This window comes from Butyrivibrio sp. INlla16, assembly GCF_900104155.1.
GTDB lineage: Bacteria > Bacillota > Clostridia > Lachnospirales > Lachnospiraceae > Butyrivibrio.
On record NZ_FMYB01000030.1, the window covers coordinates 1 to 51,821 of the forward strand.

Genomic DNA, 51,821 nt, shown 5'->3' on the forward strand with positions numbered 1-51,821 from the left:
ATCAAGAGTAACCCTCTTACCAAGTATTGGTAAGTCTTGAGCCTTCCTATGATGCGAGCCGTGATGTTTTATTAAAGGCGCCCCACACTTATGGCAGGTGCAGTTGTTACTTACAGAATGCATTCTGATAATGATTTCATCATCAGTTTCCTCAACATCAAGTATCTTTAAATCAGCAGGGTAAAAACTCTGTAAGTCCAGAGAAGAAGTAGTAGACATATCCCTCTATCCTTTCGGAATCAATATATGTCTATTATACACCGCCTTGGAATGCTATACTATAGCCAAGTACTAATCGATGAGGAAGAACCAATTTACTCTTACAAAGTGGAATTAACTATTACAAGTCACCAGATTATTTTTATGTTTTTTTAACCGTTTATAGATGCCCCAAAACTTGTTAATTTTATGAAATTTTGATAAAATAGTTATCGGAAAAATGTGGTTCTGTATTATATGTGAGGCAGCTATGCAAAAGACATATATAGTGGAGAGAGACGGGTATCACATTTCTGGGGAACTATATTTGCCTGATGATGCTAAGGGAAGATATCCCATAGTGATCATGGCGCACGGCTTCGGGGGAAGCCGGGAAGGAACAAGGCCTTATGCGGAACTTCTTGTAAGGGAAGGGATAGGGTGTTATATCTTTGACTTCTGCGGCGGAGGTCTATCGTCCAGGAGCGACGGTAAAATGACTGATATGTCTGTGCTCACAGAAAGCAAAGACATAGAAGCTGTGGTTGAAAATATTAGAAAAGCACCTTTTGCAGACAGGAAGAATATATTTCTTATGGGAGAAAGCCAGGGAGGTGTAGCTTCAACTATTGCAGCTTCAAAAACACCTAAAGAAATCAGAGCTATGGTGCTTCTATATCCTGCATATATTCTTTTTGACGATGCTAAAAACAGATATCCAAAGAAAGAGATGATTGAGGAAACAACAACTGTTTTCGGTCTTCCGGTAGGGCGCAGATACTACGAGGACGCATTTTCTCTTGATATTCATGACTGTATGGGCAAATATGACAGGAATGTACTTATTTTGCATGGCAATATCGATCAGGTTGTTCCGATTTCATACAGCCTTGATGCAAGAAAGAATTTTCCTGCGGCCAAAATCATACAGATAACCGATGCCGGTCATGGATTTTATGGAAAAGAGGTTGTGAAAGCCGGCAAAGAAATGATATCATTTATTCAGGAGAACATGGATGAGCCATGTAAAGGGGGATTATTATGAGTTGCTTGTTTGATAAAAAAATACAGGATATCGATATTGATGAACTTAAAAAGAGCGCAGAGAAGGTTCTTTCTTTTACAGGAACCAAGGCTAAGAGTGCTTGCGCATATGCGCAGGACCGTTTCGATGATCTTGATGATGATAAGAAAAACCTGCTTATAATCGGACTTTCCATATTCGTGGGAGTACTTGTTATAGCAGGCATATTCTACGCCCTTGGGAAGAAGGCTGGAAGAAAAGAAACCGCTTTCGAGTATGAAGAATGGGATAGTTGACGGCTCTTTTGATAATATGTCCATTTGGTGCTTGAATATCCATTTTTGATATGTTAACATAGGTGAGTCGCAGATTTTTGCACATAGGCCGGCGTGTCGGAATGGCAGACGATGCAGACTCAAAATCTGTTGTCCTCACGGGCGTGTGGGTTCAAGTCCCACCGCCGGCACTATTATTATGACATTCAGGCAGTATATGTTTGGATGTCTTTTTCTTTTGTCAATTCAGATTATTATTCCCCTTACATATATTTTTGGAATATAGTATTATTGCACAAAACGCGGAAACGAAATTTGCACATTTCGTTTCTTGTTTCTCCGTGCGCGGAGTGTTACTATAAACACATGGAAACGTAATTGAATCAAAAACGTTTCCGGACACAATTGAGGATAAGCCTAATGAGAAAAGTAATCTATTTAAACAATGACTGGAAATTTAAGAGCGAATTTGATGAGAGCATGATCAGCTCCGATTTCAGGGATACCGGATTTCAAAATATAAGAATCCCACATACAGTTGCAGAGACATCATTCAATTATTTTGATGATGCTGTTTATCAGATGGTGAGCTGTTACCGAAAGACATTCAGGGCAGACCATAATTGGAAGGATAAGAGAGTTGCAATTCATTTTGAAGGTGCTGCGCATGAAGCTACGGTATATTTTAACGGTGTGCTTCTTGGGACACATTCCTGCGGCTATACTGCCTTCGAGTTTGATATATCCGAGCATATTCGTTATGACGAACCAAACACAATTGTTGTGAAGCTTGACAGTAGAGAATCTCTGAATGTTCCGCCCTTCGGGTTTGTGGTGGATTATATGACTTATGGAGGTATTTATAGAGATGTATTTATCGAAATAACCGATAAGACCTATATTTCCAGAGCGTTTGTATATACAGAAGTTCCTGAGGTTATGAACGTTTCGCTTAAGGAGAAGGATGTTACACCAAGATCTGTCGGAGCTTTCCTACGTGCGAGATTCAGAATCAAGGGATCACTTACCGGTTGTGTTGTAACCGAGTCACTAAAAAGAATTTCAGGTGAACTTCCCAAGGACGCAAATGATGAATATGCAGAGGAAACTGAGCTAAACAGGATAGCTGCAAAAAATAAAATGACCTTTGATTATCATACACTTCCTGTTGTCTTGTGGGATGTGAAAAATCCCGCACTTTATAAATTTATCATTAGAATATACAGAGATGAGCAGCTCGTTGATGAGAAAAATATAACGTTTGGATTCAGGAACGCTTCTTTTAAGGCAGACGGCTTTTATCTAAACGGAAGAAAATTCAAACTGCGCGGCTTGAACAGACATCAGTCCTATCCGTATGTTGGATATGCAATGCCTGCATCGATGCAGATAGAGGATGCGAGAATAATAAAAGAAGACTTATGTCTTAACTGCGTAAGAACTTCCCACTATCCGCAATCTCAGGATTTTATGGAAGCCTGTGACAGAATGGGAATACTTGTATTTACCGAGATACCCGGATGGCAGCATATAGGTGATGAGGATTGGAAAAAACAGGCTCTTGAGAATGAAAGAGAAATGATTTTCCAGTACAGGAATCATCCTTCGATCTTTATTTGGGGTGTCCGAATTAATGAATCTGCAGATGATGATGATTTTTACTTAAAAACAAATCATATCGCTCATGAGCTTGATTCTTCGAGAGCCACCGGAGGAGTAAGAGCGGATACAAAAATGCATCTTCTTGAGGATGTATATACATTAAATGACTTTTCACATAACGGGAAAAAGCCCGGTTGCATTAAAAAGAGACAGGCAACACCGGATATGTCTTCGGCGTACATGGTAACAGAGTATAACGGACATATGTATCCGACAAAAGCTTTCGATCCTGAAGATACAAGAGTCGAGCATGCGATGAGACATATAAGAGTCATGGATGCTATCGCAGGTGAGAGGGACATAGCCGGAGGCATTGGCTGGTGCATGTTTGACTACAACACCCACAAGGATTTCGGTTCGGGCGACAGAATCTGTTATCACGGCGTGATGGACATGTTCAGGAATCCCAAGCTTGCTGCTTACGGATATGCAATGCAGGGGGATGACAAGACAGTATTGGAACTGTCATCTGCTATGGATATTGGAGAGCATCCCGAGTGTATTCGAGGTGATATCTGGCTCTTTACGAATGCGGATTCCGTAAAAATGTATAAGAACGATGTTTTTATAAAAGAGTATTATCCAGGTGCGTCACCTTATAGAAATATTGAACATGGTCCAATACTTGTGGACGACTTTATTGGTGATGAGCTTGCGGAAAATGAAAAGTTCTCAAAATACTTTGCAGGAAAGGTTAAGCATGCACTAAACCAGGCTGCACGTCACGGCATGGGGAGTCTGTCTCTTGGCGATAAGATTACCGGTCTTGAGATGATGCTTTTCCATAGGATGTCTGTTAAGAACATAGTTGATATGTACCAGAAGTACATCGGTGATTGGGGCGGCGAGGCAACATCGTTTAAATTTGAGGCTATTAAGAATGGTGAGGTTGCTGCAACAATCGTAAAAGAGACGGTAAAGGGGATAAGCATTGAAACTGTGGTTAGTAACACTGAGCTTATGGAGGGTAGATCTTACGATGTGGCATCGGTGAGGATAAGAGTTGTTGACCAGAATGGAAATGTTTTACCGTTTTTTGCCGAACCCTGCAAGCTTAAGACAGAAGGTGCAATTGAGATTATCGGACCCAGAACGGTGCCGCTCAGAGGCGGAATGGCCGGGACCTATATTAAATCCAAGAGGTGCCAGGGATCTAAAGGTAAGCTGATAATAAGTCTTCGTGCGAGCGGAGAGAAAATAAAGAAAGAAATAAGTTTTACAATAAGTGAAAGGATAAATGGTAATGTCTGAGAAATCCAAGATAATTTTCGGAAACGAGATGCCTGAGAAAGTATATAGAAAGGCAATGAAAACAAAGGAAAAGAACAAGAAGAAATTCGGAGATGACTCCAAAGCAAATTACCCTGTCAAAATAACAGAGAATAAATACATAGGAGAGAGTCTCGGAGTAAAAAATATCGAGGTGCTGCCTGAAAATGCTGATGTTTCCGGGACACTGCCTTTCGACGAGGAAAAAGGACTTATAGTTGGAAATATCAGAATGGGCTTTGGGCATTACAGAATCAGTATGGCAATGGCTTCTTGTGCTAAGTATATGGGATATACACCGTATTGGATGGACCTTAATTCCTATCCGCATACAACCTGCACGAAGCTGATAAGTGCACAGAATGACTTGTATTCTCTTGGATCAAGACTTTCAAAAAATCCTATTTTCAACAAACTCGTGTGGGAGCCTGTAAACTATGAAGGCTTCAGAGCTCTTTCATATAATGCGGCTGATCAGGCAAATGCTGAGCTGATGGCACCTGTTTATAAAAATGTGCCAAAGGATATTCCTGTTATTGCAACACATGTATGGCCTGCTCAGGCTGCGATCCATGCCGGTATGAAGTATGTAGTCAATGCGGTTCCCGATAACTGGCCGATGGCACTTCATTTTTCTGAAGGATCTATTCATACAATACAGTGCAGAAATGCATATATGGGTTACAGAATACTTAACGGTATGAACAAGAAAAAGGTCTGCAAGGCAATGCCCGGAAAGGAACTTGTCTATACCGGACATTATATCGACCATGAACTTGTTTCAAATATTGAGAATGACTGCAAGGCAAGATGTGACAGAAGGAAAAACAAAAAGCCCATGAGATTCCTTCTTACAATTGGCGGAGCCGGAGCACAAAAGGAGATATTTGCTGCAATAATAAAGTATCTGCTTCCGAAGATAAAGAAGAATGAGGCGGCTTTATATGTAAATGTGGGTGATTACAGACAGGTCTGGGAGGATCTGAAAAAAGAGATTCCGGGAATGAGTTCCTTCATCCACGAGCACCTCGGAGATTTTGCGGATACAGAAAAATTCGCGGCTGATGCACTTGATCCTTCCAATGAAGTGACCGGTATTCACGGCTTCTGGCATGAGAATATTTTCGAAGCTGTTTACTGTACCAATCTCCTTATGAGAAGCTGCGATGTGCTGGTTACAAAGCCCAGTGAACTTGCATTTTATCCTGTTCCCAAGCTGTTTATAAAGAGAGTGGGAAAGCATGAGATGTGGGGCGCTATACATTCTGCCGAGGTGGGAGACGGTACTCTTGAGTGCAGAGATATTCCGCATACAGTACAGATGCTGAGCCAGTTCCTGCATACATCGCTGCTCGATGATATGTGTGACAATATTATTGAAAATAAAAAGACAGGTCTCTATGACGGAGCTTACAAGGTTGTGGAGCTTGCCATGGGGATGAAAAATAACAACAAGTAATTTGATTTAAGAGGTTAAAAAGTAATGAGCGAACATAACAAATTGTCCGGAGCCGCAAAGGCGTCTTATGGTCTTGGAGCAGTCGGAAAAGACATGGTTTACATGCTTTCCGCTTCATACGTTTTGTATTACTTCCAGGACATTCTTGGGGTTAGTGCCGCCGCTATGGGTGTAATTCTTATGGTGGCACGAGTTTTTGATGCATTTAACGATCCTATAATGGGAGCTATAGTTGCTAAGACAAAGACCAGATTCGGAAAATTCAGACCCTGGCTCCTTATCGGTACTATAACAAATGCTATAGTGCTTTATCTGATGTTCTCGGCACCGCCGACTTTGTCGGGAAGCGGGCTTGTAGCCTATGCGGCTGTAACCTATATACTTTGGGGTGTTACCTATACGATGATGGATATCCCCTATTGGTCAATGATACCTGCTTTTACTGAGGGCGGAAAAGAAAGAGAGGGTCTTACAACACTCGCTCGTTCATGCGCAGGTGTTGGTTCTGCGATAATTACAATCATAACAGTAATGTCTGTTTCTGCTCTTGGTCATATCTTTGGAGGAGCAGACATCACCGATAGAGATGTCGAACGAATCGGTTTTTCATATTTTACAATTGTGATCGCTGCTTTGTTTGTGCTCTTTACCGTAATATGTTGTATCAATGTTAAGGAAAAATCCACAGTTGACATGAAAACAGCATCTATAGGAGAGATGTTCAGAGCACTTATTCAGAATGATCAGGCAATGACAGTAGTTGTAGCTATCGTAATCGTTAATTGCTCAATCTACATTACATCAAACCTTGTAATCTATTTCTTTAAATACGATTTCGGAACAGTAGGCTGGAGAGGTGCATACACACTGTTTTCAACCTTTGGCGGCGGAATTCAGATTCTGGCAATGATGCTTTTATATCCATTCCTAAGAAGATTCTTTACATCTATAAAGATTTACTTCATAAGCATGGGAATGGCTATTGCAGGATATATATCGCTTCTTGTACTTGCATCAACAAAAATGGATAACGTATATATCCTCTTTATTCCGGCGTTTTTCATCTTCTCTGCAAACGGAATGCTTGCGGTTATTACAACCGTATTCCTTGCAAACACTGTTGATTATGGTGAACTTAAGAACGGCCGCCGCGATGAATCTGTTATATTTTCCATGCAGACCTTTGTTGTAAAGCTTGCATCCGGAGTATCTGCATTTATCGCTGCTCTTGCGCTCCAGATATTGCAGCTCAGCAATGATACAGCGGAAACCGCAACAGACATAGACTATTCACAGGGAGTGGATATCATGCAGAAGATGGGGCTTCGCATGACAATGACAATCATTCCTGTTATCGGAATCCTTTTCGCAATCTTCTGGTTTAAGAAAAAGTACATCTTAAACGATGAGAAAATCGAAGAAATCTCCGCCGAAATCGCGCGGAGAAAGTGATCCTCTCACCTTGATTTATGAGATATGACAAATCAATTCTTACGCCCTGAATAGCCAGGAAACGGAAATATAAAGAATATATGGAAAGAAAAGTGTATGGCACCAAAATCGATTATGCGTAAGCAACGAGATTTTGGCGCCATATATTTTTCTGCACCATATGTGATTTATAGTTCCGCTTCCGTCATATAGGGAGTTTAACCGATTGTAATATTGGCTGTTTTGGTGTATGCTAGATATTGTTTAGTAGTATGCTTTGCGATATTATGTTCATACAAGATATTGGGGTTGGCGATACTATGGATTGCAAAGAATTTCAGAGAATGATACCCGGCTTTTTAGCTGATGAATTAGATAATTATTCTCTTGAGTCATTTTTGAATCATATGGAATCCTGCAGAAGTTGTAAGGAAGAGCTTACTATACAGTTTTTGATAGAAACAGGTATTCAGAGACTTGAGGATGGTAGTACTTTTAACCTTACGAAAGAGCTGAAGTCCACTACGAATGATGCCTGGGTCAGACTTCGTATGCGTAAGAGATTATTAAAGACCGCATACTTTCTGCAGATTATGGTCGTTGCGGAGATTATAGCAGCTATAGCGCTTTCAATCGCGCTTCGCTGAGAATAAGGACAACGGATAGAGTTTATCTGCTTAATATTATTTAGTTGGGGATATTTTTAAAATGGGGAAGAAATTATTACTGATAGACGGACACAGTATACTTAACAGAGCCTTCTACGGTCTTCCTGATCTTACTAATTCAGAAGGCCTGCATACAGGTGCAGTCTATGGATTTCTGAATATTCTTTTCAGACTGATTGATGAGGAACAGCCGGATTATCTGACTGTTGCTTTTGATGTCCACGAACCCACATTCAGACACAAAATATATGCCGAGTACAAAGGAACCAGAAAGCCAATGCCGGAAGAACTCAGACAGCAGGTGCCGCTGATGAAGGAAGTTCTTGACAGCATGAACATCTGCCGTATGGAGAAGGCAGGACTTGAGGCTGATGACATTCTCGGAACTATCGCAAAGAGAGGCGAGAGGGAAGGCATGGAAGTCAGACTTGTATCCGGTGACAGGGATCTTCTGCAGGTTGCAACGGATCATATTTGTGTTCGCATTCCCAAGACAAAACAGGGTAAAACGGAAATTGAGAATTATTTTGCAGCGGATGTCGAGACGCTGTATAAAGTGAACCCGGTTCAGTTTATTGAACTTAAAGCCCTTATGGGAGATTCATCGGATAATATTCCCGGGGTCCCAAAGGTCGGTGAGAAGACTGCAATTGAGCTTATGACCACTTACGGATCTATTGAGAATATATATGCCAATCTTGACAATATATCCAAGAAGGCAATAAGAGAATCGCTTGCGGCTAACAGAGAGCTATGCGATCTGAGTAAGACTCTGGCAACAATAGATGTGAATGCCGAGTTTGATTATTCTTTCGAAAATGCAACAATCGACAACATTTTTAATCGCGAAGCCTATGAGCTTTTTAAAAGACTGAATTTCCGTAATCTACTCTCGAAGTTTGAGGGAGATGTTACAAAAACAGAGATTAAGATTGATTTTAAGGACATTAATACGAAGTCTGAAGCAGATGCAGTATTTAAAGGTGCGTTGTCTTATGCCGGATCAAGGAACGACCGATTTATCGGAATAGGAATTTTATCCGATGATAGCCCATCAATTAAAAAGAGGGAGAAAATCGGACAGCTTTCACTTTTTGATGACGCATCAGAGTCTACTGATCTTATTGGAATCAGTGTTTGCTTTGAAGATGAAAAGGCTTCGTATTTTGAGCTTGAAAACGATATTACAGCCGCTTATGTTGGGGAGAAGCTCGAGGAACTTTCGGAGAAATGCAGACTTTCTTTCTTTGACATAAAGCATACATATAAATATTTTAAACCCTACGAAGTTGACAACTACGAAAAGAAAAAAGAGGGCTCATTTGATATTCTTATCGGGGCTTATCTGAACAATCCCTTAAAGAACGACTACCTTCCGGAAGATATTGCTTCGGAATATCTGCAGATGACCATAAGATCCAAGACACAGATTTTCGGAAAAGAATCTCCGCTTGCGGCAGACAGGAATCTCAGAAAAGAGTACACAGGATATCTTGCGTATGTTTCTTATAAAGCGGCTCCTCTTATTCAGAAGAAGCTGGAAGACTCTGACATGCAGGATCTGATGAATAATGTTGAAATGCCGCTAAGCTATATTCTCTATGACATGGAGAAAGAAGGTATCCTTGTTAAACGAGAAGAGCTTAAGGTTTACGGTGAGCGCCTTACAGGCAGAATCGAGGAACTGGAAAAGGCTATACATAAGGAGGCAGGTCAGGAGTTTAATATCAATTCACCCAAGCAGCTTGGGGAGATACTCTTTGAGAAGCTGGGATTGAAGGGTGGAAAGAAGACAAAAACAGGCTATTCCACTGCTGCTGACGTTCTGGAAAAGCTTGCTCCCGAGAATCCTATCATCAGAAATGTTCTTGAATACAGAGGTCTTACGAAGTTAAAGAGCACTTATGCGGATGGTCTTGCGACATATATTGATACAGACAATAGAATTCATACCAGTTTTAACCAGACAATAACTGCTACGGGAAGAATCAGTTCGACAGAACCGAATCTTCAGAATATCCCCATGAGGACCGAGCTCGGCAGAGCTATCAGAAAGGTTTTTGTTCCGAAGGAAGGATATGTTTTTGCCGATGCCGATTATTCACAGATAGAGCTTAGAATTCTGGCTCATATGTCCGGGGATCAGGGCCTTATAGATGCATATCACGAGGGTAGAGATATTCACAGGATTACGGCATCAAAGGTATTTGGAATTCCTTTCGATGAGGTTACTGATATCCAGAGAAGAAACGCAAAGGCTGTTAATTTTGGAATAGTATACGGAATAAGTGCTTTCGGACTTAGCGAAGATCTTAATATTTCCAGATCCGATGCAAAGAAGTACATGGAGGACTATCTTGCTACTTATCCGGGGGTTAAGAATTATCAGGACAGCGCGGTAGAGAGTGCCAAGGAGAAGGGCTATGCGGTGACTCTTTATAAAAGACGACGCCCTATGCCGGAGCTTAAGTCAGGTAATTTCATGCAGAGACAGTTCGGAGAGAGAGTTGCGATGAATGCTCCTATTCAGGGAACTGCCGCTGACATAATTAAGATAGCTATGATTCGTGTATGGAGAAGAATTCGAAAAGAAAAGCTTGCTTCAAGAATGATTCTTCAGATACATGATGAACTTTTGATAGAAACCAAGAAGGATGAAGAGGCTAAAATAAAGCTTATTCTGGAAGAGGAGATGACAAAAGCGGCTGATCTTCTTGTTCCGCTCGAGGCAGAGTGTCACACGGGGTCAGACTGGTTTGAGGCGAAGTAGAGTGAAAGTAATCGGAGTAACCGGAGGAGTAGGTGCCGGAAAAAGTACAGTACTTAACTACATAGAGAAGAGCTGTAATTGCCGTATAATTTTTTCCGATAAAGTGGCAAATGATATTAAGCTTAAGGGACAGAGCTGCTATGAACCTATAGTTGAGCTTCTTTCCGAGGACATACTCGGAGAGGATGGAGAGATAGACAAGCAGAAGATGGCAGCGAAGATATTTGCCGACGATAGTCTCCTGAATCAGGTTAATGATATTCTTCATCCTGCAGTAAATAATTATATTTACGGTGAAATAGAAAAAGAAAAAGCGGAAGGAAAGCTCGACTATCTTTTCATAGAAGCTGCACTTCTTATTGAAAACGGCTATCACAAGATCGTGGATGAATTGTGGTACATTTACGCAGATGAGAGTGTCAGGAGAAAGCGTCTTAAAGAATCGCGCGGATATAGTGATGAGAAGATAGATGACATTATAAAAGGACAGCTTTCCGATGAAGAATTCCGAAAGTATGCAAGCTTTGTAATAGATAACAGCAATGATGAGAACGACACTAGAAGACAAATAGATTTAAAGCTGGGGGAAAACTGATGGCTGAAATGGTTGAACAATCTGAGAAAAACGTAGTATTCGGTCTTGATATCGGTACCAGAAGCGTTGTCGGTACAGTTGGGTACATGGAGGATGAAATCTTCAATGTAATGGCGCAGTGTGTTGAGAAACATGAGACCAGAGCCATGCTCGACGGACAGATACATGATATAGGTAAGGTCGGCGCTACGATCAGGCACGTCAAGGAGAATCTTGAGCAGCAGACGCAGATACATCTGACGGATGTATGTATTGCTGCTGCAGGTCGTGTGCTTCGTACCATTAAAACGAATTTTGAAGAAGAATTCACTGACAACAGAGAGCTTACTCAGGAGGAAATCTATAATCTTGAGTCCAAAGCTGTTGAGAAAGCCTATCAGGAATTCCTTGCTCAGAATCAGTCGGATATGAAATTTTATCTGGTTGGTTATTCTGTAATGCATTATTATCTTGATGATTATCAGATTGCCAATTTAGAAGGACATAATGCTGGAAGAGTAGCAATTGACCTTATTGCAACCTTCCTTCCGGATGACTGCGTTGACGGTCTTTATAAGGCTTGCGAGAGAGCGGATCTTAAGGTTGCGAATATGACTCTCGAGCCTATTGCCGCTATGATGGTAGCAATTCCGCCTCAGTTCAGAATGCTTAATCTTGCGCTTGTTGATGTTGGTGCAGGAACCTCTGATATCTGTATAACGGATGACGGAACTATTACATCCTATGGAATGCTTCCAATTGCAGGTGATTCCATCACAGAGATTATCGCGCAGCACTGCCTTGTTGATTTTAATACCGCTGACCAGATAAAAATTGATGCAAGTCACATGGATCAGGTTAAATATGTTGATATCATGGGACTTGAGAAGACAATCTCGGCAAAGGAAATTTCAAAAATGATTAAGCCTCTTGTTGAGAAGATGTCCAAGATGGTGACACAGCAGATCAAGCAGCTAAACGGTAACAAATCAGTAAGTGCTGTATTTGTTGTCGGTGGTGGCGGCTGTGTACCGGGATATACCAAGGCTTTGGCAAAAGAGATGAAGATTCCGGAGGAGCGTGTTGCGCTTCGTGGCGAAGAAGTCATGAAGAGCATTCGATTCCTTAATGAAGACAGCACCATTGAGAGAGATTCACTTATGGTTACACCTCTCGGTATCTGTATAAGCTTCTATGAGCAGTCCAACAACTTTGTGTTTGTATCCTTTAACGGACAGCAGACTAAAATTTACGATAACGGTAAGCTTGCAATTGTTGATGCTGCGATGCAGGCAGATTTTCCTAACGAGGATCTGTTCCCTAAGCGCGGCGAAGAATTGAGATTTACCGTTAACGGGCAGGAGAGAATGGTGAGAGGTGAGCCCGGAGAGGCAGCTGTTATCACGCTTAACGGATCTCCTGCAGATATTCATACCAAGATTCATGCAAATGATATTATCGAAGTTACAAGTTCGACAGTCGGTAAGGCAGGAAGCAGTGAAATCAATGATATTCCTGAGTTCAAGGGAACTTTCAATATTACTGTAGACGGAAAGAGTATTGACGTACCGAGAACCGCTGAGGTTAACGGAGAAGTTCAGACCGGCCTTTATGATATTAAGTCCGGAGACGAGATAAAGATTCTTGATTATGAGACTGCAGCTCAGATAGCGGAGCTTCTGGATATTGACCTCACAGAGGATATGGTTATCACTGTCAACAATGAGGTTGCAAAAGGAGATACTCCTGTTTACGAGAACTTTAAGGTTGAGTTTAAGAGCGGCGCTGATGCTATCATGGAATACTATGCTAATTTCCCCGATGCCGATGAAGTTGCCATCGAACAGGAAAATGAGGAGTCATCCTACGAAGCCGATGCGGATCTTGACCTGGAGGAGAATGAAGATGGCAGCGTAAGTATCTCCGGCGGAAGTACAACTACTTCTTCTGTAAGGAGTGCAGCACCCACCAGACGCGTGGTTACACATGATCTTCATGTAATAGTTAACAATGAGCCTATTGTGCTTCACGGAAAATCGGATTATATTTTTGTAGATATATTTGATGTTATTGATTTTGACCTAAGTAAACCTAACGGCAGATCGATAGTAACCACACTAAATGGCGGTACTCCCGATTATATGCAGGCGATACATGAAGGCGACAGAATTGAAGTCTATTGGAAATAGATAACACAATCTTAATATGATAGACACATTTTCGTCACAGTTTATACTTAATATGGAAACGGAGATTGCATTAGATGAGACTTGCAAGCCTCTCAAGCGGTAGTAGCGGTAACAGTATTTATATAGGTTCCGATACTACAAACATCCTGATAGATACAGGATGCAGTAAGAAAAGAATAGAAGAAGGATTGGCCGGAATGGATTTATCCCTGGCCGATATAGATGCGATCTTTGTCACACATGAGCATTCAGATCATATTGCAGGACTTCATACTATTTTAAAAAAATATGATATTCCGGTATATGCAACCAGAGGAACCTTACTGGGAATCAGGACAAGTGATAAGAAGGGAGAAATGCTCTCTGCTGAGTTTCATGAAATCCGAGCAGATGAAAAGGTTCCGGTAAAGGATATTGTTGTAAATCCGATCACGATAATGCATGATGCGCTTGAACCTGTGGCGTACAGGATTTCCTGCGGCAAAAAGAAAATCGGAGTCGCGACGGATCTTGGATGTTACAATGATTATACGGTTGATAACCTGAGAGGCATGGATGCAATACTGATAGAAGCCAATCATGATGTGAGGATGCTTCAGACGGGGCCGTATCCATATCAGTTAAAAAGGAGAATCCTTGGGGAAAAAGGACATTTGTCCAATGAAAAGAGCGGTGAACTTCTGTGCAGGATTTTGCACGACGGTCTTAAAGGAATTCTTCTCGGACATCTGAGTAAAGAGAACAATCTGCCCGAGCTTGCTTACGAGACGGTGAGGGTTGAGATAGAAATGGGTGAGAATCCATATCACGGAAATGATTTTCCAATAATGGTAGCAGCGAGAAATGAGCTTTCTCCTGTTATTGAAGTGTGAGAAAAGATAAGGGAGTAAAATATTATGAACAAAATCATTATTACTGTGGTCGGTAAGGATACTGTAGGTATTATTGCTAGGGTATGTACTTTTCTGGCTGAAAACAGTATCAACATTCTTGATATTTCACAGACAATAGTTTCCGGATATTTTAATATGATGATGATCGTTGATGTTAGTAAGAGTGAAGCAAGCTTCCAGGAAGTAAGCGACACTCTGGATAAGATCGGTGAGGATATCGGCGTTGTAATTAAATGCCAGAGAGAAGAAATTTTCGATTCAATGCACAGAATTTAAAAAGGAGCTTAAATGATTAACATTAATGAAGTCTCTGAGACTAACGAGATGATCGAAAAGGAAAATCTTGATGTCCGCACTATCACAATGGGTATCAGCCTTTTGGATTGCATTAGCTCAGACCTTGATACATTAAACAGAAATATATATGAGAAAATATATGGATCCGCCAAGGATCTTGTTCAGACAGGTGAGGATATTGCCAAGGAATTCGGTATTCCGATCGTAAATAAGAGAATATCCGTTACTCCGATTGCACTTATCGGTGCTGCTGCATGTAAGAGCACAGAGGATTTTGTATCTATTGCAAAGACGCTGGATAAGGTTGCAAAGGATGTTGGAATAAACTTCCTCGGAGGTTACAGCGCGCTTGTAAGTAAGGGGATGACAGATGCTGACAGGCTTCTTATAGAGTCAATACCACAGGCGCTTTCCCAAACCGATGTTGTATGCTCATCTGTAAATGTCGGTTCAACCAAAACAGGAATAAACATGGATGCCGTGAGACTTCTTGGCGACGTAATCGTTAGGACAGCCGAGGCTACTAAGGATAATGACAGTGCAGGGTGCACGAAGCTTGTTGTATTCTGCAATGCTCCTGATGACAATCCTTTCATGGCAGGTGCTTTTCACGGAGTTACCGAAGCAGACAGAATTATAAATGTCGGTGTAAGCGGTCCCGGAGTTGTTAAGACGGCACTTGAAAAGGTGCGCGGAGAGAATTTCGAAATTCTCTGTGAAACAATTAAAAAGACAGCATTTAAGGTTACGAGAGTAGGTCAGCTTGTAGCAAAGGAAGCTTCCGAGAGACTGGGAGTTCCCTTTGGAATTGTTGACCTTTCACTTGCGCCCACACCTGCTATCGGGGACAGTGTTGCTGATATTCTTCACGAGATTGGTGTTGAACATGCGGGCGCGCCCGGAACTACGGCAGCACTTGCGCTGTTAAACGACCAGGTTAAGAAGGGCGGAGCAATGGCATCCTCTTATGTAGGAGGTTTGTCAGGTGCGTTTATTCCGGTTAGTGAAGACCAGGGTATGATAAATGCAGTTAATGCAGGAGCTTTATCACTTGAAAAGCTTGAGGCTATGACTTGTGTATGCTCTGTAGGTCTTGATATGATAGCAATTCCCGGAGATACAAAAAGTACAACCATTTCCGGAATTATTGCCGATGAGATGGCTATCGGCATGATAAACCAGAAGACTACAGCCGTAAGACTCATACCGGTTATCGGTAAGAAAGCAGGAGATACTGTGGACTTTGGCGGACTATTGGGATTTGGTCCTATCATGAGCGTCAACACATTTTCTTGTGATGAATTTGTTAACAGAGGAGGAAGGATTCCGGCTCCGATACATAGCTTTAAAAACTGATTTATGGATAAAATGAAAAAGATTCCCGAAAAGATATCGGGATCAGCTGAAAAATTTAATAGATTTCTCAGAAGAAATGCTGCAGGCCAGACTGATGAGCAAAATCGCGGATTAAAGAATAATATTGTGAACCGCGCTAAGAGAATAAAGCATCTTGCTAATAAAAAGAGCACTAGAAAGACTATTCGTGAGACTGCTGTTTCATGGGCATTTCTTTTACCGAGTCTCATGGGAGTTTTGACATTCTTTGTTATTCCTTTCTGTGTGGTTGTTTTTTATTCGGTTGTAAACAATCCTATTCAGAAAGAGTTTGTCGGCTTTTTCAATTTTGAAAGAGTGTTTGTTAATAATGCTTTCAGGCAGGCTGCATATAATACTTTTATGTTTTCGATAATAGCTGTGCCTCTTGCGGTGGCGCTTTCTCTATTCCTGGCTGTCGTTATGGAATCGGGTATACCGTTTAAGAGCCAGTTCAGGAGCTTTTTCCTTAGCCCCATGATGGTTCCAATTGCTTCAATAGTACTTATTTGGCAGGTGTTGTTCCATTTTAACGGAATTATAAATGTCATAAGTATGAATTTTGGCGGACCAAAGATTGACTGGCTTAAATCAGACAAGGCGCAGATAGTTATTGTTGCACTGTTTTTATGGAAAAACCTCGGCTATAACATGATTCTGTTCATGGCAGCTCTTTCGAGTGTGCCCAAGGATCTGATTGAGGTGGCAAAGCTTGAGAGCGCAACTGACAGACAGATTTTCTGGACAATAAAGATGAGATATCTCTCATCCACTATACTGTTTGTTACCATTATGTCTCTTATTAATTCCTTTAAGGTATTCAGAGAGATATATCTAATGACCGGAGATTATCCTTATAAGACGCTGTATATGATGCAGCATTTTATGAATAATACATTTGCCTCAGTCGATTACCAGAAGCTTTCGGCTTCGGCCATTATCATGGCATTGGTAATTGTTGTTCTGATGCTTATCATGTTTAACACTGAAAACCGGTATGGAAAGGATATAGAAGGCTAGTATGGCAGGACTTAAATTGCCTACCGGTGAAGCGGCGTTTTACGAAAGAGCCATTCGGAAGGCAAGAAGAAAGAAAAAAATATATAAATACGGTACTATAGCAGGAACCATTATATGTGCGATTTTTGCGGCATTGTTCCTGTTGCCGACAATACTTACAATTACAAATTCCTTCATGAGTTCTTCTGAAATCAGTGCCAATTACGGTGCGGTTTTTCAGACGACGGATACCGGAGGAAAGGTATTTATATCAAAAACGGTTAACCTCAAGTTTATTCCGGATATTGTTACATTCAGTCAGTATTTCACTGTGCTGTTCAAATCACCGGAATATCTTGTTAAGTTTTGGAACAGTATGATCTATGTTGTTCCGATCCTTGTGATTCAGCTTCTAGTGGCGATGCTTGCATCCTACGGGTTTGCGAGATACAAGGGAAGGGTAAGGGAGATAATATTTTTCCTTTACATCATTATGATGCTTATGCCATATCAGGTTACACTGGTACCTAATTATCTGGTATCATCGGCTCTCGGAATACTTGATACGAGATGGGCCATATGGCTGCCCGGATTCTTTTCACCGTTTGCGGTTTATCTTCTTACGAAATTTATCAGGAGAATTCCGGCAGAGGTAATGGAGGCAGCATCCATTGACGGAGCCAGTGAGTGGCAGATATTTACCCAGATATGCGCACCGCTTTGTAAGAGCGGACTTATATCTATCGCAATTCTGGTTTTTATAGATTATTGGAACATGGTTGAGCAGCCGCTTATTCTGCTCAGCAACGACGAGCTTCATCCGCTTTCGGTATTTCTGTCGAAAATCAATTCAGGCGAAATAAGCCTGGCATTTGCGGTAGCGGTTATTTATCTTGTGCCGCCGCTATTGATTTTCCTGTACGGCGAAGAGTACCTAATCGAAGGTATTTCGTACCAGGGCGGTTTAAAAGGATAGATTTTACAGCCAGTAACGGCGTTGCCTGCATAACTAGAGGAGGAGAGCAGGCGTGATTTAGTTTTAAGGGAAGAGGAATTAAAGGTATGTCTGAAGTTAGAAATGAGAGACCAAAGAAAAGCAGAAAGGATATTATCAAGGATATAACAATAGCCTTTCTGGCAATACTGTTATTGCTTACTTTTTTCTCAAACACAATTATGAATTTTTCACTTCCGGAGGTTGCTATTCAGCAGATTCAGGAAGGAACAATTTCACCGGTTATCAGAGGAACCGGTACTGTAGAAGCCAAGGATCCATATTCGGTAAAGGTTTCACAGGAGCGCGTAATCAAGAGCGTTGCTGTTGAGGTTGGAGCCCAGGTAAAAAAGGGTGATGTAATTTATAACCTTGAAGATAAGGAATCCACAGAGCTTCAGGAAGCAAAAACAAAGCTGGAGGAGCTCTTACAGACTTATGAGACCTCACTTTTCTCAGGTGATCTCTCAGATGAGGCCATAAATCGTATCAGAGGCGGTCAGACTCTCACAATGGATCAGTTCCAGGCCAAGCTTAAGGCTGCAACTGACAGATACGATGCTGCTAAGCTTGCTGATGAGGAAGCCCAGGCAACAATTGATGCGCAGTCTCAGGCACAGTCATATACTGCGGCTCAGTATAATTATGATGAGGCAACGCCTCAGTACAGAGAAGCTGAGATTACAGCAAGAATCACTGAAATAGATACACAGCTTGCTGAAGAAGAAGCTGAAAAAGCCAGACTTGAGGCGTATCTTGATAAAACTGAACCACAAATTAAAAAGGCTAAATTAGGAACTCAGATTAAAGATTTAGAATCATTAAAGAAAATGTACTGGTATCATGACTCAGTTATTGATGCACTTAATCAAGAGAAGGATCAGCTCAATATTGAGCAGGCACATAGTACAAAAGATGTTTCGCAGATGACAACCCAGGCAGGGCAGGTTGACAGTGACTACCAGAGAAAGGCAGCTTCACTTCAGGATACAAAAAATAAGACAGCTCAGGAGCTCGAGAGAGCAACAACAGACAGAACAGAGCTTCTTACTGAGATTGCAAAGGAAATTGAGCTTGATGCTCAGAGAGATACAATTGCAGAGCAGAGAGAAACAGTTGAGAAGCTTGAGAAGGAATCAACCGGTGCTACCGTAACTGCGCCTGTAGACGGAACAATAACAGAGCTTGCCCTCAAAGCAGGTGAGACAACCAATGCTGAGAATCCCGTTGCAACAATTCAGGTTGACGGCAAGGGTATGGTTACAAGCTTCTCTGTTACCATGGATCAGGCAAAGCGCCTTAAGGTTGGCGATATTGCTGAGCCTCAGAATGCATGGTACTACACAGACTTTAAGGCAACCCTTAAGTCTATTACTGCGGATCAGCAGAATCCTAATACAAAGAAACTTCTTACTTTCAATATTGAAAGTCCGGAAGTACAAAACGGCCAGTCAGTAAGTCTTCAGATTGGACAGAAGTCTGATAACTATGACCTTACAATTCCTGCAGGAGCTGTAAGAGAAGACTCAAACGGTAAATTTATCCTTATAGTAAAGTCGAAGTCCAGTCCTCTCGGAAACAGATATATTGCTGCAAGAGTTGATGTAGAGGTGCTTGGATCTGATGATACTACTGCAGCTATAAGCGGCAGCCTTGAGGGTGATGAGTATGTGATCACTACAGCGACAGCTCCTATTAAATCCGGTGATCAGGTAAGACTGGCTAATAATTCATGAACAAATTAAAAGAAAGTATTATAGGATTTTTCAAAAATCTGAAATTAAAACAGATCATATATTTTGTTGTTATGGTCCTGCTTGCGCTTATCATCTTTGCTTTAGGAGTCCAAAAAGATTTCATGGCAAGACATCAGTATGATCAGATGATGGGTAACAGATGGTCAGGGGATACCAGATGCGGTCAGGTCAGCATGTTCTTTTCCGAGAATCAGGGTGTAAGTATCGATACGGTTAACGAATATGCTTATAAGATCAATAAAGGTCTTATTGCTGACGGACTTCAGGAAGCAGATGCCAGTACAGAGGGTGGCGGTGCAGTATGGAATTACTGCTACAGCGCTGTGGGAAGCATAGAGATCACGAGAGACCTTAAATCTGTAACAGCAGTTGGTATCGGCGTTGGAGGAGACTTTTTTCAGTTCCATCCGATGAGAGTTATGAGTGGTAACTATTTTACCGGTGACATAGTCATGAAGGATTATGTAATTCTCGATGAGGAACTTGCATGGCAGCTGTTTGGCTCCAATGATATTGTGGGTGAGACCATTTTACTTGGAGGAGTACCTCACTATATCGCGGGTGTTGTCAAAAGAGACAGTGGAAAATATGTAAAAGCTGCCGGTATGGTATATCCTACTATCTTCATGTCATTTGAATCTCTTGCGACCTATGGCAGAATCGATGCTTCCGTTCTCTCGACAGATGGCTCTCTTGGTAAGGTCAACGTGGCATCCAAGAATGATGATGAGGAAGGAGGCGGCACTTCTGATGTTGAGACACAGGCCAAGGGTATTGTCTGTATGGAAGTTGTTATGCCCAATACCGTAGACAACTATGCCGCTAATTTTGTTATAGAGAAGCTCTCGCTTAATACAACCCAGGTTGAGGTTGTTGATAACAGCGCGAGATTTGAAGATCCTAATCTGTTTAAGCTTATTGGACAGTTTAATATGAGAGGAATGCAGACGAAGCCGGTTATTTATCCCTATTGGGAGAATAATGCAAGGGCTTATGAAAACATATTGGCCGTGCTTCTTCTTATTCAGATAGTTTGCGCAGTAATTTTGTTTTTGATGGCAGCTATAGTTGTTGTACAGGCTTACAGACACAGGAAATGGACTGTAGGTCAGCTTGTAGAAAAAGCTGCCGACTGGAAGTACAATCTTGAATCAAACATGAAATATCATAACGAAAAGTGGAAATATTTTTGACGGTTTTTCAGTTTGTTTTATGGATAAACAAGGAGGATATTTAATGAGAAGAATTTATCTAAAAAGGATACTCAGCGCTTCAATGGCTGTAGTTATGGCTGTAACTATGGCAGGATGCGGCTGTGGTAAGAAAAAGACAGGATCGACCGACGAGCAGGCAAGTCATGATGCTTCTGCCTATGTGTTTAAGGATAATCCGATTGACCTTGGAGAGAGCATTGATACATCATCAATTTCGTCTCTCGGCAAATTCGGAGATAAGATTTATGCAGTAGGAACTGCTGTTTCCGATGAGGGAAACAATAAAACTACTGTTTTCACTTTTGATAAAGACGGAAGTAACTTAAATACTATTGATCTCGCAAATTCAGGAAATTTACTGCTGTATAACGCAGCACTTACCGATGATGGTTCAATTTATACCCTTGAAGTCCAATATGCAGGCTATATGGGTGGCGGTGATTTTGAATTTGATCAGGGGTTGGATGGTTCTTCTCCGATTATTCTTGAGGATGGTAACTCAATAGAGATTGAAGATTCCGAATCGGTTGAAGACGATGTTACACAATATTCCGGTGAGGATGAGGAAGAAGCTCTTTCCGATGATTCCGAAGCAGATGAAGAGGGTACATCCGATGACGCAGCTTCTACAAGCCAGGATGCTACAGAAGATACTAATACTACTTCATCTGAAGGCGGTGAGGGTGATGTAATTATGCCCTCCGATACAGATACCGGAGTTGACATGTCATCTTCAAGTAATGTTGATTCAGATACTTATTACATGGTCAAGTATGACAACAACGGTACAGAAGTATGGAGACAGGAGATTGATTCTACAACCGATTCATATTATTATGTGAATTCTTTTATTGCTGCTGATAATGATACTCTACTTGTATCCGATACAAACGGAGTTCATAAATACAGTACTGCAGATGGAAGCAAGACCGCTGATATCGCTTTTGATAATGCTGACACAGAGTATGGTTTTTCAGCATATGTGTATAAACTGGGTGACGGAAGCTTCGGTGCGCTTGTAAATGGTTCCGAACAGACTTTTTATAAAGTTGATTTAAAGGGCGAGAAGGCCACTGAGGTTGGAACTGTAGATTCAACTTTCTATGACTACTCATTTTATTCAGGTGCAGGAAGCCATGATCTTTTTGCATCAGGTTCCGAGGGTATTTATACCTATAAGCTCGGTGATGAAAAGGTTTCAATGATCCTCAATTTCGTTGATTCGGATATTGATACTTACGGTGTATCTCAGATGGTAGCAATTTCCGATACCGAGATAATTGCACTTATTCCTACAGAAGATATGAAGTATAACCTTACATATCTTACAAAGGTTGATCCCAAGACTGTAAGCGATAGACAGCAGATTGTTCTTGGCTGTAACTATATCGATTATGATGTAAGAGCGCAGATAATTAAGTTCAATAAGACAAATGATAAATATCGTATTGTTATCAGTGATTACTCAAAATATGACTCTGACAGTGAGATGTCAGGTGGTGCAAACAAGTTGAATACAGACATTGTTTCCGGTAATGCACCTGATATCCTTGTTCTTGATTCCGATATGCCTGTAGACAGTTATATCTCAAAGGGACTTTTTGAAGATATGACAGATTACTTCAAGAATGATGAAGAATTAAGCAAGGTCAAGTATATGGATCATGTAATGGAAGCATTCAAGAATGACGGTAAGATGTATAAGCTCATTCCCAGCTTCTATGTTGAAACAGTTGTTGCAGCTACAGACGACGTAGGAAATGATGATTATACATGGACTATCGATGAACTTGAAAAGCTTGTAAAGGCAAAGAATATCGAGCACAAGAATATTTTCGGACCTCTTACAAGAGATGAAGTGCTTGAGATGGCGCTCAGTCTTTCCGGTTCTCAGTACATCGACTGGTCGACTCTTACCTGCAGCTATGATTCAGAGGCATTTACACATCTTCTTGAGTTTGTAAATGAGTTCCCTGAGGAGCTTTCGGAAGATGATTACAACTATGAGACAGCATCTCTTTATAGAACGGATAAGGCACTTGCAGAGAGATTATATTTGTACGCTTTCTCTGATTATAACTATGAAGCAAAGGGTACTTTCGGTAAGCCAATTAAGACAGTAGGCTTCCCTTCAGATAACGGAAGTGGCTCCGCGCTTTATCCTAACCTTCAGCTCACCATGAGCTCAAGTTCCAAGGTTAAGGACGGATGTTGGGAATTCATGAGATACTTCCTATCAGACGAGTATCAGAAAACTATTGACGGTGCTTGGCCTGTAAGTATGACAAAGATGGATGAGCTTTCAGAGAAAGCTAAGAAGAAGCCTACATATATCGATGAGAATGGCAAGGAAGTTGAATATGATGATACCTGGTATGTTGGAGATACAGAGGTAATTGTTGATCCTATGACTGATGATGAGGTAAATGAGGTGCTGAACTTCCTTAACAGCATCGATCAGGTAGGAAATGCAAATGAAGCTGTAACAAGCATTATCTTTGAAGAGGCAGCGGCATACTTCAGCGGACAGAAGACTGCTGCGGAGGTTGCTGATATCATTCAGAGCCGTGTACAGATTTATGTAAACGAGATAAGCTGATAATAAGCTTCTTTGTATGATAAAGTGGGGTGACTGACATGTACAATACGTTATTTGGAGTGTCGCCTATGATATTTTGGCTGATACTTACCGTAATATTAGCTGTTTTTGAAATTTTGACACAGGGGCTTTCCACCATATGGTTTGCAATCGGAGCTTTGGCAGCATTTATTATGGCTGTGCTCGGTCTTTCGGTTCCGCTGCAGATAGTGGTTTTTATTCTGGTTTCAATTGTCATGTTGCTTTTGGTAAGACCGGTATCGGTAAGACTGCTTGGCGGAAGAATTGTTAAGACCAACATCGATGCGGTTCCCGGAAGAAAGGTTACTGTCTCCAAGGATATAGACAATATCAAGGAGACCGGCGCTGTGATTCTTGATGGGACTACCTGGAACGCAAGAAGTATGGATGATGAGGTTAATATTTCATCAGGGGAAACAGTTATTATTGAAAAAGTTGAGGGCAATAAGCTTATCGTAAAGAAAGCTTAAAGGTATGAAGAAGGAGGAGAAGTTATGCCAATATTTATTATCATCGTTTTAATTCTTGTTCTGATTGCACTAAATATCAAGATTGTACCGCAGGCTCACTCATTTATTGTTGAGCGTCTCGGTGCATACAAGGAGACTTGGGATGTCGGTCTTCACTTTATGGTTCCTTTTATTGACAGAATTGCAAGAAAGGTTGATCTTAAGGAACAGTACTGTGATTTCCCGCCTCAGCCTGTTATCACTCAGGATAATGTAACAATGCAGATAGACTCAATCGTGTTCTTTAGAATTTCTGATCCCAAGGCTTATGCATACGGAGTAAGAAATCCGATAGGAGCTATTGAAAATCTTACAGCAACAACTCTTCGTAATGTAATCGGATCACTTACACTTGATGAAACACTTACCAGCCGTGACCAGATTAATGCTCAGATGCAGGATGCTCTTGATATAGCAACAGATCCATGGGGTATTAAGATTACACGAGTAGAGCTTAAGAACATCAATCCTCCGGAGCAGATTCGTGATGCCATGGAGAAGCAGATGAAGGCTGAGCGTGAAAAGAGAGAAAAGATCCTCTTCGCAGAAGGTGAGAAGCAGTCAGCTATCACAGTTGCAGAGGGTGAAAAACAGAGTAAGATTCTTCAGGCAGAGGCTGATAAGCAGGCAACAATCCTCAAGGCTGAGGCTGAGAAGGAAAAGCAGATCAGAGAAGCTGAAGGTAAAGCAGAGGCTATTAGAAGCGTCCAGAAGGCTAATGCTGATGGTATTCAGATGCTTAAGGATGCCGGTGCTGACGAGTCTGTTCTTACAATTAAGAGTCTCGAAGCTTTCGAGAAGGCTGCAAACGGACAGGCTACAAAGATTATTGTACCCAGCAGTATCGCAGGCGTAGCAGGTCTTGCTCAATCTATCAAGGAAGTTGTAACAAAGTAATCTGATATTTTGTGAGAATAACTATTTTATTATCATAGCCTTCCCCTTGTAGGGGAAGGCGTCAGCGCAGCTGACGGATGAGGGGATTACTATGGCAGATAATAAGGGAAGAGAAGCACTTATTCACTCGCTCGCACAATCCATGGGAATGGGCGACGCACAAAAATTTAAAACAACAACAGGAAGATATAATTCCGAGACCGGTACAATTATGAGTAACGGCAGAGTTATATCAAGTGCGACAGTCATTCAGGCAAAAAACTATTTTACTTCACAGTACAACAAGCTTGCTGAAATGGATGATGAAGGCGCAAAGCAGATGGCTACTCTGTATGAGGTTGCGAAAGAAGCTATCGGTATTATGATAGACAGTGGTAAGGGGAATGAATAAATCCCCTTATTTAATAAAATCTTAAAAAAATTTCTATTGATATTTCTTATTTTATGATGTATTGTGATGTTTAGTCGAAGGTAGTTTTATCTTGAAGCATTAGCTTATCGACAATCAGACTTAATTTATAAGTTTTCGATTACTTTTTCCAATTGTTTTTTATAATATGAATTTATAAGAAAGGAATTAAATTTGAGAGAAAAATTAGAGACACTAACACTTGCTTCCCTTCGCGATCTTGCAAAGCAGAATGGAATTAAGAGTGTTACAACAATGAAGAAATCTGAACTCATTGATGCTCTTTTGAAGCTCTATGAGAAACAGCAGGCTGAGGAAGCTAAGGCAAAAGAAGCTGAGGCAAAAGAAGCTGAGACAAAGGAAGCAGAAAAGAAGCCTGCAAAAAGTGCAAATGAATCAAACGATAAACCTGCACAAAAAAAGCCCGGCAAGAAGAAGGTTATTATTGCCGATAACAGCAGAAATGACGGAGCAGATAAGAAGCCTGCAGAGAAAAAGGCTCCAGATAAGAATTCTAACGAGGCAAAGTCCTCTGAGAATAAGGAACAAAAGTCTTCTGCAGAATCCCAGGAATCCTACGCAAAAAAGGAAACTCCTGCCGATGAGGCTGAAATTGCCAATGGAATAGAAGCAGACGGTATTCTTGAAGTAATGCAGGATGGTTTTGGATTTATCAGATGCGAGAATTATCTTCCCGGTGAGAACGATGTTTATGTTGCTCCGGGTATGATAAGAAAGTATAATCTCAAAACCGGTGATATTCTTAAAGGTATTGCCAGACAGAAAAAGGAAAACGATAAGTTCGGAGCATTGCTCCAGCTTAATTCAATAAACGGCTATAAGCCAGAAGTTGCTATGGGCAGATGGGATTTTGAGAAGATGACACCCATTTTCCCGAATCAGCAGATTGTTCTTGAACATCCCGGCTGCACGATAGCAATGAGAATCATGGATATGATCTCACCTATCGGTAAGGGACAGCGTGGAATGATCGTTTCACCGCCTAAGGCAGGAAAGACAACACTTCTTAAGGATGTTGCTCTTTCAGTAAAGAGAAGTAATCCCGATATTCACCTTATAGTTCTTCTTATAGACGAGCGTCCTGAGGAAGTTACAGATATCAAGGAGAGTATTGAGGGGCCTAACGCTGAGGTTATCTATTCAACCTTCGACGAGCTTCCGGAGCACCATAAGAGAGTATCTGAGATGGTTATTGAGCGTGCTAAGCGACTTGTTGAGCACAACAAGGACGTTATGATTCTTCTTGATTCAATTACAAGGCTTACAAGAGCATACAATATTGTAGTTCCTCCGTCAGGAAGAACTCTTTCCGGAGGTCTTGATCCGGCGGCTCTTCATATGCCTAAGAGATTCTTCGGCGCAGCAAGAAACATGAGACAGGGCGGAAGTCTTACAATCCTTGCTACAGCACTTGTAGAGACAGGTTCCAAGATGGACGATGTTATATATGAGGAATTCAAGGGAACAGGTAACATGGAAATGGTTCTCGATAGAAAGATGCAGGAGAAGAGAATATTCCCTGCTATCAATATTCCCAAGTCCAGTACCAGACGTGAAGATCTTCTTCTCAAGCCCGAAGAACTCGCAGCAGTTAATGCACTTCGCAAGGGCTTCAACGGCATGAAGGCAGACGAAGCTGTAGACCAGTGCATAAACATGTTCTCCAAAACCCGCACCAACCAGGAATTCGTACGACTTGTAGAAAAACAGATTTCAAGATATTGATATACATGACGACCGGGACAAAGTATATTGGTTCAAAACCTCGTTGCAAAAAACGCATAATCGGTTTTGCTCCAACACACTTTGTCCCGGTCTGTTTTTATTTCAAATGGAAATCTGTTTTATCTACAATCGTACGAGCCTCAAGGAATGAAGAGGGTTATAGTATTGGTTAAAGAAATATATATCCCCACCCCTCCCGTATCATTCCAAAAAAAATAAACGCCGGGGCGTTTTTTGGGAGGAGGGGTTGTCAGGTGGGGAACCCGACAACCCGGTATGAAAAAAGTTTTGTTGGGGGAGTCAGAAGTTCTAACTCCTGTTAAATTTATAGTAAAGAGTAAATTTGTACAGAATATGGACAATTCATAAACTAAATATAAAATAATTCGAAATTATATCTAATCACGAACGAATTTTAGAATATTATGTGTCTATAATGACGAGTAAATATAAAAGAATTTTCCAATAATAAAGCGCCTTAGAGTAAAACATGTTATACTATTTTTATAAAAATGACTAATAAACGAACACCGCCTGGGGGAAAATCAATGATTCAAAAAGGCATGAACGTTTTTTCAAATATTTCTTCATTATCCGGGGGAGCGATTGCTGCGGTGGCAGCAAAAGCTGCTGCTTCGTCGCTACTTTTGCGCATTAGTTACGAGTCTATAGAATTTCATACTGATGATGGCAGACCGGTCAATGTTCCCGTTCGCTTTATTCCGCATCCTGAAAACCATGCGCTTCGTGAATTCTGTGTTGTTCTCGGCAATGTAAATATTCAGGGGCTTTCCGGTGCTTCGGAAGTTCATGTGACGGTTGAGCGTGTAAGGAAGATGACGGATATTCCGGATGATATATATATAAAACCGGAATATATCAATCTGTATCTTGATGGCGGAGAAGGTATAAGCAGGCTTACTGCTGTTGAGCGTGGAGTACCTGCCGGATTTGCGAATATTGATAAGGAAGCGAGAGATGTAATTTTCGAGGCTGTTGCGGATGCAATCCATTTTGCGGATATAATGCCGCTTATAAAAATAACGGTTTCTGCCATATCGTATAATAACAGCTCATTGCAGTTTAGTATTACCGGGGGCAACGGTTCCGTTGCCAGAACTTCACAGGACGATGTTTTATCGGAAATCGCAGGTACCATTCAGGAGCAATATGAATCCGGGATAAGGAATGTTATTGCGGTTCCGGGTAATGCAGGCCATAAATATATACAGGATAATACCCATATATCTATGGCGCACTGCATAAGATGCAGAAACTATATAGGTGACACGCTAGATATGGCAGCAATGGTTGGTATGGAAAATTTCCTGCTTGTCGGAAATGCTTCAAAGCTTATCAGACTGGCTGCGGGTATTATGGATACTCATACCTGGAATGCTGACGGAAGGCGAGAAGTATTTTCACTTCATACGGTATTAGCGGGTGGAACTATATCCCAGGCCAGAATCCTTCAGGATCTGGCAACCACGGATCAGATGCTCGCAAAGCTCACGGAATGGGGAATCCGTGATGCGGTAATGCAAAGTATCTGTGTGAAGATAGGCGATTATGTTCAGAACAGAATCGGCGGTAAAGCTATGAAGTTCGGAGTTATTCCGATTCATCAGGATTACGGCATTCTGGGACAGACTCCCGATATCGGAGATGTTATTGCATGTGTTAGCAGAGAACAGTTTGCACTATCTATAAAAAAATAAGGTTTTTTGATATAATATTTAATTATATATTTTAAGGAGATGGAAAAAGTTATGCGCAAAGTTATACTTACCGGCGATCGCCCGACGGGGAAGCTTCATGTCGGTCATTATGTCGGTTCACTCAGAAGGAGAGTGGAACTCCAGAATTCAGGGGAGTTTGATGATATTTTCATTATGATCGCGGATGCTCAGGCTCTTACAGACAATGCCGAGAATCCCGAGAAGGTGAGACAGAATGTTATTGAGGTTGCGCTCGATTATCTCGCGGTAGGTCTTGATCCCGCAAAGAGCACGCTTTTTGTACAGTCACAGATACCTGAACTTACAGAGCTTACATTCTATTACATGAATCTTGTTACAGTATCCAGACTTCAGAGAAATCCCACAGTAAAGTCTGAAATACAGATGAGAAATTTTGAAACAAGCATTCCGGTTGGATTTTTCACATATCCCATAAGCCAGGCTGCTGATATTACCGCATTTAAGGCTACAACTGTTCCCGTTGGAGAGGATCAGGAACCAATGATAGAGCAGTGCAGAGAAATTGTAAGAAAATTCAATTCAGTATACGGTGAAGCGCTTGTTGAGCCGAACATCCTGCTTCCAGATAATGCAGCTTGTCTTCGCCTTCCGGGTACCGACGGAACAGCTAAGATGAGCAAATCACTTGGAAACTGTATTTACCTTTCAGAGTCACCGGAGATGATAAAAAAGAAGGTAATGGGAATGTTCACAGATCCCAATCACCTTCGCGTTGAGGATCCGGGCGAAGTTGAGAACAATCCGGTATTTATTTATCTTGATGCATTTGCAAAGGATGAGCATTTTGCTGAGTTTGCTCCCGATTATGCAAATCTCGATGAGATGAAGGCTCACTACAAGAGAGGCGGCCTTGGAGATGTTAAGGTTAAGAAGTTCCTTAACAATGTCCTCCAGTCCGAGCTTGAGCCTATCAGAAAGCGCAGAGAGGAATTCCAGAAGGATATTCCGTATGTATATGACGTTATCAAGAAGGGCTCGGAAGTTGCAGAAGAGGTTGCAGCACAGACTCTCAGTGACGTTAAGAAGGCTATGAAAATCGATTATTTCTCAGATGAAGAGCTTATAGCTATGCAGTCTGCGAAATATCAGGTGACAGAAGACTGATCGCCTGTTAATAAAAAATCTTCCAAATGATGGAGGCACTACATGAAGAACATTCTATTTGTTGCATCAGAAGGCGTACCATTTATTAAAACCGGCGGACTTGCAGATGTTGTTGGCTCTCTGCCTAAGGACATTGATAAGAAGTATTTCGATGTAAGAGTTATCCTCCCGAAATATACCTGTATGGCACAGGAGATGAAGGATAAGCTCGAATATGTTTCGAATTTTTACATGGATTTTCACTGGAAGAGCGAGTATGTGGGAATCTTTTATGCTGAGGTTGAAGGCATAAAGTACTACTTTATAGATAATGAGTATTTCTTTAACGGAATGGCTCCCTATAGCGGAGATGTTATCTGGGAGATTGAGAAGTTTGCATATTTCAGCAAGGCTGCGCTTTCAATTCTTCCGGTTATAGGATTCAGACCTGATATAATTCATTGCCACGACTGGCAGACAGGTCTTATCCCGGTTTACCTTAAGGAGAGATTCCAGGGTAATGAATTTTTCCGTGGCATAAAGTCTATAATGACAATTCATAACTTGAAATTCCAGGGTAAATGGGATGCAAAGGATGTTCAGGATATCACAGGACTTCCGGATTATTACTTCACACCCGATAAGCTTGGATATTACAAGGATGCAAACCTGCTTAAGGGCGGTATCGTATATGCTGATGCGATCACAACCGTCAGCAGTACTTATGCTGAAGAAATTAAAACCGAGTTTTACGGAGAAGGTCTAGATGGTCTATTGAGAGCCAGAACCAATGACCTTCGCGGTATTGTCAATGGTATTGATTATACGGAATTCAATCCCGAGACAGATAAGTTCCTGGATTATCCTTATAATGCAATCAATTTCCGCAAGGAGAAGGTGAAGAATAAGAGAGCACTCCAGAGAGAGCTTGGACTTCCCGAGGATGATAAGACAATGTTGATCGGTATTATTTCAAGACTTACCGATCAGAAGGGCTTTGACCTTATAGCTTATGTTCTGGATGAGCTCTGTCAGGATGCAATTCAGATAGTTGTTCTCGGAACAGGTGAAGAACAGTATGAGAATATGTTCCGTCACTTTGCATGGAAGTTCCCGGAAAAGGTTTCTGCGAATATTTTTTATTCCAATCCTTTGTCACATAAGATTTATGCAGCATCTGATGCTTTCCTTATGCCTTCGCTGTTTGAGCCCTGCGGACTTTCACAGCTGATGGCGCTTAGATATGGTTCTATTCCGATTGTCAGACAGACCGGAGGACTTACCGATACCGTTGAGCCCTACAATCAATATGAAAGCAAGGGTACAGGCTTCGGATTCCTAAACTATAATGCGCATGAGATGATGCGTACTGTTCGCGAAGCTGAGAGAGTATACTATGACAACAAGCGTGAATGGAACAAGATGATTGATCGTGCAATGGCTGCCAACTTCTCATGGGAGGTTTCGGCATCCAAATATCAGGAGATGTACGATTGGCTTAGACCGTAATAATATGAGCAAAAAGAAAAACATGATTGTGCAGGGAAGTGTCCTTGCAACTGCCGGAATAATATCAAGAATTATCGGTCTATTATACCGTGCTCCTCTTACCGGAATTATTGGTGATGAGGGCAATGGATATTACAGTACGGCTTACAATATTTATTCAATTGTATTGTTGATTTCGGCGTACAGCATACCTTCTGCCATGAGTAAAATCATATCGCAGAAGCTTGCTGTACACGAGTATCGCAACGCACAGCGGATTTTTCACTGTGCGCTTATTTATGTGTGCGTAGTCGGTGGGCTTGGAAGCCTCTTTGTCTTCTTTGGGGCGCCGTTTCTTGTAGACGGATATTCAATTCCGGTTCTCAGATTTTTTGCACCTGTAATTTTAATATTCGGACCGCTTGGAGTTTTGCGAGGATATTTTCAGGCTCACAGAACGATGGTGCCGACAAGTGTATCGCAGCTTGTTGAGCAATTTTTGAATGCTTTTGTTTCCGTGGGAGCAGCTTATTTTCTTGTGAAATTTGCTATTTCGAAAGGAAGCGATGATTCTACCAGAGCCATGTATGGTGCAATAGGAAGTTCACTTGGAACAGGATCCGGTGTGGTTATAGCACTGATATTTATGTATTTTGTATACAGTATCAATAAGGATTATATAAACAGAAAAGTAATTCATGATCATCATGAGGATATGCAGTATAGAGAGATATTCAGACTGATTATTATGATAGTTACGCCTTTTATTTTGAGTACTGCTATATATAATTTATCAACTACAATGAATTCCACGCTTTTTTCTAAGATAATGACCTATAGCAAGAATATTCCTCATAATGAGGTGGTCACAAGATATGGCGTTTTTTCACAAAAAGCGGTGGTAATAGCCAATTTTCCGATATCGATTGCGGCAGCTACTGCAGCAACAATTATGCCGAGCATATCAACTTACTTTGCGCAAAAGAACTATGAAAGAACAGAAGCGCTTGTTGAGAAGGTATATCGTATGATCAATATGATAGCTATTCCTTCCGCAGTTGGACTTTTTGCCCTTGCTGATCCTATAATTATGCTTCTGTTTCCGCAAAGGGCGACTATACATGAGGCTGGATTTTTAATGCAGATGCTTGCTGTTACTGTTGTTTTTTATTCGCTATCAACAGTCAGCAATGCAATTTTGCAAGGTATAGGAAGGGTGAACGCACCGGTTTTAAATGCTACCTTTGCTCTTATTGTTCAGACGGCACTGCTTGTGGTACTCCTTCTTTTCACAAATCTTGGAAATAAGGCTCTTGCTATCGTGACTATAACTTATTCATTTTTGATGTGTGTTTTGAATGAACATTCAATTTCAAAAGTGCTTAATGTTAAACAGGATATTATGAAGATGTATCTGCTCCCTGCTGGGGTATCTGCCGTAATGGGAACTGTTGCGTGGGGAGTATATGAGCTGTTTAAGCTCTTATTCGAAAAGTTTATTTCACGTGACTATTTTGTAAACCTATTTGCTGTTATGATTGCTATTGTTGTAGCAGTAATTATATATGCAGTAGGAATGGTAAGAACGAATGCGGTTACTGAAGAAGAACTTAAATCCTTCCCTAAGGGTCATACATTGGTAGGCCTTCTGAAGAAGGTACATATTATGAAAAGTTAATCCCTTTTCCCAAAGGGGAAGGCTATAGATCTGTACGATCCGTATAAATACCTGAGATTCCTTCGCTCAGGTATTTTTTTATTTGTTCATCATCATTAACCGTATGTACAAAAAGCGGAGTATTTGTCTTTTGCATTATACTCATGAATTCCTGATCTTCAGTGAGGTCAATATGAAAAGTAAAACCAACAAGAGGCTTTTTGGCAGCGCGAAGAAGTGCTTCCTCTGTGCGTTCTGAATCCTCAGTCTCATACAAGGTATAAATGATATAAGGGAAACCGGCCTTTTTTACCTCATCATATTCTGATGCATGATATATCTGAACGACAAATCTGTCTGTGAGATCGGGATAGGAAGAGGCTATCATTTTATATGTTTCAATATTTGTTTCTTTTGTATCAGTGACAACAATCATATCCGTATATTCACGCATATAATTTGCAATATCATCAAAGGTGAGAACAGTGAATTTTTCCAATATTTTACACTGAAGATAATCCGAAAGAGTCGGAGCCTCTCCGGGAGTCATCTGCTTGCCGTCTAAATAGAGATCACCCCAGGCTTTCCCGCAGACAAGGGTGCCGTCACTTGTGTAATGAAAATCAACCTCGATAATTTTGTTTCCTGCTAAGAGACTATTTTCAAGAGCTTCTCTGGAATTTGTGTAATCGCATAAAGTGCCCTCATCATCACTTACAAAACCACAGGCATGGATTATATATTTATTCTCTGAAAAAATACTTCGCATGGCTTCTATGTTGTCAGGAACCTTGCCTGAAGAACATGCAGATATAAAAAGTGACATGGTAACTACCATGATAAGTACGATATTCAGCTTCATTTTTTTGAATGATGTAATGAACATAAGTAATGAATCCTTATAGTTTGTTAGGTCTTATTATGCTAAAATAGTATAGTTTGGTGAAATCAAAAATAATTATAACATTTAAGGAACAGTCGTGAAGAAAAGAAATATAATAAAATACTTGTTTTTAACAATATTATTATCAATACCGTTTTTGCTCTTGTTTACATCTCTCTGGTTTTTCAATACCTGGAATACCATGACTGTGAACGAGCTTGTTTTCAATGTAAAGATGTCTTTGTCGGGCGCATCACATGCTATGATAAAGCTTTTTATTATGAAAGCATTTCTTCCAACATGTGTGGCAGCACTTATAATCTTTTTATTTCTGCTACTTGCAAACGATGCATTTAAAGGGAAAAAGACTCTGATAGCGATCGGAGCATCTATTATTGCTCTTGTGGCTTTTGTTGCGTATACGTGGATTCAGCTGGATATGACTTCATATATTGATCAGCAGCTCCATGCATCCACCTTTATTAAGGATAATTATGTTGATCCCAATTCCGTAAACATCGATTTCCCTGAAAAGAAGAGAAATCTGGTTTATATCTACCTTGAATCCACTGAAGTTACAGACAGCGATTCAGAGCATGGCGGTGCTTTTGAAAAGAGCAGAATCCCTGAGCTTACGGACCTGGCACTTTCGCATGAGTTTTTTGGGGATGGTTCAGATAAGCTTAACGGGGGCTTTTCTATGCCTGGAACTGATTGGACAATGGGGGCAATTTTTGCACAGTCCACAGGGCTTCCGCTACAGATAAGTATTGATGCCAACAGCATGTCGGAGCAGGAGACATTCTTCCCGACTGTAAGGGCAATAGGTGATATTTTAAAGGATGAGGGCTATCATCAGGAGTATCTTTGCGGCTCAAATGCAAGCTTTGGCGGAAGAGAGCTCTTCTTTAAGACGCACGGAGATTATGGCATAGTTGACTATCCTTATGCCAAGGATCAGGGCTGGATACCCCAGGATTACGGTGTATGGTGGGGCTTTGAGGATGAGAAACTCTATGAATATGCTAAAAACCGTCTTAGTGAGCTGTCCAAATCGGATGAACCCTTCAATCTGACACTTCTTACCGTTGATACTCATTTTGAGGATGGTTATGTCTGCAGATTGTGTGAAGACGAGTTTGAGGATCAGTATTCCAACGTATTTGCATGTGCAAGCAGACAGGCTACAGAGTTTGTAAACTGGATAAAAGAGCAGGATTTCTATGAAAATACAACCATAGTTCTTGTGGGCGACCATCCTACAATGGATGCTGATTTTTGTGCGGAAATACCTGAGGATTATACGAGAAAGGTATACACCTGTATTATTAATCCCGGTGCATCAAGGGATGGCGCAGACCAGAGAGAATATACAACCTTCGATATGTTCCCGACAACAGTTGCTGCTTTAGGTGCATCTATTGAGGGTGACAGGCTTGGTCTTGGAGCAAATCTGTTTTCAAGTGAGCAGACTCTTCTTGAAAAATATGGAATGGAACTTGAAGAAAGTGAGCTTAATAGAAAATCTCACTTTATGAATGAACTTGCCGGAATAACCGATGAAATGGCGATGGAACAAAACTATGAGGGAGCGTCTGCAAACTGCAGCATCGAAGAGCAGGGAGATATAGTTAAAGTAACAGTAAGTGACATTACGGGAGTTGTTGAAAAAATCGAGGGTATTCAGGTCGATGTAAGGAAGGATGGAAATTACGACAATCTTATGACCTATAACATGGTTTTAAACTCGGATGGATCATATTCTGTAGATATACCTGCAAGTGAGATAAATCCCGGTGATACAGACTTCAATATTATTTGTAAGGGGGCTCTTGGCTCTGATATTAGTCTCTTTTCACAAAGAGGCGATATGCACCTTAAACAGACTGACCTGCAGAAGTATCTCGAAGCCTTAAAAGCGTATGCAGAGAGTGGTGAATATACTGTATTTATCACGACCAGGAAGAGCGGCGCTATGAGACTTACGGATGACAACATTGCAGCGTTAAAAGCTCTCGGCATAAGCGATGATATTCCAAAAGGACAGGATGTCACTATAGTTGCAGCAATTAACAGCGAGCTGAACGACAGCCATGCTACCAAAGAAAACCAAAATATCAAGGGTACTGCATCTGATAACGTATCCTATCATTTAAAGGGAAGCTGGGATAGTTTTAAGGATAAAGATTTCCTCCTCGAAATTAATGATGAAAATATAATGATTGAGCGAAAGGGACTGCATTTCGCCGTAGTAAATAATTCAACCGGAAGAGTGGCCGATTATGTAAACTTCGACCTACTTGATAAGGAATGCAGGAGATATTAAAAATGGCATTCGATGGAATTACAGTCGCCAACATAGTGCGCGACATAAAAAAAGAACTTACAGGCGGTCGTATTTACAAGATCGCCCAGACAGAAAAAGATGAGCTTTTAATAACGGTAAGGAAGGCTGTGGAAAACGGCGGCGGTCAGAGACGACTTTTTATGTCTTCTGATGCTTCACTTCCGCTTGTCTATATGACTGATGAGAATAAGCAGAGTCCTATGACAGCACCGAATTTCTGCATGCTTCTGAGGAAACATATTCAAAACGGCAAGATAATAGATGTATTTCAGCCTGAGTTTGAGAGAATCATCAGGATTGAGATCGAACACCTGGACGAGATGGGAGATCTTCGCCATAAGACTCTGCTTATGGAGCTTATGGGAAAATACAGCAACATCATTTTTGTAGATGAGGATAATAAGATCATTGATTCAATCAAGCATATTCCTTCATCGGTGAGCTCTGTTCGGGAGGTGCTTCCGGGACGGGATTATTTTGTGCCTGTAACCCAGGATAAACTTAATCCTCTGAAAGTAACCAAGGATGAGTTTATGAGTCTTGTTCCTTCAAAAGGGCAGCCTGTTTTCAAAGCTCTCTATGAGAGCTTCACAGGCCTTTCACCTGTTGTTTCAAGAGAAATATGCTATAGGGCTGATATTGATTCTGATAAATCTGCTATTGCGCTTGAGAACGATGAATGTGTCAGACTGTGGGATGCTTTTGATAAGGTTATGACAGGGATCAGGAATGATGAGTTCGCGCCAGAGCTTATTTATATAAATGAAAAGCCTAAGGAATATGCAGCAATTCCGCTTACCATGTATCATGAAGGTGCGGATTCTTCTTACAAAGAATATGAGGAGATATCGACACTTTTACTGGATTTTTATTCTGAGAAAAATACTGTTACAAGGATCAGACAAAAATCTTCAGACCTCAGAAAATTGGTAGCAACTGCTCTTGAGAGAAATATCAGAACGCTCGATCTTCAGACCAATCAGCTCCGCGACACCGAGAAGAAGGATAAATACAGGATTTACGGCGAACTTCTTACAGTATATGGCTACAGTGCTGAGCCTGATGCCACGTCGATAACGGTTAATGATTACAATACAGGAAAAGATGTCAAGATAACTCTTGATCCCACACTTACTATTGCTCAGAACGCCAAGAAATATTTTGATAAGTATACAAAGATGAAGAGAACCGCTGAGGCGCTTGAGATTCAGATGAAAGAGGTTTCAGAGACCGTTTCTCATCTGGAATCCATTGCTGCTTCTCTTGATATCGCAAGGCAGGAAGAGGATCTTACGGATATCAGAAGAGAGCTTGTAGAAGGCGGATATATTAAGGGTAGTGCCGCTGACAGGATAAACGGAAAAGGAAAAAACGGTAAGAACAACCGTGGCCGAAATTCCAAGAGTAAGCCCTTCCATTATATCAGTAGCGACGGTTTCCATATTTATGTAGGGAAAAACAACTACCAGAACGATGAGCTTACTTTCAAGATGGCCAACGGTGGAGACTGGTGGTTCCACGCAAAGGGCATACCCGGGTCTCACGTTGTTCTCATCACCGAAGGAAAAGAAGTGCCGGACAGATCTTTCGAGGAGGCTGCATCCCTTGCGGCTTATTATTCAAAGGGCAAGGAACAGGACAAGGTAGAAATAGATTACCTAAAGCGTAAGGATGTCAAAAAGCCGGGAGGCGCAAAGCCTGGATTTGTCGTGTATTACACCAATTATTCAATGGTTATAGGTACTGATATTTCCGCGCTTAAGGAAATTGATTAAGACTAAAAATAAAACGTAACAATTTTTTTTGCAATTTTATTTGGCTTCACTTCGAAAGCGGCGTCATATTCATCGGATTGGCGTGATTGGAGACAGAAGCAGTCTGATTATGCCACCATGAGAAGTGGCGGTTGCAGAATTGTTTCTTATGCAAAATTACTGAAAGCTACAGGGCTTGTTACAGATCCAAACTTTAATCCTGATGAATTATTTAGATGGTGTGCGGCTAATGGTAAGGTTGCCTCATTAGGGGATGTTACAGAGCAGGGTACTCCCGGTGAAATCCCGATTTTGTATGCAAAAAAAGTTTTGGGAAAGACTATTACACAGAAAAAAGATGGTGTTATGTTAAGCGGTGACAATGCAACAAGAAGAAACACTGCTATAAATTATAGTAAGCAAGGGTATTATGTAATTGTATGTGGTCCGAATCACTTTTCATATGTTGATGAAGAAAGAACAAGATCAACCGGTAATCTGTGGGTAGATGATTCCGGGTATGGTGTTACTCAAGTTGGCGACACGATATGTGGATATAGTTTACAGAAATATCAAAGGATCAGAATCTTTACAGCTGAGGCTCCCACACCTCAACCCGATCCTGAACCAACTCCGTCTACACCTACAGGAAGTAGAATGGCATCAGGCTATAGCAGAACTCTGCCTGATGGCGATTATATTATAGCCAATGCAGCAAATCAGAAATACTATCTTGATATAGAAGGTAGCAGTTATCCGGCTACTGAATTTCAAAATGTACATCTTTGGCATGAGGATAATCTGAGTCTTAATGATTATGATGTTTGGCATCTAAAATATGAGAATGGATTTTATACTATAACTCAATATGACACAGGTATGGCACTTGATGTTTATTATCAAGGTCTTGAAAGCGGTACAAATGTAGATGTTTATTATAATTATGAAGACAACGATGCTCAGCTGTTTGCTATTTCTGCAAACGGTAGAAATGGCTATAGAATTCAGGCCAGATGCAACGGATATTCTCTGGATATAGAAAACGGAAATATTGCGGATAACTCAAATGTAAGAACCTGTTCCAATAACAATTCTGATGCACAGTCATGGGTGTTTATACCCTACAAACCTGCCCAGCCAATTAGTAATGGCAGATATATTATTACCAGTGCACTGAATAGCAACCTGGAATTGGATGTTGCCGGAGATACAGCTAATATAGCTAATGCTACAAATGTTCAGATTTGGGATGATTCATGTCAGAGTAAATATAATTCATTTGACGTAGAAAAGCTTAATAACGGTTATTATAAGCTTACAAATGCAGCCTCAGGAAAAGTGCTTGATTTATATGGTGGAGGTACACAATATAATTCCAATATATGTGTTCATGATGCAAATAGTAGCCTGGCACAGCAGTGGGCAATAATTCCCGCAGGAAGTGGCTATGCACTTGTTCCAAGATGTAGCGGAATGGCAATGGATGTGGTTAATTCATCCAAAAGTAACGGGGCGAATGTTCAGCAGAGGCCATTTAACGGGAATAATATACAGGCAAACCAGACATGGAATTTTGCTGTTGCCGAGCACTCAATAAAGTTTGATGCCAATGGTGATAATAATGCGCCGGCTTCCCAGATAAAATACTATAGAAATGCTCTTACTATCACAAATGATATACCAACTAGAAGCGGTTATAAATTCGCAGGTTGGAAAGTTAGTAAGGCAACAAATAATATTATAGTTAAGCCCGGTGAGTTATTAAAAATCGATATGAATATGATTCTGTATGCTCATTGGGAAAGCACAGGAAATAATGAGACCGGTGAGAAAAGTACAGAGGAAATAAAGCCGGGTAAGGATGAATCCGGTGAAGGCAAGAAAACAGAAGGAAAAGATACAAAGCCTTCTGATAAGGTTGAAACTAAGAAGGCAAAGCCTGAGGTAGGTGATACGGTTGTTGATGAGGAATCAAATGCTTATTACCTTGTATTACAGACAGGTGTAAATTCAAATGCTGTTATTTATGTAAAGTCTAAGAACAGCAGTGACAAGAAGGTTACAATTCCTGCAGACATAACAGTTGATGACGTAAACTATATGGTTTATGCGATTGCTCCAAATGCGTTTAGGAACAATACCAAGTTAAGGTCAGTTACTATTGAGAAAAACATATTATCAATCGGTAAAAACGCATTTTATGGATGCAAAAACCTTAAGAATATAAGAATTAAGACAACTAGTCTTTCCAAGAATACGGTTGGTAAGAATGCGTTTAAGGGTATTAATACCAAAGCAAAAGTAAAGGTTCCTAAGAGTAAATTAAAGAGTTATACAAAAGTATTGAAAGCCAGAGGGATCTCAGGTAAAAAGCAGACAATCACAAAATAATCTCTTTTAAATCTGAAAAACAGAAATTAAGAAAGACAGTGGAAGCAATTTTCACTGTCTTTCTTAATGACAATAATAATATGCGTTTAAGCTTGAAATCATTGACTAAAACTGCTGTTTCATCATATTATAATAGAGGTGTTTCTATCAGAATTATGCCAAATAACGATAGAAAGACCGGAAGTGAAAATATTTTCGGTTAGGAGGAATTATGGTTTGTAGTATGACAGGCTACGGACGAAGTGAAGTAGCCGACGAGAAGCATAAGTTTACGGTTGAGATGAAGTCCGTAAACAACCGTTATCTTGATATCAATATCAAGATGCCAAAAAAGTTTAATGCATTAGAGTCCAAGATCAGGAATGAACTTAAGCAGTTTATTAAAAGAGGAAAGGTCGATGTTTTCATAACATATGAGGATTTTTCCGAGACCGATACAAGAGTAAGATACAACAAGGAAATTGCTGCCGAGTATCTCGAGTACTTAAAGCAGATGTCCGAAGATTTCGGTATCGATAATGATATCAGAGTATCTTCACTTTCAAAGTATCCGGATGTTTTCAGCATGGAAGATGCGGAGCTTGATGAAGAAGAGATGTGGGGAACTCTTAAGAAGGCAATTGACGGCGCCGGCGAAGAGTTTGCTGCAGCAAGACAGAAGGAGGGAGAATTCCTCCACAAGGATCTTGATGAGAAACTTGAAGGAATGCTTGAGAGCGTTGAGTTTATTACAGAGAGATCCCCCATTATTATTGATGAGTACAGAAACCGCCTTAGAGATAAGGTTAAAGAGCTCCTTGAGGATAAGGCAGTTGATGAGAACAGACTTATCATGGAGGTTACTCTTTATGCTGATAAGGTTTCCGTGGATGAGGAGCTTGTTCGCTTAAGAAGTCATATCAAAGCTATGAGAGATGCGCTTAATAAGGGCGATGATAAGGAAGGAATAGGAAGAAAACTGGATTTCCTTGCTCAGGAGATGAACAGAGAGTCCAATACTATCTTATCTAAATCAACAGATCTTGAGATATCTGACAGGGGCATAAGCCTTAAGACAGATGTTGAGAAGGTACGTGAGCAGATTCAGAATATTGAGTAAGGTAGGAAGTAAGACTTTATGAATAACAAAGGTATTATTGTTGTTGTTTCCGGTTTTTCCGGTGCCGGAAAGGGTACTCTGATGAAGGAGCTGATAAAAAGATATGATAATTATGCGTTATCAATTTCAGCTACTACAAGAAATCCCAGACCCGGAGAAGAGGATGGAAGAGAGTATTTTTTCATCTCTAAGGAAGAATTTGAGAAGCTTATAGCGGAGGATGGTCTGGTGGAGCATGCCTGCTATGTGGGAAACTACTATGGAACTCCCAAGAAATTTGTCCAGGAAAAGCTTGATGCCGGCAAGGATGTAATTCTTGAAATAGAAATACAGGGTGCACTTCAGATTAAGAAGAAATTCCCCCAGGCACTTCTTCTTTTCGTAACACCTCCTTCGGTTGAGGAACTCGAGAAGAGGCTTCGTGGAAGAGGCACCGAAACTGATGATGTCATACACGGAAGAATGCTCAGAGCAAAAGAAGAGGGACAGGGTATTGACGAGTATGATAATATAGTAATCAATGACGATCTTGACGTCTGCGTTAAGCAGATGCATGAGATAATACAGGCAGCCCATTATACGCCTGATCGCAATAAGGAATTTATTGAAGAGATTAGGGCGCAGCTGTCAGAGTTAAAGTAATTATTTTTAAATGGAGGACTAACATGATACATCCGTCATATGTGGATCTTATGAAGGTAGTTAATAAGGACGTAGAGGAAGGAAATGAGCCTATCATCAGCTCAAGATATTCCATCGTTATGGCAACAGCTAAGAGAGCAAGACAGCTTATCGCAGGTGATGAGCCTATGGTAAGAGTTAAGGATAATGAGAAGTTCCTTTCAATCGCTGTTGACGAACTTAATGCCGATAAACTCAGAATTCTTTCTGACGAGGAGAAGGAAGCACTTCTTGAAACTAAGGAAGAGGATTCTGTCGAGGAATAATTTTCTCAGGTAACCAATATGAAAATATTATTTGTATCTCTCGGCTGTGACAAAAACCGTGTTGATTCTGAAGTTATGCTCGGAATGCTGTCACAGCGGGGGCATGAATTTACAGATGATGAAGAAATAGCCGAAGCAGCAGTGGTAAACACATGCTGCTTTATTGGTGATGCGAAGGAAGAAAGTATCAACACGATTATCGAGCTTGGTGAGTATAGGAAAAGCGGAAAGTATAAGGCACTGATTGTAACCGGGTGTCTTGCTGAGAGATATCGTGAAGAAGTGCTGAAAGAGATTCCGGAAGTTGACAGGATTCTGGGAACCGCTTCCGTGGAGCATATAGTTGAAGCTCTTGATGGTGTTCTTGCAGAAAATGGGCAGGAACCTTCTGACGTAGAGCTTTCCGAAAACACTTCATCTATGAGAAGAATTTATCTGGACAGTCTTGAAAAGAAGCCTACAGGCAATCAGAAGAGAGTTCAGACTACAGGTGGCCAGTACAATTATTTGAAGATAGCTGAGGGCTGCAATAAAAATTGTACTTACTGCGTTATACCTAAGGTTCGCGGTAAATACAGAAGCGTACCTATGGAAGAGCTGATTGAAGGTGCAAAAGCACTTGTGAATCAGGGAGTAACGGAAATAATTCTTGTTGCGCAGGAGACTACACTTTACGGTGTTGATCTATACGGTAAAAAAATGCTTCCGGAGCTTCTTCATAAGCTCTGTGAGATAGAAGATCTTAAATGGATTCGCATAATGTACTGTTATCCTGAGGAGATCACTGATGAGCTCATACAGACAATAAAGAATGAGCCAAAGGTATGTAATTATCTCGATATACCTCTTCAGAGCGGATCTGATCACATACTTAAGCTTATGGGAAGGGCAACAACAAGAGCTGCCATTGCTGAGAGGATAAGCTATATAAGATCTCAGATTCCGGATATTTGCCTGAGAACAACTCTTATTGCCGGTTTCCCCGGTGAGACAGAGGCTGATCACGAGGAATCACTTTCTTTTATTAAAGAAATGAAGTTTGACAGGCTCGGATGCTTTGCTTATTCCCAGGAGGAAGAAACTGTTGCCGGAGAAATGGCAGATCAGCTTTCACAGGAGGTGAAGGAAAGCAGAAGAGATGATATAATGGAAGCACAGCAGGAAATAGCTTTTAATGCTGCCAAAGACAGAATCGGACAGGTTGTAAGTGCTGTTATCGAAGGAAGAATTGCCGACGATGACGATGATGAATACGATGGCAGTACCTATGTGGCGCGAACATATATGGATGCTCCTGATGTTGATGGATATCTCTTTATCATGAATGTTCCATATGATCTCATGAGCGGACAGTTTGTTGATGTTCTTATAACCGGTTCAAATGATTATGACCTGATTGGGGAGTTAACGGAGGGGAAAGAAGATGAAAATGAATTTACCGAATAAGCTTACTGTAATTAGAGTTATTTTGATTCCTTTTTTTGTACTGTTTTTGCTTGCTAATATCTTTGGTGAAGCTGATCACTGGATTGCACTTGCAATTTTCATTGTAGCATCGCTTACAGATATGGCTGATGGTAAGATCGCAAGAAAATATAACCTGGTAACGGATTTTGGTAAATTTATGGATCCTCTTGCTGATAAGCTTCTTGTCTGCAGCGCAATGATATGCCTTATTGAGCTCGGCAAGATTCCTTCATGGATAGTTGTTATTATTATCGCAAGAGAGTTTATTATCAGTGGCTTCAGACTTATTGCTGTTGAAAACGGCAGAGTAATTGCTGCAAGCTACTGGGGAAAGTTTAAGACTACTTTCCAGATGTTTATGGTAATCCTCATGATTGCGGATCTTGGTGACCGTGTACCTTTCTATAATCTTATAACTAATATTATTATGTGGATTGCTTTAGCGCTGACTATTATTTCACTTTGTGACTACATCATTAAGAATAAGGATGTTATGAGTGGAGACATGTAATTATTGATACTTGTGTATTATTTAATTTCGTGCTATAGTTTCAAATTGTGTATATGTTTACTGTGGGGACAACATTTTATGCTGTCCCCATTTTTTATTGAGTTAATAACGCTTCAAACGTTTAAAACTCTACTTTCTTTTAGACAGAGAGGATTTTTATGTCAAATATTTTAGATGAAATTAAGAAGAACATTGAGGGGATTTCTGAGGCAGTAACAGGTCCTAAGGAGAAAACAAAGTCATCACCTCACAGTGAGGAGAAGGCTCGTTATGATGAGGCCAAGGGTATAGACGAGAGAATTCTCCGTGCTATTTCTGAGATGGGCTTTGAGTATATGTCTCCAATTCAGAAGGCTGCAATTCCTGTAATGATGAAGGGCGTTGACATTATTGGACAGGCACAGACAGGAACCGGTAAAACAGCGGCCTTTGGTATTCCGCTTCTTCAGAAGATAGATCCTGATAACAGACATCTTCAGGCAGTGGTTCTTTGTCCTACAAGAGAGCTTGCTATGCAGGCTGCCGATGACCTCAGAAGCTTTGGAAAATACATGCATGGTGTTAAGGTGCTTCCGGTTTACGGTGGACAGGATATTTCAAGGCAGATAAGAGCGCTTTCTTCAGGTGTACAGATAGTTGTAGGAACACCCGGACGTGTTATGGATCACATGAGAAGACATACCATGAAAATGGCAGATGTTCGTGTTCTTGTTCTTGATGAAGCTGATGAAATGCTCGACATGGGCTTTAGAGATGATATTGAGACAATCCTTGAGGGAATGCCGGAGCAGAGACAGACAGCTCTTTTCTCAGCTACTATGCCTGAGCCTATTTTGCAGATTACAAGAAAATATCAGCATGATGCAGAGTATATTAAGATGACTCCCAAGGAAATCACTGTTAAGTCAATCGAACAGTATTTCTATGTTGTTCCTTCAAATTACAAGGAGGAGGTACTCACAAGACTTATTGAGTATCATCAGCCTGTAAGAAGCCTTGTTTTCTGTAATACAAAGAGAAAGGTTGATGAGCTTACCGGAATACTTAAGAACAAGGGATACAGAGCTGAGGGACTTCACGGAGACCTTTCACAGTTTCAGAGAGATACTGTTATGAATCTTTTCCGTTTTGGCCAGGCAGATTTTCTTATTGCAACCGATGTTGCGGCAAGAGGAATTGATGTCAGTGGTGTAACTGCTGTATTTAACTACGATATCCCAGAGGATATTGAGTATTACGTACACAGAATCGGACGTACAGGAAGAGCAGGAAAGAGCGGACAGTCATTCTCACTTGTATCTCCAAGAGAGATGTATAAACTTAGGGATATTGAGCGCATCTGCCACACTAAAATTGAGGAGGGTGAAATCCCTTCAGCAAAGGAAATAACAAGAGCAAAGGCCAGAAAGATTTTTGCTGAGGTAATTGATCTTATTGAAGCAGGCGAAATCACTGATTGCCTTGAATTTTTGAACGATAAGGTTGCTGAGGATGAGTATTCTATAGAGCAGCTTGCTGCCGGTCTTATGAGACTTAAGATGGGTAAAGCTCCCGAAGAGCTTGATTTGAAACCCAGAAAACGTGATATTTACAGAGGTCAGCGAAGTCGTGACAGAAGAGATGGAAGAGGCGGCCGTTTTGACAGAGATGGCAGAGGTCGAGGAGAAGGACATGGCTCCAGAGATGGCCGTAAAAATAGTGGATATGGTAGGAACAGAGATGGAAAGTACAGCAAGGACCGTGGTTTGAGAGATGCTTCTTCCATGCATAAGAAGGAATCTGCTGATAAATTCAGAAGAAATGCCAGACCTAGAAACGAAAAGCTCGGTGTAAGAAAAGAGAAATAAGATATAAATGGAAGCAGTCACATAGTATAATTTATGTGGCTGCTATTTTGTTTGATAGTAATTACAGAGTTTAGGATAAATAATGGGAATAAAATGTCGAAATGATTATCTCACCTGGGATGCGAGAGAAATTATAGAAAATAAAATTGGATACAGAGACGATACGCTTTTTCCAGCAAATGGTACTCTGTCTACTAACAAGAGAAATCCTATGGATGTCGCCATAACAGAGATTCTCAGCTGCGGTAAATATGAAATCTGTGATTTTATAATTATCCATTATGCGGATATGTTATCAAGAAGGGACTACAGATTCCTGCTGTTACTCATTGATGAGATTAAATATTCGGGCTACCCTATTTTGGATTCTCAGATGCATGTACAACTCCGCAGGATAATCGAAAAACTCATTCAGGGCTTTGACTATTGTATCTGGCTCTGTGCAGAACCTGATATCATCTATGATTATTATCTTAAGGATTATATCCCAAAGGCTGAAAAATCTGATCCGGGATTTATGGATAGCTGTCCTGAATACAGCATTAAAGCAGAGCTTTCTAAGAGAGAATATATAGAACGGTATGTTACGTCTTATAACATCCCTAAGGATTACCTGATACTTTGTGATCTGGGGAAAGAGGGTATTCTTATCTGCTGGAAAGAGGCGAGTGCAGAGGAATAAAAAGAGCTTCATGGAATTAGGTTTCCGTGAAGCTTTTTTTCAATTCTAACTTATTTTTATGTAATAAAAAGTTAATAGAAGTTTAATTGAGAGCGATTTTTATCAAGGTTAAAATGAGAGTGATTGTGAGAAATTTTAATACTAGGGATTTATGGCAATTTGGCATTCAAAAATGGTAGTAGATGAAACGTTGGAGGGCTTAGGATGAGGAAAAGAATAATAGCAGTTCTGATATCACTCAGTTTGGTTGCAGGTTGCAGCACAGCAGCGCCATCAAATGACAGCGCCGGTAAAAATGATTCAAGCGTAGCTGGGACCACGGAAAGCGCTTCAAATACTGAAGAGTCATCAGAACAGACAGAGGATACTGTAAAAGAGGAAGAAAAGCAGGAAGAAGAAGCTGCCGAAGAAACTGAAGAAGAAACAGCTGAGGACGAGTCTGAAGGAGCATCTGATGCTGAAGCATCAGATGATTCTGATAGCGAAGCTACAGGTGAAATGGCTGTCGGTGAGACATATCATGGTTTTAAATTAAATGATATGTACAGCAGCCGTTTTCTTAGCTCTGATATATATACCTTTAAGCATGAAAAGAGCGGAGCAGATCTTGTTTATACCAAGAACTCTGATCCGGAAGTGTCATTCTGTATTGCTTATAAGACTCCCTATATAGATGAAACTGATACAAATCATGTCTTTGAGCATGCAATAATTGCATCATCGGCAAAATATCCTTCTCAGGATCTTTTCTTTGATCTTGCCAATAAATCCTATAACACTTACGTTAATGCTCATACTAATCTGCTTACGACATATTATCCTGTTTCATCAATGAGCGAGGATCAGCTGATGACACTTATGGACGCATACATGAGTTGTATGGTTGACCCGGATATTTTGAAGAATGAAAAGATCTTTGACAGGGAAGCCATAAGATTTGAGCTTGATGATCCTGAAGGTGATATTGGAATAAATGGTACGGTATATGCTGAAGACTATGGCTTTTTAACTGATTTGGGAGATTGTGCCGTAAATGCTCTAATGGATAATATGTTCCCAGGACAGATTGCATCTAATATGATAGGTATGGCTGAACATCATTATGATGATCTTACCTATGAGCATACAATTGAAACCTATGAAAGATGCTACCATTTTGACAATAGCCTGATTTCTCTTTATGGAGATCTTAATATAGATAGGTTTTTGGAGTTCCTGGATTCTGAGTACCTGTCAAAGTATGAAGTATATGGAACGGATTTAAATAAATATGAAGATCCTCATGCAGAGGATGGATACGTTGAGAAGGTTGAATATATTCCTGCGTATGAAGGAGATTCTGTAGAGGACAGTGGAAGAATCTATTATGCCATTGATATGGAGGATGCTACTAATGATGAGCTTATTCAATGGGATTTTTTGACAACGCTAATCGATAATAATGCATCCTGCATGAACAAAAAGCTTATCGAAGAAGGTATATCAAATCCTGTATATGCTGCGATTTCTACTGATCTTGCAAAGCCGGTTCTTTTATTTGCCATGGACTATGCAAATGAAGATCAGATGCAGTCATTAAAGGAGATAGCGGAATATACACTTAAAGAAGTTGCAGAGAATGGAATACCAAAGGAAATCTTTGAGGCGAATATTAAGGAAACTGAGCTTGGCACTATTTTTGTAAGAGACAGTTCAAACGTTGGAGTGAGTTTAAGTGGTGTTTATAACCTATATTGGGCAAGAACAGGCAAGGTTGATTACTATGAAGAGTATGAAAGAGTACTTGATGAACTGATTGCCGACAAAGAGCAGACAACATTTAAAAAGCTTGCGGGTGATGTACTGACACCTTCAAGAAGTATTCTTATTGCATGCATTCCTAAGCCGGGGCTTGCTGAAGATCATGATAAGAAATTGGAGGATTATCTGAAAAACAAGAAGGCAGAAATGTCAGAAGAAGAGATTCAGGAGCTGGTCCAGAAGACAAAGGAATTCAATGAATGGAATGCTAATGAGTTATCCAATAATGACTTTTTGATTGATATTAAGGATCTTCCGGAATATGAGACAACATCCTTTGAGAAAAGACAGGAAGATGGAATTACATATTATCTTGGAAACGTTGATGCAAAAAAAGGTGGATATTACGATATATTCTTTGATTTGAGTACGCTATCAAAAGAGGAAATCCGAACACTGATGCTTTATTCGGATATGTGGTTTGAGGTGAATACTTCAAAGTATAATACTGATGAGCTCTCGCTTCTTGAAAGCGAATACCTGAATGGATTTGGTGTATCACTCTTTTATCCCAATGAGGAGGCAAAAGAAAATCACAGGCCGATGGTTCACATTCTCTGGAGAGGATTGAATGAAGATTTTGATAAGGCGCTTGATCTTGTGATGAATATTATTACTGAAACTGATTTAAGTGATAAAACAAATATAAAGCATGTTATTTCACAAAATTGTGAGGGCTATAACCCGGCTAAAAGCAATGCATTTTCATTGGCAAGATCCTATGCCGGGGCAGCCGGAACGACGGTTACATCAGATTCTGATTGCTTTAGTCTGGATATATACGATCCTGATTTTTATAAGTATTTTTCAGAGATTGATAATAATTTTGACTCTGAAGATACCTTTAATAAATTAGTATCTGATATAGAAGCTGTAAGGAAAAAAGCTTTTACAAAGACAAAGCTTATATTTGCATCAGTTGCAGATGAGGCGGAGAATGAAGAGGTTGTTAAAATAGCAGAAAAAACACTGGGAGCACTTACTGAGAGTGAGGAGAAAGATGGTGGCTATGAGCTTCCGGTACCGGCGCTTAAGACAGGCGTTATAGTTGAGAACTCCCAGAATTATACCGTCTATGATATTGACTTTAGAAATGATGAAAACTTCAGAGGAGCTTATGTTCCTTTCATTTATGCAGCAAGTGATAAGTATGTTGTACCTAAGTGTAGATTCCAGATGGGAGCTTATTCTGCAGGAAGCAAGGCATCACTTCGCACCAGTCAAATGACTGCTTATACGTATTCTGATCCCAATGTAAAGGATTCTATTGAAGCTTTGGAAGGTATACCGGAGTTTATTAAAACTGCTGAATTCGATGATGATGATTACAAAGGGTATGTACTAAATGCCTATGGTGAGGAAACAAGTATATATGGAATTTGGGATGATGTCATCAGAAGAATCAGAAGAGATATTCTTGGCGTTGATGAAAAGAGCTATGTGGAGACAGTTAATGACATAAGAAACACTGATATAAGTATGCAGAAAGAAGCGTCAGAGAGTTATGAAAAGATATTTAAGAATGCTGCTGTTGCTACAGCCGGCAATGAACAAAAGATTAACGCTGATAAGGATTCATTTGACGAAGTTTTGAATTATAAACTACAATAGAGCGCATGATGAATTACGAGATAATACAAAATATATTTTTAAAAAAAGCAAAGGTCCTTCGGGATGATATGGAGGAGCTTTGCAATGCTCTTAGGCTTTATGCCTATGAATTATTTTCAGATAAGACCGGTACAGCTGATGATATTGACAAGATAAAGAGCATGGTTGAATCAACCAGTCCTGTTCTGGAGAAGCTATATCAGGAATATGAAGGCTCTGAATTAAATAATCTTAAAAGCATAAATGGGACAGCTTATGATGAGACTATTTTTGATCTTTCGGTTTTTATAGCTGTGATGTGTGTGGGCTCCAGAGTATATGAGAATCTTGATCCGGTATTTTCAAGAGACATTATGCACGCAGCTTTGGACGCGGCTCATTTCCTTATGGTGCGTCAGTTTAAGGAGGCTGATGACGAGGGTGATGAGGTGAGTGAGAGAAACAGTGTGATTCTAATGAGCAGCAGGGATGATGAACTGAGTGAAGGATCTATAGCAGCACTGTTATGGGCCTATGCTGAGCTTCTTAAAACAGATAAGGATATGAGGAATGCCTACGATCATTCACTTATGGCTGGTATGCCTCAGAAGATGTCCAGACAAAAGAGATATAAGCTTAGATTGTCGGATCTGATAAAACGATTATCAATTAGTGGCTATGACAAAGCACAGAATTATATAGGATTATTGCTTTCGACCGTAGTTTTGCTTGATAGTGAGGATACATTTACAGACGAAGTAAAAAGACCTTTATATGACATGCTATATGCAAAAGCTGACGAAGCTGATGATGAGCTAAGTGCATCCGTTGCCCTGCTTTCACTTCAGAATGAGTTGGATAGTGATGAGAGACTGGGAACAGGGGCATCGCAGCTTATTAAGGTTGTTGAATACAATGTCATCGGAGCCGGTAAAAAGAAGATGACTGAGGAAGAAAAATCAGCAATCAAAGAACATATGCAGAGATTAGAGGCCAGGCTAAAATAACGTTACTATTCACGGTCTAATGATTGACTAAAAATATATAAGTGCTGATTGATGCAAGAGGTCGTAAACTCAGATTATGTCTGGGGTTACGGCCTCTCTGCATTTTGCACTAATTTCTGATTGAAAGTTTGTGGAAAATAATGGTACTATATAACTAAATAATACCAATACACGTATTGACATAAATATTGGTATGATATATAATAAATAGTACCAAGTACAGTTAAGGAGGTTGGATGAAAGATGTCGATAGTGAAGTACACAAACAAAAAGACTGGAA

General features: G+C 40.5%; 39 protein-coding genes and 1 tRNA gene. 38 read left to right on the top strand and 2 right to left on the bottom strand.

What is annotated here, in order from left to right:
* A partial coding sequence (locus tag BLR42_RS23320; protein ID WP_207648549.1) for a transposase occupies nt 1-219 on the bottom strand: 219 nt, incomplete at its 3' end.
* A gap of 250 nt (nt 220-469) precedes the next feature.
* Here BLR42_RS23320 and BLR42_RS13835 point away from each other — a divergent pair.
* The 26 genes from BLR42_RS13835 to BLR42_RS13960 all read left to right on the top strand — a co-directional run bounded on the left by BLR42_RS13835 (nt 470) and on the right by BLR42_RS13960 (nt 33,237).
* Nucleotides 470-1,243 (top strand): alpha/beta hydrolase family protein, encoded by a 774-nt coding sequence (locus tag BLR42_RS13835; protein WP_170832782.1) that lies wholly within the window; start codon nt 470-472, stop codon nt 1,241-1,243.
* Entirely contained in the window at nt 1,240-1,518 is a 279-nt protein-coding gene (locus tag BLR42_RS13840; protein WP_091870296.1) for a hypothetical protein, read from the top strand. The genes BLR42_RS13835 and BLR42_RS13840 overlap by 4 nt, the downstream gene beginning before the upstream one ends.
* A gap of 87 nt (nt 1,519-1,605) precedes the next feature.
* Nucleotides 1,606-1,688, top strand: a tRNA-Leu gene (locus BLR42_RS13845).
* A 229-nt stretch (nt 1,689-1,917) separates the two neighbouring features.
* Nucleotides 1,918-4,410 (top strand): glycoside hydrolase family 2 protein, encoded by a 2,493-nt coding sequence (locus tag BLR42_RS13850; protein WP_091870299.1) that lies wholly within the window; start codon nt 1,918-1,920, stop codon nt 4,408-4,410.
* Nucleotides 4,403-5,887, top strand: a complete 1,485-nt coding sequence (locus tag BLR42_RS13855) for a DUF6937 domain-containing protein (protein ID WP_091870302.1) — start codon at nt 4,403-4,405, stop codon at nt 5,885-5,887. The genes BLR42_RS13850 and BLR42_RS13855 overlap by 8 nt, the downstream gene beginning before the upstream one ends.
* Before the next feature lie 24 nt (nt 5,888-5,911).
* Nucleotides 5,912-7,339, top strand: coding sequence for a glycoside-pentoside-hexuronide (GPH):cation symporter (locus tag BLR42_RS13860; RefSeq protein WP_091870305.1), 1,428 nt, complete (start codon nt 5,912-5,914; stop codon nt 7,337-7,339).
* 299 nt (nt 7,340-7,638) lie between these two features.
* On the top strand, nt 7,639-7,965 hold the full coding sequence (locus BLR42_RS13865) for a zf-HC2 domain-containing protein (RefSeq protein WP_022760097.1): 327 nt from the start codon (nt 7,639-7,641) through the stop codon (nt 7,963-7,965).
* Nucleotides 7,966-8,026: 61 nt separating this feature from the next.
* Nucleotides 8,027-10,756 (top strand): DNA polymerase I, encoded by a 2,730-nt coding sequence (gene polA, locus BLR42_RS13870; protein ID WP_091870307.1) that lies wholly within the window; start codon nt 8,027-8,029, stop codon nt 10,754-10,756.
* 1 nt (nt 10,757) lies between these two features.
* The gene (coaE, locus tag BLR42_RS13875) at nt 10,758-11,351 is read left to right on the top strand and encodes a dephospho-CoA kinase (RefSeq protein ID WP_091870310.1); all 594 of its coding nucleotides are present in this window, start codon (nt 10,758-10,760) and stop codon (nt 11,349-11,351) included.
* Complete coding sequence (locus BLR42_RS13880) at nt 11,351-13,519, top strand: cell division protein FtsA (protein WP_022760094.1); 2,169 nt, start codon at nt 11,351-11,353, stop codon at nt 13,517-13,519. Before coaE ends, BLR42_RS13880 begins: the two co-directional genes overlap by 1 nt.
* Before the next feature lie 74 nt (nt 13,520-13,593).
* Nucleotides 13,594-14,391 (top strand): MBL fold metallo-hydrolase, encoded by a 798-nt coding sequence (locus BLR42_RS13885; RefSeq protein ID WP_091870314.1) that lies wholly within the window; start codon nt 13,594-13,596, stop codon nt 14,389-14,391.
* 24 nt (nt 14,392-14,415) lie between these two features.
* Nucleotides 14,416-14,688, top strand: a complete 273-nt coding sequence (locus BLR42_RS13890) for an ACT domain-containing protein (protein ID WP_091870316.1) — start codon at nt 14,416-14,418, stop codon at nt 14,686-14,688.
* Between the two features lie 12 nt (nt 14,689-14,700).
* Nucleotides 14,701-16,065, top strand: a complete 1,365-nt coding sequence (locus tag BLR42_RS13895; RefSeq protein ID WP_091870319.1) for a PFL family protein — start codon at nt 14,701-14,703, stop codon at nt 16,063-16,065.
* Between the two features lie 3 nt (nt 16,066-16,068).
* On the top strand, nt 16,069-17,103 hold the full coding sequence (locus BLR42_RS13900) for a carbohydrate ABC transporter permease (protein WP_022760090.1): 1,035 nt from the start codon (nt 16,069-16,071) through the stop codon (nt 17,101-17,103).
* Between the two features lies 1 nt (nt 17,104).
* Nucleotides 17,105-18,058: a carbohydrate ABC transporter permease gene (locus tag BLR42_RS13905; RefSeq protein WP_022760089.1), complete on the top strand. Its 954-nt coding sequence runs from the start codon at nt 17,105-17,107 to the stop codon at nt 18,056-18,058.
* A gap of 86 nt (nt 18,059-18,144) precedes the next feature.
* Nucleotides 18,145-19,812 (top strand): HlyD family efflux transporter periplasmic adaptor subunit, encoded by a 1,668-nt coding sequence (locus BLR42_RS13910; RefSeq protein WP_091870321.1) that lies wholly within the window; start codon nt 18,145-18,147, stop codon nt 19,810-19,812.
* A 122-nt stretch (nt 19,813-19,934) separates the two neighbouring features.
* Nucleotides 19,935-21,026, top strand: a complete 1,092-nt coding sequence (locus BLR42_RS13915) for an ABC transporter permease (RefSeq protein WP_170832783.1) — start codon at nt 19,935-19,937, stop codon at nt 21,024-21,026.
* Between the two features lie 43 nt (nt 21,027-21,069).
* The gene (locus tag BLR42_RS13920; RefSeq protein ID WP_170832784.1) at nt 21,070-23,646 is read left to right on the top strand and encodes an ABC transporter substrate-binding protein; all 2,577 of its coding nucleotides are present in this window, start codon (nt 21,070-21,072) and stop codon (nt 23,644-23,646) included.
* Between the two features lie 68 nt (nt 23,647-23,714).
* Entirely contained in the window at nt 23,715-24,137 is a 423-nt protein-coding gene (locus BLR42_RS13925; RefSeq protein ID WP_091870329.1) for an NfeD family protein, read from the top strand.
* Between the two features lie 24 nt (nt 24,138-24,161).
* Nucleotides 24,162-25,073: an SPFH domain-containing protein gene (locus BLR42_RS13930; RefSeq protein ID WP_091870332.1), complete on the top strand. Its 912-nt coding sequence runs from the start codon at nt 24,162-24,164 to the stop codon at nt 25,071-25,073.
* Between the two features lie 91 nt (nt 25,074-25,164).
* Nucleotides 25,165-25,464: a hypothetical protein gene (locus BLR42_RS13935; protein WP_022760083.1), complete on the top strand. Its 300-nt coding sequence runs from the start codon at nt 25,165-25,167 to the stop codon at nt 25,462-25,464.
* Between the two features lie 192 nt (nt 25,465-25,656).
* Nucleotides 25,657-27,228 (top strand): transcription termination factor Rho, encoded by a 1,572-nt coding sequence (gene rho / locus BLR42_RS13940; RefSeq protein WP_091870335.1) that lies wholly within the window; start codon nt 25,657-25,659, stop codon nt 27,226-27,228.
* Nucleotides 27,229-27,776: 548 nt separating this feature from the next.
* Nucleotides 27,777-28,946 carry a cobalt-precorrin-5B (C(1))-methyltransferase gene (locus tag BLR42_RS13945; protein WP_170832785.1) on the top strand — a complete coding sequence of 390 codons (1,170 nt, stop codon included), beginning with the start codon at nt 27,777-27,779 and terminating at the stop codon, nt 28,944-28,946.
* A gap of 51 nt (nt 28,947-28,997) precedes the next feature.
* On the top strand, nt 28,998-30,092 hold the full coding sequence (gene trpS / locus BLR42_RS13950; RefSeq protein WP_022760079.1) for a tryptophan--tRNA ligase: 1,095 nt from the start codon (nt 28,998-29,000) through the stop codon (nt 30,090-30,092).
* Nucleotides 30,093-30,134: 42 nt separating this feature from the next.
* Nucleotides 30,135-31,580 (top strand): glycogen synthase GlgA, encoded by a 1,446-nt coding sequence (gene glgA / locus BLR42_RS13955; protein ID WP_022760078.1) that lies wholly within the window; start codon nt 30,135-30,137, stop codon nt 31,578-31,580.
* A 4-nt stretch (nt 31,581-31,584) separates the two neighbouring features.
* Entirely contained in the window at nt 31,585-33,237 is a 1,653-nt protein-coding gene (locus tag BLR42_RS13960) for a putative polysaccharide biosynthesis protein (protein WP_091870340.1), read from the top strand.
* A 22-nt stretch (nt 33,238-33,259) separates the two neighbouring features.
* Here BLR42_RS13960 and BLR42_RS13965 read toward each other — a convergent pair whose 3' ends face one another.
* Entirely contained in the window at nt 33,260-34,102 is an 843-nt protein-coding gene (locus tag BLR42_RS13965; protein ID WP_091870341.1) for a glycerophosphodiester phosphodiesterase family protein, read from the bottom strand.
* Nucleotides 34,103-34,307: 205 nt separating this feature from the next.
* Between BLR42_RS13965 and BLR42_RS13970 the strand changes: the two genes are divergently transcribed.
* From BLR42_RS13970 to BLR42_RS14025, 12 genes are all read left to right on the top strand, one after another.
* Nucleotides 34,308-36,425, top strand: coding sequence for an LTA synthase family protein (locus BLR42_RS13970; protein WP_207648550.1), 2,118 nt, complete (start codon nt 34,308-34,310; stop codon nt 36,423-36,425).
* Between the two features lie 2 nt (nt 36,426-36,427).
* The gene (locus tag BLR42_RS13975) at nt 36,428-38,221 is read left to right on the top strand and encodes an Rqc2 family fibronectin-binding protein (protein WP_091870347.1); all 1,794 of its coding nucleotides are present in this window, start codon (nt 36,428-36,430) and stop codon (nt 38,219-38,221) included.
* 117 nt (nt 38,222-38,338) lie between these two features.
* Nucleotides 38,339-40,591, top strand: a complete 2,253-nt coding sequence (locus BLR42_RS13980) for an RICIN domain-containing protein (RefSeq protein WP_091870349.1) — start codon at nt 38,339-38,341, stop codon at nt 40,589-40,591.
* A 211-nt stretch (nt 40,592-40,802) separates the two neighbouring features.
* Nucleotides 40,803-41,690: a YicC/YloC family endoribonuclease gene (locus BLR42_RS13985; RefSeq protein ID WP_022760072.1), complete on the top strand. Its 888-nt coding sequence runs from the start codon at nt 40,803-40,805 to the stop codon at nt 41,688-41,690.
* Between the two features lie 18 nt (nt 41,691-41,708).
* Complete coding sequence (gene gmk / locus BLR42_RS13990; protein ID WP_026497450.1) at nt 41,709-42,332, top strand: guanylate kinase; 624 nt, start codon at nt 41,709-41,711, stop codon at nt 42,330-42,332.
* A gap of 23 nt (nt 42,333-42,355) precedes the next feature.
* Nucleotides 42,356-42,637: a DNA-directed RNA polymerase subunit omega gene (gene rpoZ, locus BLR42_RS13995; RefSeq protein ID WP_022760070.1), complete on the top strand. Its 282-nt coding sequence runs from the start codon at nt 42,356-42,358 to the stop codon at nt 42,635-42,637.
* A gap of 18 nt (nt 42,638-42,655) precedes the next feature.
* A complete protein-coding gene (rimO, locus tag BLR42_RS14000) occupies nt 42,656-44,083 on the top strand; it encodes a 30S ribosomal protein S12 methylthiotransferase RimO (protein WP_091819496.1) in 1,428 nt (475 codons plus the stop codon).
* Nucleotides 44,067-44,615 carry a CDP-diacylglycerol--glycerol-3-phosphate 3-phosphatidyltransferase gene (pgsA, locus tag BLR42_RS14005; protein ID WP_091870362.1) on the top strand — a complete coding sequence of 183 codons (549 nt, stop codon included), beginning with the start codon at nt 44,067-44,069 and terminating at the stop codon, nt 44,613-44,615. The genes rimO and pgsA overlap by 17 nt, the downstream gene beginning before the upstream one ends.
* A gap of 158 nt (nt 44,616-44,773) precedes the next feature.
* On the top strand, nt 44,774-46,462 hold the full coding sequence (locus tag BLR42_RS14010) for a DEAD/DEAH box helicase (RefSeq protein ID WP_091870352.1): 1,689 nt from the start codon (nt 44,774-44,776) through the stop codon (nt 46,460-46,462).
* Nucleotides 46,463-46,544: 82 nt separating this feature from the next.
* Complete coding sequence (locus BLR42_RS14015) at nt 46,545-47,144, top strand: hypothetical protein (RefSeq protein ID WP_091870355.1); 600 nt, start codon at nt 46,545-46,547, stop codon at nt 47,142-47,144.
* A gap of 204 nt (nt 47,145-47,348) precedes the next feature.
* Nucleotides 47,349-50,555: an insulinase family protein gene (locus tag BLR42_RS14020; RefSeq protein WP_091870357.1), complete on the top strand. Its 3,207-nt coding sequence runs from the start codon at nt 47,349-47,351 to the stop codon at nt 50,553-50,555.
* 8 nt (nt 50,556-50,563) lie between these two features.
* Nucleotides 50,564-51,541, top strand: a complete 978-nt coding sequence (locus tag BLR42_RS14025; RefSeq protein WP_091870359.1) for a hypothetical protein — start codon at nt 50,564-50,566, stop codon at nt 51,539-51,541.
* The last annotated feature ends 280 nt before the right edge of the window (nt 51,542-51,821 follow it).

Bases quoted from the DNA above. Each gene is read 5' to 3' on its own strand.
- polA (WP_091870307.1), top strand. From the start codon at position 8,027: ATGGGGAAGAAATTATTACTGATAGACGGACACAGTATACTTAACAGA.
- BLR42_RS13840 (WP_091870296.1), top strand. From the start codon at position 1,240: ATGAGTTGCTTGTTTGATAAAAAAATACAGGATATCGATATTGATGAA.
- BLR42_RS13835 (WP_170832782.1), top strand. From the start codon at position 470: ATGCAAAAGACATATATAGTGGAGAGAGACGGGTATCACATTTCTGGG.
- trpS (WP_022760079.1), top strand. From the start codon at position 28,998: ATGCGCAAAGTTATACTTACCGGCGATCGCCCGACGGGGAAGCTTCAT.
- BLR42_RS13865 (WP_022760097.1), top strand. From the start codon at position 7,639: ATGGATTGCAAAGAATTTCAGAGAATGATACCCGGCTTTTTAGCTGAT.
- BLR42_RS13890 (WP_091870316.1), top strand. From the start codon at position 14,416: ATGAACAAAATCATTATTACTGTGGTCGGTAAGGATACTGTAGGTATT.
- BLR42_RS13860 (WP_091870305.1), top strand. From the start codon at position 5,912: ATGAGCGAACATAACAAATTGTCCGGAGCCGCAAAGGCGTCTTATGGT.
- BLR42_RS13885 (WP_091870314.1), top strand. From the start codon at position 13,594: ATGAGACTTGCAAGCCTCTCAAGCGGTAGTAGCGGTAACAGTATTTAT.
- BLR42_RS13985 (WP_022760072.1), top strand. From the start codon at position 40,803: ATGGTTTGTAGTATGACAGGCTACGGACGAAGTGAAGTAGCCGACGAG.
- BLR42_RS13900 (WP_022760090.1), top strand. From the start codon at position 16,069: ATGGATAAAATGAAAAAGATTCCCGAAAAGATATCGGGATCAGCTGAA.
- BLR42_RS13895 (WP_091870319.1), top strand. From the start codon at position 14,701: ATGATTAACATTAATGAAGTCTCTGAGACTAACGAGATGATCGAAAAG.
- BLR42_RS13965 (WP_091870341.1), bottom strand. From the start codon at position 34,102: ATGTTCATTACATCATTCAAAAAAATGAAGCTGAATATCGTACTTATC.
- BLR42_RS13910 (WP_091870321.1), top strand. From the start codon at position 18,145: ATGTCTGAAGTTAGAAATGAGAGACCAAAGAAAAGCAGAAAGGATATT.
- BLR42_RS13855 (WP_091870302.1), top strand. From the start codon at position 4,403: ATGTCTGAGAAATCCAAGATAATTTTCGGAAACGAGATGCCTGAGAAA.
- BLR42_RS13930 (WP_091870332.1), top strand. From the start codon at position 24,162: ATGCCAATATTTATTATCATCGTTTTAATTCTTGTTCTGATTGCACTA.
- gmk (WP_026497450.1), top strand. From the start codon at position 41,709: ATGAATAACAAAGGTATTATTGTTGTTGTTTCCGGTTTTTCCGGTGCC.
- BLR42_RS13920 (WP_170832784.1), top strand. From the start codon at position 21,070: ATGAGAAGAATTTATCTAAAAAGGATACTCAGCGCTTCAATGGCTGTA.
- BLR42_RS13960 (WP_091870340.1), top strand. From the start codon at position 31,585: ATGAGCAAAAAGAAAAACATGATTGTGCAGGGAAGTGTCCTTGCAACT.
- BLR42_RS14025 (WP_091870359.1), top strand. From the start codon at position 50,564: ATGAATTACGAGATAATACAAAATATATTTTTAAAAAAAGCAAAGGTC.
- BLR42_RS14020 (WP_091870357.1), top strand. From the start codon at position 47,349: ATGAGGAAAAGAATAATAGCAGTTCTGATATCACTCAGTTTGGTTGCA.
- BLR42_RS13935 (WP_022760083.1), top strand. From the start codon at position 25,165: ATGGCAGATAATAAGGGAAGAGAAGCACTTATTCACTCGCTCGCACAA.
- glgA (WP_022760078.1), top strand. From the start codon at position 30,135: ATGAAGAACATTCTATTTGTTGCATCAGAAGGCGTACCATTTATTAAA.
- rimO (WP_091819496.1), top strand. From the start codon at position 42,656: ATGAAAATATTATTTGTATCTCTCGGCTGTGACAAAAACCGTGTTGAT.
- pgsA (WP_091870362.1), top strand. From the start codon at position 44,067: ATGAATTTACCGAATAAGCTTACTGTAATTAGAGTTATTTTGATTCCT.
- BLR42_RS13850 (WP_091870299.1), top strand. From the start codon at position 1,918: ATGAGAAAAGTAATCTATTTAAACAATGACTGGAAATTTAAGAGCGAA.
- BLR42_RS13905 (WP_022760089.1), top strand. From the start codon at position 17,105: ATGGCAGGACTTAAATTGCCTACCGGTGAAGCGGCGTTTTACGAAAGA.
- BLR42_RS13945 (WP_170832785.1), top strand. From the start codon at position 27,777: ATGATTCAAAAAGGCATGAACGTTTTTTCAAATATTTCTTCATTATCC.
- BLR42_RS13980 (WP_091870349.1), top strand. From the start codon at position 38,339: ATGAGAAGTGGCGGTTGCAGAATTGTTTCTTATGCAAAATTACTGAAA.
- BLR42_RS13915 (WP_170832783.1), top strand. From the start codon at position 19,935: ATGGCAAGACATCAGTATGATCAGATGATGGGTAACAGATGGTCAGGG.
- rpoZ (WP_022760070.1), top strand. From the start codon at position 42,356: ATGATACATCCGTCATATGTGGATCTTATGAAGGTAGTTAATAAGGAC.
- BLR42_RS13880 (WP_022760094.1), top strand. From the start codon at position 11,351: ATGGCTGAAATGGTTGAACAATCTGAGAAAAACGTAGTATTCGGTCTT.
- BLR42_RS13925 (WP_091870329.1), top strand. From the start codon at position 23,715: ATGATATTTTGGCTGATACTTACCGTAATATTAGCTGTTTTTGAAATT.
- BLR42_RS14015 (WP_091870355.1), top strand. From the start codon at position 46,545: ATGGGAATAAAATGTCGAAATGATTATCTCACCTGGGATGCGAGAGAA.
- BLR42_RS13975 (WP_091870347.1), top strand. From the start codon at position 36,428: ATGGCATTCGATGGAATTACAGTCGCCAACATAGTGCGCGACATAAAA.
- BLR42_RS14010 (WP_091870352.1), top strand. From the start codon at position 44,774: ATGTCAAATATTTTAGATGAAATTAAGAAGAACATTGAGGGGATTTCT.